Annotated in this window: 42 protein-coding genes, 2 tRNA genes and 4 pseudogenes; 21 read left to right on the forward strand and 27 right to left on the reverse strand. The window is 59.6% G+C overall.

Annotated elements, in window-relative coordinates:
* Positions 1-856, reverse strand: a pseudogene (locus JWQ24_RS15785) (IS3 family transposase); the annotation flags it as partial.
* 197 nt (positions 857-1,053) lie between these two features.
* Here JWQ24_RS15785 and JWQ24_RS15790 point away from each other — a divergent pair.
* Together JWQ24_RS15790 and JWQ24_RS15795 are read left to right on the forward strand one after the other, a co-directional pair.
* The gene (locus JWQ24_RS15790) at positions 1,054-2,163 is read left to right on the forward strand and encodes an acyltransferase (protein WP_299809786.1); all 1,110 of its coding nucleotides are present in this window, start codon (positions 1,054-1,056) and stop codon (positions 2,161-2,163) included.
* Between the two features lie 209 nt (positions 2,164-2,372).
* The gene (locus tag JWQ24_RS15795; protein WP_299809789.1) at positions 2,373-2,834 is read left to right on the forward strand and encodes a hypothetical protein; all 462 of its coding nucleotides are present in this window, start codon (positions 2,373-2,375) and stop codon (positions 2,832-2,834) included.
* Between the two features lie 86 nt (positions 2,835-2,920).
* Here JWQ24_RS15795 and JWQ24_RS15800 read toward each other — a convergent pair whose 3' ends face one another.
* The 13 genes from JWQ24_RS15800 to JWQ24_RS15860 all read right to left on the reverse strand — a co-directional run bounded on the left by JWQ24_RS15800 (position 2,921) and on the right by JWQ24_RS15860 (position 23,766).
* The gene (locus JWQ24_RS15800) at positions 2,921-4,195 is read right to left on the reverse strand and encodes an O-antigen ligase family protein (protein ID WP_299809792.1); all 1,275 of its coding nucleotides are present in this window, start codon (positions 4,193-4,195) and stop codon (positions 2,921-2,923) included.
* A 162-nt stretch (positions 4,196-4,357) separates the two neighbouring features.
* Positions 4,358-6,571: a hypothetical protein gene (locus tag JWQ24_RS15805; protein WP_299809795.1), complete on the reverse strand. Its 2,214-nt coding sequence runs from the start codon at positions 6,569-6,571 to the stop codon at positions 4,358-4,360.
* A gap of 170 nt (positions 6,572-6,741) precedes the next feature.
* Complete coding sequence (asnB, locus tag JWQ24_RS15810; protein WP_299809798.1) at positions 6,742-8,763, reverse strand: asparagine synthase (glutamine-hydrolyzing); 2,022 nt, start codon at positions 8,761-8,763, stop codon at positions 6,742-6,744.
* Positions 8,764-8,824: 61 nt separating this feature from the next.
* The gene (locus JWQ24_RS15815) at positions 8,825-11,053 is read right to left on the reverse strand and encodes a hypothetical protein (RefSeq protein ID WP_299809801.1); all 2,229 of its coding nucleotides are present in this window, start codon (positions 11,051-11,053) and stop codon (positions 8,825-8,827) included.
* 113 nt (positions 11,054-11,166) lie between these two features.
* A complete protein-coding gene (locus JWQ24_RS15820; protein ID WP_299809884.1) occupies positions 11,167-12,333 on the reverse strand; it encodes a Gfo/Idh/MocA family oxidoreductase in 1,167 nt (388 codons plus the stop codon).
* 5 nt (positions 12,334-12,338) lie between these two features.
* A complete protein-coding gene (locus JWQ24_RS15825) occupies positions 12,339-14,288 on the reverse strand; it encodes a heparinase II/III family protein (protein ID WP_299809805.1) in 1,950 nt (649 codons plus the stop codon).
* Positions 14,289-14,322: 34 nt separating this feature from the next.
* A complete protein-coding gene (locus JWQ24_RS15830; RefSeq protein ID WP_299809808.1) occupies positions 14,323-16,329 on the reverse strand; it encodes a bi-domain-containing oxidoreductase in 2,007 nt (668 codons plus the stop codon).
* A gap of 116 nt (positions 16,330-16,445) precedes the next feature.
* Positions 16,446-17,768 carry a UDP-N-acetyl-D-mannosamine dehydrogenase gene (wecC, locus tag JWQ24_RS15835; RefSeq protein WP_366521448.1) on the reverse strand — a complete coding sequence of 441 codons (1,323 nt, stop codon included), beginning with the start codon at positions 17,766-17,768 and terminating at the stop codon, positions 16,446-16,448.
* The gene (gene wecB / locus JWQ24_RS15840; RefSeq protein ID WP_299809811.1) at positions 17,713-18,831 is read right to left on the reverse strand and encodes a UDP-N-acetylglucosamine 2-epimerase (non-hydrolyzing); all 1,119 of its coding nucleotides are present in this window, start codon (positions 18,829-18,831) and stop codon (positions 17,713-17,715) included. The genes wecC and wecB overlap by 56 nt, the downstream gene beginning before the upstream one ends.
* Before the next feature lie 44 nt (positions 18,832-18,875).
* Complete coding sequence (locus JWQ24_RS15845) at positions 18,876-20,027, reverse strand: sugar transferase (RefSeq protein ID WP_299809813.1); 1,152 nt, start codon at positions 20,025-20,027, stop codon at positions 18,876-18,878.
* Positions 20,028-20,175: 148 nt separating this feature from the next.
* On the reverse strand, positions 20,176-21,405 hold the full coding sequence (locus JWQ24_RS15850) for a glycosyltransferase family 4 protein (RefSeq protein WP_299809816.1): 1,230 nt from the start codon (positions 21,403-21,405) through the stop codon (positions 20,176-20,178).
* Entirely contained in the window at positions 21,380-23,056 is a 1,677-nt protein-coding gene (locus tag JWQ24_RS15855) for an alginate lyase family protein (RefSeq protein WP_299809818.1), read from the reverse strand. Before JWQ24_RS15855 ends, JWQ24_RS15850 begins: the two co-directional genes overlap by 26 nt.
* Positions 23,053-23,766, reverse strand: a complete 714-nt coding sequence (locus tag JWQ24_RS15860) for a class I SAM-dependent methyltransferase (protein WP_299809820.1) — start codon at positions 23,764-23,766, stop codon at positions 23,053-23,055. Before JWQ24_RS15860 ends, JWQ24_RS15855 begins: the two co-directional genes overlap by 4 nt.
* Positions 23,767-25,017: 1,251 nt before the next feature.
* On the opposite strand from JWQ24_RS15860, the pseudogene JWQ24_RS15865 reads away from it, so the two are divergent.
* Together JWQ24_RS15865 and JWQ24_RS15870 are read left to right on the forward strand one after the other, a co-directional pair.
* A pseudogene (locus JWQ24_RS15865) lies at positions 25,018-26,306 on the forward strand (IS5 family transposase); the annotation flags it as partial.
* A 372-nt stretch (positions 26,307-26,678) separates the two neighbouring features.
* Positions 26,679-27,044, forward strand: coding sequence for a hypothetical protein (locus JWQ24_RS15870; protein WP_299809822.1), 366 nt, complete (start codon positions 26,679-26,681; stop codon positions 27,042-27,044).
* A gap of 1,265 nt (positions 27,045-28,309) precedes the next feature.
* Here JWQ24_RS15870 and JWQ24_RS15875 read toward each other — a convergent pair.
* Both JWQ24_RS15875 and JWQ24_RS15880 read right to left on the reverse strand, forming a co-directional pair.
* A complete protein-coding gene (locus JWQ24_RS15875; protein ID WP_299809824.1) occupies positions 28,310-28,705 on the reverse strand; it encodes a hypothetical protein in 396 nt (131 codons plus the stop codon).
* A gap of 223 nt (positions 28,706-28,928) precedes the next feature.
* Positions 28,929-29,393 (reverse strand): helix-turn-helix transcriptional regulator, encoded by a 465-nt coding sequence (locus JWQ24_RS15880; protein WP_299809826.1) that lies wholly within the window; start codon positions 29,391-29,393, stop codon positions 28,929-28,931.
* A 1,075-nt stretch (positions 29,394-30,468) separates the two neighbouring features.
* Between JWQ24_RS15880 and JWQ24_RS15885 the strand changes: the two genes are divergently transcribed.
* On the forward strand, positions 30,469-30,819 hold the full coding sequence (locus tag JWQ24_RS15885; protein WP_299809829.1) for a CarD family transcriptional regulator: 351 nt from the start codon (positions 30,469-30,471) through the stop codon (positions 30,817-30,819).
* A gap of 852 nt (positions 30,820-31,671) precedes the next feature.
* Positions 31,672-32,593 (forward strand): annotated as a pseudogene (locus JWQ24_RS15890) (IS630 family transposase).
* Between the two features lie 149 nt (positions 32,594-32,742).
* Here JWQ24_RS15890 and JWQ24_RS15895 read toward each other — a convergent pair.
* From JWQ24_RS15895 to JWQ24_RS15905, 3 genes are all read right to left on the reverse strand, one after another.
* Positions 32,743-32,832: transfer RNA gene (locus JWQ24_RS15895), tRNA-Ser, on the reverse strand.
* A 167-nt stretch (positions 32,833-32,999) separates the two neighbouring features.
* Positions 33,000-34,109, reverse strand: a complete 1,110-nt coding sequence (locus JWQ24_RS15900; RefSeq protein WP_299809832.1) for an ROK family protein — start codon at positions 34,107-34,109, stop codon at positions 33,000-33,002.
* Between the two features lie 123 nt (positions 34,110-34,232).
* Positions 34,233-35,486, reverse strand: a complete 1,254-nt coding sequence (locus JWQ24_RS15905) for a hypothetical protein (RefSeq protein ID WP_299809835.1) — start codon at positions 35,484-35,486, stop codon at positions 34,233-34,235.
* A gap of 381 nt (positions 35,487-35,867) precedes the next feature.
* Between JWQ24_RS15905 and rplU the strand changes: the two genes are divergently transcribed.
* From rplU to JWQ24_RS15920, 3 genes are all read left to right on the forward strand, one after another.
* On the forward strand, positions 35,868-36,260 hold the full coding sequence (gene rplU, locus JWQ24_RS15910) for a 50S ribosomal protein L21 (protein WP_299809837.1): 393 nt from the start codon (positions 35,868-35,870) through the stop codon (positions 36,258-36,260).
* 95 nt (positions 36,261-36,355) lie between these two features.
* Complete coding sequence (gene rpmA / locus JWQ24_RS15915; protein ID WP_143571522.1) at positions 36,356-36,628, forward strand: 50S ribosomal protein L27; 273 nt, start codon at positions 36,356-36,358, stop codon at positions 36,626-36,628.
* Positions 36,629-36,753: 125 nt separating this feature from the next.
* Positions 36,754-37,350, forward strand: coding sequence for a GNAT family N-acetyltransferase (locus tag JWQ24_RS15920; protein ID WP_299809839.1), 597 nt, complete (start codon positions 36,754-36,756; stop codon positions 37,348-37,350).
* A 46-nt stretch (positions 37,351-37,396) separates the two neighbouring features.
* Here JWQ24_RS15920 and JWQ24_RS15925 read toward each other — a convergent pair whose 3' ends face one another.
* Positions 37,397-38,308, reverse strand: coding sequence for a DMT family transporter (locus tag JWQ24_RS15925; protein ID WP_299809842.1), 912 nt, complete (start codon positions 38,306-38,308; stop codon positions 37,397-37,399).
* Positions 38,309-38,478: 170 nt separating this feature from the next.
* Here JWQ24_RS15925 and obgE point away from each other — a divergent pair, with 170 nt between their 5' ends.
* The 3 genes from obgE (at position 38,479) to JWQ24_RS15940 (ending at position 41,151) form a co-directional block, all read left to right on the forward strand.
* Positions 38,479-39,528, forward strand: coding sequence for a GTPase ObgE (gene obgE / locus JWQ24_RS15930; RefSeq protein ID WP_299809849.1), 1,050 nt, complete (start codon positions 38,479-38,481; stop codon positions 39,526-39,528).
* Positions 39,529-39,562: 34 nt separating this feature from the next.
* The gene (gene proB, locus JWQ24_RS15935) at positions 39,563-40,693 is read left to right on the forward strand and encodes a glutamate 5-kinase (RefSeq protein ID WP_299809851.1); all 1,131 of its coding nucleotides are present in this window, start codon (positions 39,563-39,565) and stop codon (positions 40,691-40,693) included.
* A gap of 245 nt (positions 40,694-40,938) precedes the next feature.
* On the forward strand, positions 40,939-41,151 hold the full coding sequence (locus JWQ24_RS15940) for a hypothetical protein (RefSeq protein ID WP_299809853.1): 213 nt from the start codon (positions 40,939-40,941) through the stop codon (positions 41,149-41,151).
* Here JWQ24_RS15940 and JWQ24_RS15945 read toward each other — a convergent pair whose 3' ends face one another.
* Positions 41,152-42,837, reverse strand: a complete 1,686-nt coding sequence (locus JWQ24_RS15945; RefSeq protein ID WP_299809855.1) for an MFS transporter — start codon at positions 42,835-42,837, stop codon at positions 41,152-41,154. It lies immediately after the preceding gene.
* Between the two features lie 211 nt (positions 42,838-43,048).
* Here JWQ24_RS15945 and JWQ24_RS15950 point away from each other — a divergent pair, with 211 nt between their 5' ends.
* From JWQ24_RS15950 to JWQ24_RS15965, 4 genes are all read left to right on the forward strand, one after another.
* Positions 43,049-44,431 carry a cytochrome P450 gene (locus tag JWQ24_RS15950; protein WP_299809857.1) on the forward strand — a complete coding sequence of 461 codons (1,383 nt, stop codon included), beginning with the start codon at positions 43,049-43,051 and terminating at the stop codon, positions 44,429-44,431.
* A gap of 48 nt (positions 44,432-44,479) precedes the next feature.
* Positions 44,480-45,889 (forward strand): adenylate/guanylate cyclase domain-containing protein, encoded by a 1,410-nt coding sequence (locus JWQ24_RS15955; RefSeq protein ID WP_299809858.1) that lies wholly within the window; start codon positions 44,480-44,482, stop codon positions 45,887-45,889.
* Between the two features lie 116 nt (positions 45,890-46,005).
* A complete protein-coding gene (locus JWQ24_RS15960; RefSeq protein WP_299809859.1) occupies positions 46,006-46,482 on the forward strand; it encodes a TerB family tellurite resistance protein in 477 nt (158 codons plus the stop codon).
* 120 nt (positions 46,483-46,602) lie between these two features.
* The gene (locus JWQ24_RS15965) at positions 46,603-47,382 is read left to right on the forward strand and encodes an SDR family oxidoreductase (RefSeq protein WP_299809860.1); all 780 of its coding nucleotides are present in this window, start codon (positions 46,603-46,605) and stop codon (positions 47,380-47,382) included.
* Between the two features lie 159 nt (positions 47,383-47,541).
* Here the strand turns inward: JWQ24_RS15965 and JWQ24_RS15970 are convergent.
* Positions 47,542-47,617, reverse strand: a tRNA-Ala gene (locus tag JWQ24_RS15970).
* Between the two features lie 191 nt (positions 47,618-47,808).
* On the opposite strand from JWQ24_RS15970, the gene JWQ24_RS15975 reads away from it, so the two are divergent.
* From JWQ24_RS15975 to folD, 3 genes are read left to right on the forward strand one after another with little or no spacing between them, the layout of a single operon-like run.
* Entirely contained in the window at positions 47,809-48,099 is a 291-nt protein-coding gene (locus JWQ24_RS15975; protein WP_299809862.1) for a YggT family protein, read from the forward strand.
* Between the two features lie 8 nt (positions 48,100-48,107).
* Complete coding sequence (locus JWQ24_RS15980) at positions 48,108-48,467, forward strand: DUF167 domain-containing protein (RefSeq protein ID WP_299809864.1); 360 nt, start codon at positions 48,108-48,110, stop codon at positions 48,465-48,467.
* Entirely contained in the window at positions 48,464-49,348 is an 885-nt protein-coding gene (gene folD, locus JWQ24_RS15985; RefSeq protein WP_299809866.1) for a bifunctional methylenetetrahydrofolate dehydrogenase/methenyltetrahydrofolate cyclohydrolase FolD, read from the forward strand. Before JWQ24_RS15980 ends, folD begins: the two co-directional genes overlap by 4 nt.
* A 39-nt stretch (positions 49,349-49,387) precedes the next feature.
* On the opposite strand, the gene JWQ24_RS15990 is transcribed toward folD, so the two are convergent.
* The 3 genes from JWQ24_RS15990 to JWQ24_RS16000 all read right to left on the reverse strand — a co-directional run bounded on the left by JWQ24_RS15990 (position 49,388) and on the right by JWQ24_RS16000 (position 52,155).
* The gene (locus JWQ24_RS15990; RefSeq protein ID WP_299809868.1) at positions 49,388-50,869 is read right to left on the reverse strand and encodes a M20 family peptidase; all 1,482 of its coding nucleotides are present in this window, start codon (positions 50,867-50,869) and stop codon (positions 49,388-49,390) included.
* 149 nt (positions 50,870-51,018) lie between these two features.
* Positions 51,019-51,564, reverse strand: coding sequence for an inorganic diphosphatase (ppa, locus tag JWQ24_RS15995; protein WP_299809871.1), 546 nt, complete (start codon positions 51,562-51,564; stop codon positions 51,019-51,021).
* Between the two features lie 81 nt (positions 51,565-51,645).
* Entirely contained in the window at positions 51,646-52,155 is a 510-nt protein-coding gene (locus tag JWQ24_RS16000) for a GNAT family N-acetyltransferase (protein WP_299809874.1), read from the reverse strand.
* 323 nt (positions 52,156-52,478) lie between these two features.
* On the opposite strand from JWQ24_RS16000, the gene JWQ24_RS16005 reads away from it, so the two are divergent.
* Positions 52,479-52,904: a DCC1-like thiol-disulfide oxidoreductase family protein gene (locus JWQ24_RS16005; protein ID WP_299809877.1), complete on the forward strand. Its 426-nt coding sequence runs from the start codon at positions 52,479-52,481 to the stop codon at positions 52,902-52,904.
* Positions 52,905-52,909: 5 nt separating this feature from the next.
* On the opposite strand, the gene JWQ24_RS16010 is transcribed toward JWQ24_RS16005, so the two are convergent.
* Entirely contained in the window at positions 52,910-54,163 is a 1,254-nt protein-coding gene (locus tag JWQ24_RS16010) for an NAD(P)/FAD-dependent oxidoreductase (RefSeq protein ID WP_299809879.1), read from the reverse strand.
* Positions 54,164-54,326: 163 nt separating this feature from the next.
* Between JWQ24_RS16010 and maiA the strand changes: the two genes are divergently transcribed.
* Positions 54,327-54,992, forward strand: a complete 666-nt coding sequence (gene maiA, locus JWQ24_RS16015) for a maleylacetoacetate isomerase (protein WP_299809881.1) — start codon at positions 54,327-54,329, stop codon at positions 54,990-54,992.
* Positions 54,993-55,186: 194 nt separating this feature from the next.
* Here maiA and JWQ24_RS16020 read toward each other — a convergent pair.
* Positions 55,187-56,056, reverse strand: a pseudogene (locus tag JWQ24_RS16020) (translational GTPase TypA); the annotation flags it as partial.

The following is a 56,056-nucleotide window of genomic DNA, read 5'->3' on the forward strand; positions in this document are numbered from 1 at the left end:
TAGCAGCGCATCAGGCTTGCCTCGTCGCCAGATTGCCATGACGAGGGCGTCGGTCACAAGTTGCGCCGTCATATCGGTATGCATCGACCAGCCTACTACGCGCCGAGAGAACAGGTCGATGACGGCCGCCACATAAAACCAGCCTTCCGCCGTCCAGACATAGGTGAAGTCAGCAATCCATTTGCGATTGGGAGCCGCCGCTTCGAAGGTGCGGTCGAGTACGTTGGCAGCGACGGCGCTCGCCTGACGTTCACCCACGTCAGGAGGAAGGCGACGCCGTCGTGGCCGCGCCCTGAGAGCTTGTAGCCGCATCAATCGTTCAACCCGGTGCAGCCCGCACGACACGCCTTCTGCAAGCAGGTCATGCCATACACGCCTGGCGCCGTAGGTGCGGTCGCTCGCAAGGAAGCTGGCTCGAACCTTCGCACCCAGTTCCTCATCGCTTCGGCTACGCCGACTGCGTGAACGCGTCAGCCAGGCATAGAACCCCCCTCGCGAGACACCGAGCGCCTCGCACAACCAATCCGCCGGCCAGAGCCCCCGGTGCTTCGAAATGAAACCGAACTTCACATCGATTCCTTCGCGAAGTAGGCCGCGGCTTTTTTTAGGATGTCGCGCTCAGCCTTCAGTTTGGCAACCTCGCGCCTGAGACGCGTGATCTCCTGCTGCTCCGGCTTCATCTGACCTTGGCCGGGAAACGCATGTTGCGGGTCATCGGCGAACTTCTTCACCCACTCACGCAGCTGCGTCGGATGAACGCCGAGGTCCTCGGCAGCCTGAGCGTAGGACACGCCCCGATCCTTGATCAGCTTGACCGCCTCAAGCTTGTACTCTCGCTAAACTTCCGTCTCTCCATGACACACCTCCAGCTCCATAAACCACCTAACTTGGTGTCTTCGGAACCGGGTGCAGCTCAGAGGTCGGCGATCGACAACCTTCTAATCCCGGGTTGTGCATCGACAGCGATCAGGGCTAGCTGTGTGCGTACGTAATGGGAGCACGGTACTGAAACCTATGCAAAATCCACCAAACGGTTCAGGACACCTACGCATTGTGTTTGCGAACAGCCTGCGGGGGGTAGCCGCGCTATCTGTGGTTGTTTCACACTATTTTGGCGTCTTCTGGGGAGATCGTGTTTTTGTTGGTAAAATCGGCGGGTTTCCGCCGGCTGACGAACCTACCCCAAGCGTCGTTCTTTTGCTTGATAGCCTTCCGAGCGTAAATGCCGGAGTCCTTGGAGTTGCGCTATTCTTTTTAATTAGCGGCTTCGTGATCCCTTTCTCACTACAAAAAATGGACGTGGCAGGATTTATTGTAAACCGGCTACTAAGGATCGTTCCGACCTATGCGGCTGGATTTGCCGTCACACTGACGGCCATCTGGTGGTCAAGTCGATACTACGGCTTCGAGTTTCCGTATCAAAAGTGGCAGGTCATACTTCATTTCGTCCCCGGATTGCGCGACAGCATAGGCTTTCCCAATATCGACGGAATAATTTGGACCCTTGAAATTGAGGTCAAGTTCTACATTATTGCGGCCACCATGGCTTCGCTTTTGCGAAATGGCGATCTGCGCGTTTTTCTGTTTCCACTCGCGCTGTTCGCAGCAGTGGTCATTGATGGCGAATTGCGGCCCGGATCGACCGATTCAAACCATCTGCTCTGGCAATTTCGCTACCAAAGCCCTTTTTTGATTTTCATGTTCATTGGCGTAGCTTTCAACTATTCTTACAGGAAAAAATTCTTACTGCCTTCTTTTGTGTGTTTGGCGGCGGCACTATTTTGCGGGTTTTATATCTCTGCCGGCTATTTGACACGCGGATGCTTCACATTTCTAACCGGAAGCTATCTAACGGCACTCTTGATTTTCGTGCTCGCCTCCCGCGTTTCGGATAGGTGGATCGATAATGCAGTTCTGCGCCTGCTGGCGGCCATCAGCTACCCACTTTACGTCTGCCATGCCGTTGCGGGATACGTCGTATTGGCGGCTCTTTTGCGAAGTGGCATTCCTGCTTATCTCGCGCTCTTGCTGACTTGCGCTGCAGCTGTGGCTGTCAGCCTTCTCATCCACCACCTTATTGAGGTGCCGACCCAGCATGTTGATATTCGGCGCCTCAGGAGATTTTTTCCTGCTGTCCGTGACGCAACGCGGGCTAGGCGTTAACCGGGCGACATTCCGCAACGAAAATTTCACGTTGCATCCTCTTAGGAGCGGTGCACTAGCCGCGCGCCGTTAGCCACTTGTTTCGGTGGCACGTAGATGTTGAATGCCTTTTTCTTGGAAAATGCTGGTGTGTTGACGCGCGATGATGGATTCATCATGTAGTGGATATTCTAGCACCGACTTACTGGCTGCCTAGGTAGCAACAGCTTATGGACCATGCGATGTTAAACCGTCTCGGCAAACTCCTGGGGAACGTTCTCGGCGGCCTGCTCATCCTTGTGCTCTCCTTCTTTGGCACATTGAAGGTGATTGATTACTTCAGCTCGAACAGACCTGATGCAATCAGGGCCCGGCACGCAGCAGCCATCACGACCGCCCTGGAGAAGTTTCGCGCTGCGCGCGGAAGTTATCCATTCCCCTATTCCAACAATCCTATCAGCGACTTAAAGAGCGCGCTGGTCGATCCACATTTTCTAACAGAAATCCCTACTGATCCCCAATTCGTCGAACCAGAAAATCAGTACCGATACGTTTCTCTCAACGGCAAAGCATACGGCCTGCTATTAAACATAGAACCATCCAGCGGCAAACCCGGCATCACGAAATGCCTGATGGGAGTCGGGACGGAGGGAACGAGTTGGTGGGGAGAACCCCCGACCTGCCGGTTCTGACGCTCGACAGCGAGAAGCCGTCGCGCCGATGGGGCCGCACGCAGAGCTCAATTGCCCGCTTCGGCAGCCCGCTCTGTTTCGCGGCACTAAGCTGGCAGATCGAAGGCGACGCCGCCGCCGGCTAAGGGCGGCCTAGCAGATGCTTCGACCTGCGTACAATCCTGACGGCTGCGAATCGCCGATCCAAGGAAGCCCACTGCTAGGCAGTAAAGCATCCCCTGCGAGACGGTGGCAATGTGGCTGTTAAAGGCCGAGCCAATGACGTTCTGAAGAACGATAGCCTGTCCAAACAAATTCAGGAGTTGGTGCCCCCTGAACATCTGAAAATGCACCCACCACATCGCCAGCAGCAGCAGGCCGCCTACCAAGCCGAGCTGAAGTGAAATCCCGATAAACTGATTGTGGGGGTCCGGAGTAGCTTCACCATAGGGCGAAGGCGCACTGGTCTCTAACGCCGCATATAGTGACTTGATGCTGCCTGTGCCGTGACCCAGTACAGGGGCGGCCCAGACCAAAGCGACGCCTTTCTTCCAGAAATCCAGTCGCGCAGCGGTCGATACGCTTTCCTTGGCACTGTCTGTCGTGTGGATGTCCGTCCAGAACTCCTTGATGCGTAGTTGAGCTGGCGCTGATGACCACAGGGCTAGCCCGATCACAACTAGGAGCGGCGCGACCACGAAATATCGTCGTCGATCAAGGCGGGACAGAAATAAGATCAACAAGGCCAAGCAGATCAGGACGCCTGTCTTTGAAATAAAGATCAAGAATATGTCGGTGAAGAAAAGGATAGCCAAAGCGATCGCCAGGACGGCGCCACGCTTTTTGCCCTCGGACCACAACCGCACGGCTCCGTTAGCCATTCCGAACGCACACAGAGCAAAGAAACCGCTTTGGACTGCATTGTCCTTGAACGGGACGCCGGGTGACTTGAACCAGTTCCACAGATCCCCCGGCCAGATGAACGAAGCCCAAGAGAGCATGAGAAGGATGGTACAGGCCGCCACAAAGCCAGAGCCGATCTGAATAACCTGCCTTGTGGAAAATCTTGAAGCCAGCAAGACCGGAATTAGCAGCAGCTTTGCGTAAGGGCTGATCCACTTGATAGAAAAAGCAACCGATTCAGGCGTCCAAAGCAGGCCAAGGCATAACAAAGAGAACAGCAGAACAGGAAGCAGTCCGGCTAACCGGCGCGTCGTCGCAAGCAACGCGGCAGTATCCAACGTCGCGAGAGCACAGATAAGGAAGATTGATACGCATACAGCCTGCCCAGTTGTACTAAGGGGAAGCATAAACGCCGTAGCAACGGCGGCAGGTTGCCGCGTAGAAACCAAAACGGATGACAGCATCTTCAACGTTGACAAAAGCTACAATCCCCGGGGCTATCTCGGCTACTTTGATACCTAGCGAAACGCCCATCAGCTCGGCTTAAGCATTCAGATCCGTTTAGAACGTCCCCTATTATGACGCAATGACCAGCGCTGGTCGTATCAAGCATGCCTCACAACGTTAGCATTCCGCCTACATTACTGAGATGGGGTAATCGAGCTCTTGGACCGCCGGTAATAGCCAAATACCATCGTCGTGAAGACGACATAGGCGACGCCGGCCAGAACCGCAGCCCCACCATAGAGGAGAAAGAGAAACGGCGAATACATGAAGGGAATCGACGTGAAAAGGAAAAGCTTGGCCGAGATCAGAAGGGGCGAATTGCTGCCGACCAGGAACAGGTCGAGCAGGAGAAAAAAGAGCCCATATAACGCCGAGATTAGGATGACGCCCAGAAAGCCCCAATTATTGTAAAGATCCGCAGGCAGAGCCAGCGGCGAGTTGCCGAGTTCACCGCCTGAGTTTGCAACAGACAGCTCATTCGAAAGCTGCGCTTGGGTGCCTAGGCGAACGCCTGACAAATCCACCGCCCATCCTTTTCCATATGTCGGCGCGTTCTCGCCCCAAAGCCGATACGAAATGGCGTTTTCCTGCGGCGCAGCCATCACAGCACGATGGGCGATTTGAAGAACTGCACCGCTGATGCGCGCAACCAGACCGGCTGCCGCTGGAGCGTTCTGCTTTTCTTCGGCGTCATCCGGGCGAGACCGCATGTTGGGGTATGCAATTTTAGGATGTGAACTAGCCGCTCTCGTTTCCCCGTTTGAAGGTTCCGCGCCAAGGACCGCGCCCTCCTCCTCCTCGCGCTTCATCTGCTCTTCGTCTGCGTTCGAAAGGGTTCTCTCCACCGGACCGAAAACCACTCCCTCCAGGACACCCGACACCCTTCCGTCCTTCGGCATCTCGCTTGCCACAAAGAGGCTAATCCGGTCGGACTTCGGCCTGAATACGATCCGACCATTCTTGCCGCGAGCGATCCACGTCTGGGTCGCATCGTCTATAACGCCCATGACGGCATGACCCCGCTCCGTATGGAGAGTGTACTTCAACTGATATCGCCGATCCGGCTCGACGGTAACGGGGGCGCTGGCCAGTAAAGTCGCCTGCCTTGTAAGGGAGCCGACCTGCTCGCCGAAGCTCATCGCCTCGCCGAGTGCTGACAATTCAGTCGTGCCGCGCACCGTTCGCCATTCGAATCCCATCGAATTCAGCGAGCGTCCCGCAACGACCACCTCGTTGCTACGATCCAGCGACAGCGCATTTATCGTCACGTTAGAGAAGCCGAGCTCACTTCCTGCGCTGGCGATCACGATCCAGAGCTGCCCGGACGGAGCGAGAAAACTGATTTTCCCCGATTCCAACATCGATTCGCGCGCTATCCACCGTCCTGAAGCGCGATCGACGACCCCGATGGCGGCGGCAGCTTCTATGCGGGCTAGGTAAGTCAGGCTGTAGGTCGCGTTCGGCACGACCAGCATGATCTCGCTTTGCAGGCGGTACTTGTTTTCTTCGCCTCGCGCCGTGTGCGTCTCGATAAACAGCGCGCCGTCCCGCTTTTCAGCCTCGGTGTCCGTTATCTTCTGCCAATTGATGCCGAAAGCAAATTCGGTTGACCGATGCTTCGGAGGAGCAAGTGGTAGATCGGCCCGGCCAAGCATCAGGGTAAGCAACAGAACCATCGCGGCCATCGCCGCAAACACAGGCACTGCAGCGGCGACCGGCATGAGTCGCCAACGGCCGCGAAACGTCTGCTCGATCACGAATGCAACCGCCAAGCAGAGCATAAAGACCAGGATCACCAGTCGTTGCCCGGAAATGAGCATCGCCAGAAGCGCGATGGCCATGGCAGAATAAAACACGATCCGGTTCCGATAGGCGCCCCCGCACAGCAGGGCGGCCGTACAAAGGACCGGAATGCCAATATCGCGAAATTGCTTGACGTAACCGGGCGCAAAGTACCCTTCGATTCCCGACGACATGATCAGGCGGGCTTCGTTCAGAGCCCGTTCATGCGCGAAAAAGGCTGCCCTCAACAGAGTGCGGAGATGATCGTGATTCAAGACCCGAAAAAGAAACAGGCTGGTCACCAGGACACATACTGCAAGCCCCGCCGTAATGGCGAAGTTATCTGCTGGCGTTTTCTGAAGCAGCCGCGTGGAACTAAAGAAGTGAAGCTTCGCAATGCGTTCTGAGAACAGGTAGCTCCAAAGGCTGCCTGCGGCCATGGTAGCTATGCCCGCCGCCAGACCGATATTCATCACTTCAAGGGAATTCGGGATGCTCAGCGAATGCCAAACCAGTACGGAGCCCACCGAAAATAGAGCTACGCCAATGACATAAGCATCGAGCAAAGATGGCCCAACATTTCGCCAAGACGGCCTGAAGTACAAATAGCCACAACCCGCTATAAAAAAAATCGCTATCAGAAAAATTGACATTGGCGCCCGTCAAATAGCCGGCAAATCAAATTCGATGTAGAATATCATTGTACCACCGAAATTGAAATCGTAATTTTCGCGGATTAGGCCGCAACGTCCGCAGGTGCATCAACCCAATAGTCGTACCAGGCGGTCAGATTGTAGAGCGTCCAAAGTTGCTGCGCCCGATTGGCTCGCCCAAGCCTGTGGTCGGAAAACATCTCACGAATATAGGCCACATGGAAAAACCCCCGATCCATCATTCTCGATGACAGAATTTCCCGTTCCACACGCTGGCCAAACTCGCCCTTCAACCATTTTATCATCGGAACGTCGAAGCCCATTTTGCGTCGATAGATCAGCTCGTCAGGAATGATGCCCTCGACCGCCTTTTTGAGAAGGTACTTGCTGACCCCGTTCTTTACCTTGAATTCTTCGGGAATGTCGAAGCTGAAATCCACCAATTCCTGATCGAGGAACGGAACACGCGCCTCCAGCGAGACGGACATGCTGATTTTATCGACGCGCATCAATAGTAGTTCAGGCAACCTAAGGCGAAATTCGTTGTAGACCATCCCGGCGAGCACATCATGACCGGGAGATGACACACCTAATTCGTCCGAGAACGACTTTATGACATTGAAACTATCCGGACGGACATAGCCGGGATCGAGTATGCCGGCAGCGATCATCCGGTCGTGATGTTTGACCGAACCAAGATTTTCCGAGCGCAGAAGCCGCTTCTTGGTAGCATTCCAGAACGACATCGACAGAATCCAGAAATGCCCGCGGTCGTTTGCGGCCCGATCGGCGATATCGGCATAGACATCGAGCTTTGGATGAAAATCTGACGCCCAGGCCGCGACGCCGGCGACGGCAGACTGCACCGCATTCGGGACAAAGGTACGGAACGGCGACCAGGCTTTCTGATACAACTTGAGGTACTTCAGATAGCCTTGATAGCCGGCGAACTGTTCGTCCGCTCCCTCGCCGACCTGCACCACCTTTATTCCGTGATCATGCGCCAGTTTCGATACAAAATAGAGAGGGACGCAGACCCAGTCCGCCAACGGTTCATCCTGATGATAGACCATATTCTGCAGGTAGCCGACCATGTCGTCTTCGTCGATCAGGACCTCATGATGATTGGTATCGAACTGTTCGGCAGCGATCCTTGCATAATTCAGCTCATTCAGTTCCGCATCGTTCTTGTAGCCGACGGTGAACGTATTGATCCGGCTGTCGGTGAAGCGGGACATCAGCGCCACATTCGTTGATGAATCGACTCCGCCAGACAGGAAAACACCGAACGACACATCTGACATCATCCGCTTTTCAACAGCGCTCGACAGCCGCTCCCGAATTCCATCTACGTAGAAGTTTTCGAGCGCAGCGCTGGACAGATTGTCGGTCTGGGATCGGTCAATGCCCCGTCCCGGACGGGCGACATAATACTGCGTCACCTCGATTGTCCCCCCCGGGGATATCTTCATCCAGCTTCCCGCCGCCAGCTTGTAGACGCCCTTGAACATCGTCAGCGGGGCAGGGGTGGTCAGGAAGCTCAGATAGTGAACCATCGCAGCCGGATCGATGTCCGGAACCAGGGCCGGATGCGCCAGCAGTGCCTTGATCTCGGAAGCGAACGTGAACTGTCCATCGACCTCGGCAAAATATAGCGGTTTAACGCCGATGCGGTCCCGCGCCACATACAGCGATCCATCCTTCTGGTCCAAGATCGCAAAGCCGTAGTCGCCGGTGATTCTCTCCAGCAAACCGTCTATTCCCCACTCCTCGTAGCCGTGGACGAGCACTTCGGTATCCGAATGGTCGGTTCGAAAGTCGTGCCCGCGCTTCACCAGTTCGGGCCGCAATTGTTGATGATTGTAGATCTCACCGTTGAAGGTGATCCAGATCGTGTCGTCTTCATTGCTCATGGGCTGGCCGGCGACGGTACTCAAGTCGACGATCGAAAGCCTGCGGTGAGCGAGACCCACGGAGCCGTCCGGCGATATCCAGGTGTTGGCGCCGTCAGGTCCGCGATGTCGCATCGTGTCACGCATCTTCCCCAACAATTCCGGGGAAACCTGCTTGCCGTTGTAACCGTAGACCCCGACGATCCCGCACATAGTAACTCCTAGCAATCGCTGAACGACGTCTTGATACGGGCGTGGCGGCCCCAATGGGGGCCTAACTGGTTCCGAACAAGGCGATGGTGGATGCCTGCTTCGCGCTCGCCCAACTGTAGTTTCGATCGTATAGCAGGCGTGCATTTGCGCATGCCACTGCATAGCGTTGAGGGTCCGAAGCAAGCTCCCGCAATGTCGTGACCATCGCTCCTGCTTTGACATAGGGTGTCTTCAGCACGCACGACGGATCGCTCAGTTCCCCAGAGATATGCAACTCTTCGTTAAGAATGATTGGTCGACCAAGCGAAAGCGCTTCAGCAAGTTTGTTGGATGCCGCGTATCGATTGATCGTGCGCTGCGGATCGTAAAGTACCGGCACGAAATGGCAGCGCCGGGTCTCCTCGAGAACGGCCCCCGAGTCCAGAAAACCAAGGAACGTCACGTTTTCGGCTTGCCTAATGGCTTCGACTATTTCGGAAGAGCCTTCTCCTGCGACGCGCAACTCGACGCCGGGGCCCTTTGCAAGTTCCAGCAGCGCGCCAAGGCCTCTTTGCCAGTCCAGCCAGCCGCCGTAGAAAATCTTGATCTTTCCGTCGAGGAGCGGTTCAGGTGGCGCAGCACCGCTGTCCGGCGGCAGGTTTCGAACCACCGTGACCTTGTGTTGGCACCAGCGTGGCAGAGCATCCCGGCGAAAGCCTTCTGGAACAAGCGTCGCATCGGATAGCAGAACTGCCAGACCTTCCAAGGCATTCATGAAACGTGTGACCGGAACCGGCAGCGCATAGCGCTGCGCCAGGTTGTCGTGAATGTTGTACAGGAGGCGGCAGTTGCACATGAGCTTGTAGAGCATGGCCGCCGGGAATGTCTCGATATCGGAGGCATGCACAATTCCCGGCGATCTGTGCCACAGGACTTTCAGCATGCCGACGTTGCATGAAAGTATCCCGCCGATGTAGCGAAACGGCTTTCTTCCGTTCAGAAGCGGAAACGGCGTCCCGACACGGACGACCTCGTAGCCCTCCCATGTATCCGAGGAAAGCGTTTCGCCACGCTTGGCGCCGATGAACACAACCGCAAGTCCCGCCTGACGTGCAACATCCATCATTCTCGTCACGCGGGGGACGGGCCTGTCGGCGAAGCGCGCAAAGGCCGCAACCTGTGCCTCACGGGGATCGCTTCGTTCGCGACGGGCCGTGAGAGTCATCCCGAACAGGAATGTCGCCAGCGAACCGGCAGCGCTTGCAAAAAGGAAGCCGGGCACGGCCATCGACGGAACAAAGAACAACGCGCACAGTCCGTTACATACGCCAACAAAATAACATAGCGATTCGAACCAAACCAACGATGTGACTTTAAAGAGGTTTGCCAGGTTCATCGCAAATCCAAACGCGACTACGCCCAATAGTATGTCTCTGCAAAGAGCGGCCCCAACCGCGAGCTCGAAGCCGAACATCGTCGCGACGATCCACGGCACGACGGAAACCGTCGCCAGGACCATCAGCAGGGCCAGCCCCAAAGCATCGACGATCATTCCCCTGAACTTACGTGCCGGAGAGCGCCCTTCTCTGCTCAATTTCGGAAACCAGCGCAGCCAGGAAGACAGAAACACCATGCCGAACAGCGTCCCGAACGCGAGCGAAACGCCTGCGACCCCAAGGTCGACACCGGAATAGTAGCTTCCAATCAGATAACGCGGCGAGTTACTCGCCGCCGCGCTTACGGCAACGCCGAGCGTAAACCACACCGTGCGGCGCACCAGGACGGCGGACTGTCCCAGCCTGGCGCGCAGCGTGCCCGGCCGGCGGTCCGGCCAGGAGAGCCTCACGGCCCGGATCCAGCACGTCACGGCTGCGAATGCCGCCCCGATAACCAGCAGGTAGATCGGGGAGACGCTAATCCCGAGCGGAATTATGCAGGTGGGGAGTAACACGAGCAATAACTTCGCGACGTTCAACGTTGCATAGCGACGCATCGCGCTCGCCGTGCTCTGCCGTAGCAGGTCGAAGCCCCAGGTGAGATCGACCGCTGCGTCGGATATCCGAAGCAGGACGACGAGAATCAAAAGCGACACCGGAATATCTAGCATCTGCCAGATCGCAAGAACGGCGATGGTGGCCACCAGGGTCGACGCGATGCGCGTACCCGTATAGTCCCAGCTGTCGAACTCGCTCATGCGATCGACGCTGATGTAATAAACCAGCCCAAGAAACGACAGGCTGAAGATCAGCGCCGCAATTCCAGACGCGATGACAAACTGCGCGGCAGCGACCAGGCTGACCGTATGGGACAACACAACGGCGACTACGATATTGGGAGCGGCAGCGGCAACCTGCCCTACGATGGCAAAGAAATGGTGGGACAGCCCGCCTAGTGCGCTTCTGCTGGCTATCTTCCCAAATCTATTCATCGGTCGGCAACCTGCTGGGCCGTCACAGTGACCGGCTGCCCACTGTCAGCGGCCTCCTTCACTGCCAAAAACAGCTCTGCCGTTGCCCTGACATAGCTCCGGCTGGCGGCTTTCGATCGGTCAAGACTGGCAATTGCGGTCAGGCTGTTGACGATATTCGACCGGTGCCCATGATCTCGGAAAAGCCCTTTGTATCGGAGACGCCGGTGTCCGGAATCGATTCGAAGATGTTGAAAATCGGACATGGTAATCAGGACGTCGCCGCGATGCGCATTGAGAACCTCGCGCACGCCCTCGAACGTGTGGCCTTTGGCCGAGAAGGTGATCCCCGCCACCGACTTGTCGGCAAAAACAATCGAGACGGAAAAGTCAGACTTGGCTTCGGGCGCGGAGACGGCGTTGATGACGCATGGAAACGCGTTTTCCAGCCCTACCATCTCGAGCGTCAGGTCCGTCCAATGACAAAGATTTCCAAGAATCCGTCCGCCTTCTGCCTCACTGAAGTACCAGTGATCGTCAGGAATTTCGTGGCCGGCGATAAACCAGTTCACCATCAAGGGACCGGCGGCCGTCTCCAAGGCGCTTCTTATACGCCTAAAGATCTCGCTCCGCGGGCGATTGAACCCCAAGAATACCATGCAATCCGGGTTGCGCTTCTGCGCGGCATCGAGGCGCTCGAGTTGATCCCTCGTGACGACATGCGGCTTTTCAATATGGACATGCTTGCCCGCGTCGAGGCAGCGAATGGCGTATTCGGCATGTGATGCGTGATTTGATGCGATATAAACCAGCTTGATTTTATCGTCGTTCAGCAGCGTTTCGAAATTTGCCGCGGCATAGGCCCCGTTATATGCCTCGCAGAGAGAACGCGACCGTGATGGCAGCAGGTCGTACGTCGCCTGCAGAAAGTTCGGCTTCGCTCCCTTGAGATAGAAGGCGGTGTTGAAAAGAAAGTTTCCGGCGCCGACAACTCCGACGAAGCGATCCGGACTTTCGGGATTGGAGCATTTCGGATTGCGCCAGACATCTCCTTCAAATCCCAGCGTCTTGCCCGAATGCAATTGCGCCTTGGCTTTGACGAAGGTCGTGATCGGCCCGAACAGCGTCGCGTAGCGAACGAGTTTTCGGACCTTGAAAGCCACCGATGTTTTGTTGTGCTGCATTTTCTTCAAGCCTGTCTGTTGTCGACCAACGACAGCCGAAGCTCGAAGTTGCTGACCAATGTGCCGCCCCCCGCCGGGCCGGCCACGACACGTATCCCGGTACTGGAGACTTCGCCCCCATACACCGGAGAGAACTGAAACGCGAACCGCTCAATGGCGCGCAAGCCGCTGCCGGTAAAATTCACCGTGCCCGCGACGCCTTCGCCGGTGAGGGCTGCCATATGCTCCGATACGAGTTCCACAGCGATGCCTGGAGCGAAATGCCAGCGCAACTCCACCGACTCGTCCGAAGACCAGCTATCCTCATTTTGGAGCCGGTAGCTCTCGCCATCGCGGGAAACCCTCAGCTTGCGCTTGACGTCAGCAAGATGTTTAGCCGCCACGACTGTCGCCGTAAACTGCGCGGCGCCGCCATCCGATGTGATCCCTGCTTCGGCGCACACCGGCGCGCCGCGGACCGTCATTCCGATGGAACCCTCGGCCCCGGCAAAGCGCGGCGACGACGCTGCCTGGATCACATTGTGCGCGCGCGACGAGATGTTCTGTGCCCGGCGGGCTGCATCCAGCGTGTAGGAGTGGCACCCTTCATCGACAATGAAATCAGCACCACCAGCGCTCACCCAGATCGACTGCGCGTCATCGTGATCGTGCGACGCACGGCCTTTGAGGCCCTGCTGCCCGACCCGCATGGCCACACTGAGTTCGCCGACCGTTGCCGACAGAAGCCCTCCGGCGAAGCGCACGGCACTTGGTGAATGGAGCGACGCGCCGATGGCGTGGCCGGAGCCGCCGATCGCCCGGAGCCACAATTCGAAATCGCTCATTGGGCCGCCAGCCCGGCTTTCGGCGAGCGCCTTCAATCCCGCAACGCTGCGGGCTGAAACGCCAAACTCCAGAATTTGTCCGCTGTCGCAATCGCCAATCACCGGCAGCAGGTCGCGGCAATCGGCTAGGTCGCAGGCGAATCCGACCGAGGCGTCAAATATGGCCGAAAGCTCATGGGACACGGCGCCCGATCGCCGGATTGAAAATGCGCGAGCCAGGGCGACCATGTCGGTGCATAACCTGTGATAGATTGGGGCGCGTTCGATATGGCATCCGTCCGGCTCGAACTGACGCCCGGCTTCCTCGGTGAAAGCCTTCACGTCCTTCGCGTGTGTCGTGTCGTTCTCAACCACCACCGACAGCACCAACATTCCGAGCAGGTCGGCGAGGTAGTGATTCCCCGGCACATCGCTGATCTCGGGAAACCGGCACAGGAAGCGGTAGTGGCTCGAAAGGCTCCGCACCGCCCTGCCGGCGAACCCGGCGGAGAAGCCATCGGCGACCACACAGCATGCCAGCATCATGTTGACCGCACGGATCGCGACCTCCATTGCACATGCCCAATTGACGCCGTACCCCACCGGATTTGACGTGATCCAGTCATCGACAATCTCTTCCAGTCGCGCGATGCAGCTATCGCGGAGGTCCGGAATCAGCAACGCGCCTTCCGCAAGCCAGACCAAATACTGCAGGCGGCTCAGTTCCCAGGCGATCTTGACGTCGCAGTGCTGCCCCGATGCCACGTAATCCACTCGAGAAAAATACACCAGCGGCCAAGCATGATCGTGAACCGGATCCCTGAGCCATCCGGCCTGCCGCGGAATCGCAACTTTGCCATATCCCAGCACGGACCATTGGCCGGACAACACCGCTTCGGCGCGTAGCCTGCAGCGACCGACGAATTCGACGTCGGCTTTTGCTTGCCTAAGCAGGTCGGAGCGAATTCCGGAGCCCAGACGCTCCAGCCGCAGGATTTTCTGCGGCGAGTCCGAGGCGGCGCCGCTGTCCCTCGGATAAAGCGGCGCCCAGACATGTGGCGCCAACGCAGACTTGATCTTGAACAGCGTAGCCGCCACCCCGGCTTCGCGAATGCGCGAACCGTAATATTGCGCTCGTTTCAAATAGCCCAATGAAGTCGTTCCTCGAAATCTTCGGCTACGGCCGTCACTTCAGCAGCTGCCCCTGCACCGCAAAGCTCACTTGAGACGCCGACAGTTGATCTTTGAGCGATATCGGCCATTGCCCCGTGGTGGTCAGCGCCTCGCCGAGCACCCGCATTTCATGCATTTGGCCCTTGTCGGCGACCAAACCTTTCCAGCCGCCCTGCCCGCCGATAACCGAGAGCTGCTTGTAATCATCCAGCACAAGTACCTTTCCATCGACGAAGATCTCGGCCCGTTCCTTTGGATAGTTGCGATTTCCCATCGATGTGTAGGTCAGCGTACACACCGATCCATCAGCATATCGGATGGTTGCGACGAAATTATCGTCCCGTCTCCAGTGCTTGCTGCCGGGTGTAATCGACACGGCATGAACTTCAACGGCGCTGCTGCCAGTCAGTGCGTTGAACAGATCATAGATGTGGCACGCCTCGCCGATGTTGCGCCCTCCGCCCTCCGGACCATGCACCCAATGATCGCCAGGGATGTAGCCGGCGTTCATGCGGTAATTAACGATCAAAGGTGACGCACGACCTTTCAGGATGCCTTGAGCAGAGACGATGGCCGGTGAAAACCGCCGGTTGTAACCGGTCATCAGCATCGGGCCCTCGGGGTTTTGCGAGTAGAATTCTTCGAACGAGTCCAGTTCGGACTCGTTCATGGCCAGCGGCTTTTCAACGAAAACATGCTTGCCTGCGCGCAGCGCGGCGAGCGCCATCCGCGCATGAAGGTTGTGGCGCGTCGAAACCAAGACGAGGTTGATCTCGCTGTCCGTTATCGCGTCCTCGAAATTGGTGGATGCCTTTGCCGCCGAGAACCTTTCGGCGGCGCTAACGGCCGACAATCCGGTCTTGCTGACAATTAACCGAACGTCGAATTTGTCGCCTAGCTTGATAAGGTTCGGAAGATGAACCCCCGTGGTGAAGCCGCCAGAGCCGACGATGGCCACCTTGATCGACCGATCGACGGTCCTAGGCTTGTTGATCTGGAGTGACGTAAGGCGCTCTTCGCTAGCCCGGGGGTATCCCAAAAGAACCAGGAGCGGCTTTCGCTCCCCGCCGGTGAGCGCCTTATATGCCTCTTCTGCCCTATCGATGTCGAATGGTGCTTCCAGCATGTTGCCCAGCTTCACGCTCCCGCAAGACAACAGACGGAGGTATTCTTGCATGTTCCGATTTTCGGTCCAGCGGACGTACGGCAGGGGATAGTCGGCCCCTTCTTCTTCGTAAATCGGATCGTATCGGCCCGGGCCGTAAGAGCATGAGATCAATACGTCTAGCTCTTTGGCGTAGATATCTTCTCGGGCCATATCAAGACCGACATCGCCAACGATCACTACGCGCGCTTTCTTGCGGCACGATTGAAAGGCTTCTTTCAGGATATCACTGGATGCTGAGGCAGCCGTTATAATGACGGCGTCGGCGCCGTATCCATCGGTGAGCTTCAATATCTGGGCGGCAAGGTCGTCACCGCCAGCCTTGATGCCGACATCGAGGCCGTTCTGCTGCGCGCACGCGATGCGGTCGGAATCCACATCCGTCGCAATAACCCTGCAGCCGCTCGCCTTGAGAAGCTGCGCCGTAATTTGGCCAAGGATACCTAGGCCGATCACCAGCACTGTTTCGCCCATCGTCGGGACAGCTCGCCGTACTCCCTGCAAGGCAATTGCACCGAGCGTTACCGTGGCGGCTGCATCGTCGGGCAACCCATTAGGTACCCGGACACATAGATTGACGGGGACATCGATGAACTCAGCATGATTGGCGATACCCGCGCCGGCACAGGCCACGCGGTCACCGACCGCGATATCAGTTACTTCACTACCCACATCAACGACGACGCCGGACGCCGAGTAACCAATAGCCATGCCGGCGTCGAGCTTGCCTTTGACCTGCTTGTAGACGCGTGCGATGCCCTGGTCGCGCATCATTTGAACGACCCGCTTCACGTGATGCGGCTGCCTTAGTGCCCTTCGGTAAAGCGGCAGCCCGGACATCTTGATTCCGGCCATCTCGGTCCCCACGCTGACGCAGGATCGTTCTACGCGCACTAGGACGTTTTTGCTACCGACAAGCGGAGCGGGTACGTGCTTCAAGAACACTTTCCCCGAGCGGACAAGTAGCTGCTTCATGACCAAACACCGCGCGTATCAATCACTAGCTTTCCCTTCAGATTATCGGCCGCGATGGCGTTATAGCTGCGGTGGTTTACCAGCATGACAACTATCTGCGCGAGTTCTATTGCTTCATCCACATTGGTCGCCAGCCGAATATTTGAATTCTTCCGCAGCATAGGAGGAAGTTGCGTGATATGCGGTTCAGAGACAATTACATTGCAATCATGCCAAGATGCTGCACTCTCCGCGATGTGCACGGCGGGGCTTTCCCGGAGATCGTCCACGTCCGGCTTAAATGCAAGACCGAGCAAGAGCACCGTCGGGCTCGAATGGCTTTTTTTCACTTCGGCAACCGCTGCGCGAATTTGAGCCAGAACATGGCCAGGCTTGGAATCGTTAACCTCACGCGCGGTCCTGATCAGGATCGCTTCATCTGGCGCCGCCGATACAATGAACCAAGGATCGACTGCAATGCAGTGTCCGCCTACGCCCGGCCCGGGTTGCAGAATATTGACCCGGGGATGATGGTTTGCAAGCCGGATGAGGTCCCAAACGTTAATCCCAAGTTTGTCGCAAACCATTGAGAGCTCATTGGCGAAGGCAATTCCGACATCCCGGAATGAATTTTCAGCAAGCTTGCACATCTCGGCGGTTGGAGCGTTTGTCAGCAGAATCCCCCCTTTGCAGAAGCTTCGATACAGCTCTTCTGCGCGCGCGGAACATTGCGCAGACATTCCTCCGATCACCCGATCGTTTTCGACGAGTTCGACAAGCACCCGCCCGGGCATAACGCGCTCGGGGCAATACGCCACGTTGATGTCAGGCGCCGTATCATTCTCGGTCGGAAAACGCAGATCCGGCCGCATCTCGGTAAGGCGCCTTGTGAGATCAGCTGTCGTTCCCGGCGGGGAGGTTGATTCCAGAACGATCAAGTCGCCACGCTTGAGAAACGGGGCAATGGAGGCTGCCGCAGCACCTACGTACGCCATATCGGCCTTGCCGTCGCGGACGGGTGTCGGAACTGCGATCACGAACGCATCCGCCGGTTCCGGCTTCAACGATGCACGAAGCCGTCCATTGGCAACCACGATAGCCGTGACCGCATCCAAGTCGGGCTCCACAATGTGAATCTCGCCGCGCGAAATCTTGGCGACGATCTCAGGATCAATATCCACGCCGACGACTGATATTCCCTTCGATGCTAGAACTGCCGCAGTTGGGAGTCCAATGTAGCCTAAACCAATGACGCAGACTGTTCCGTAACTATTCCCGCTCATCTCAGTTCCGTTCTTCAATCGCAACGCGTATACGCTTTGCGGCATTTCCATCGCCATAAGGATTGATTGACCTTGACATTCGCAAGTAGTGATCGTTGTCGCGCAGCAAGCGGTTTGCTTCGAGCAAAATACGTGCGCGTGAAGTACCCACCAGAATCACAGTACCGGCGTCAACGGCTTCGGGACGCTCTGTAGTGTCTCGCATGACAAGAACCGGCTTGCCGAGCGATGGCGCCTCTTCCTGGACGCCGCCCGAGTCCGTGATAATGAAGTGAGACCGCTCCATCAGATAGACAAATGGGCTATAGTCCAGTGGCTCGATAAGGTGAATCCGAGGGTGGCCGCCCAACAAGCGATTGACCGGCTCGAACACGTTCGGGTTCGGATGGACCGGATACACTATCTGCACATTCTGGTTCTGCGTCACTATGTCGATCATGGCGGCGCAAATGTTCTCGAACCCTTCGCCGAAGCTTTCACGCCTGTGTCCGGTGACCAGGATAACCTGCAAATCGCCGAGAAAGGCAAATCGCGCCTTGAATGGCTCGACCAATGCGGGGGTGGACCGGAAACGCTGTGCCGTCTCCAGAAGTGCGTCGATTACAGTGTTTCCAGTCAGATAAATATTCTTTAGATCGACGCCTTCGCCCAAAAGATTTTCCTTCGACCTTTCGGTCGGCACGAAATGTTGAGTCGTCACTAAGCTTGTGATCTTGCGATTCAGCTCCTCTGGAAAGGGAGCCCTGAGCGAACCGGATCGCAAGCCGGCTTCCACGTGGCCAATCGGTATGCCGCGATAGAAAGCCGAAATTGCGCTTGCGAAGGTTGTCGTCGTGTCACCGTGAACGAGCACCAGATCCGGCTTCTCCACATCCAATACCCCACCAACGCCGACAAGAAGCCGCGCCGTTAATTGATCGAGCGCTTGATCCGGGCGCATGGCATTGAGATCATGGTCCGGCGTTATATCAAAAAACTGAAGTATCTGATCGAGTATCGCACGGTGTTGCGCTGTCACGCATACGCGAACCTGCAATATCGCGCTCTTCTGCAACTCCTTTACAACCGGTGCCATCTTGATAGCTTCTGGCCTAGTCCCAAATACAATCAAGGTCTTCATCAGGACACTTCACCAGTCAGACGTTTAAACGCGAGTTGCATGGATCACCGCGCGTTCTTTTTGTAAAGTACGGCATGCACCGTCTTCAGCAAGGTTCGCAGATCGAGCTCGAACGACACATACTTGATATAGTAGAGGTCATAGCTCACCTTGCGGCGCGTGTCTTGGAGATCACCGGCGTACCCCATTTTAACTTGAGCCCATCCGGTCAATCCGGGGCGCATCAGATGCCGATAATTATACTGCGGCATCACGGGCGAATACTCTTCTACGAGTTTTGACCACTCTGGCCGCGGCCCTATGAGACTCATCTCCCCCCTAAGGATATTGATGAATTGAGGTAGCTCATCCAGCCGGTAACGGCGCAAAAGACGTGCGCCGCGAAAGATGCGAGCGTCATCCACCTGCGTAGTAATTCCCGCGGTCTCCGCTCGAGGCGGCCCCATCGTCCGGAACTTCCAAAGCAGGAATGATTGATTGCCGTATCCAATCCGTTTCTGCCGAAAGAGGACCGGAAAGCCACTCACAAGAACGATATACACGGATATCAAAATGCACAGGGCCACGATAACGGGGGATGCAACAATACATATCCCCAAATCGAGGCAGCGCTTCATCTTGATATATAGCCTCTGGCTTAGCGAGTGATCGAGGTCATCCAGCTCCACTGCCGCCAGATATACCCGCCCAAACCGGTGCTCGTAAAACTTCGAAAACGTAATGATCTCTCGCCCAAGATATTGCGCCTTTGCCACGATCTCCGATTTGTGCCCATCGTTGAAGTGAGACACAAGCAACACGTCGAAATTCAGATCTTGATCTTCATTGGTGTATGCCGGAATCGAATTCCCTAAGGCCTCCTCCAGTTCACCATCGAGCTCATCGCCTACCCAGACGGTCCTGTCGCCGTGATACTTTGCAAGGTTGATAGAAAGCATTGATCCGAAGACCATGCACATTCCGAGCGAAAGGAAAATAAGAGAGATCGAGTAGGGTATCCTCGAAAGAGTGAGAACCGTCAGCAGTGTCAGAAATACAAAACCGATAATTCGGCCAGCGAAGGTTATTGGGAATTCACGATTGACAGTGAACGCGATAATTCCAAGAGCCGCCAGCGCGGCCGCGACGGGAAGAACGACTGATGCAGGAATATCGACAGCTGTACTAGTTGCAAGTCCGTACGCGGCAATGGCCAAGACATCGGCTAGCAGTAAAGATACGACGTAGGGCACTACGACGAAGGCCCTCTTTATGTACCAGCGTATCGATCTACTTAACACCTTGGAGCCCCCCCCTGTTTTTATTCTGTGTCTGGACGGTCGCATAGCTCGACCTTGGTAGTAATCAGGGATTTCGCACTTGGGTGCTTTCCAAGACCGAAAGGACTTGGCGGGCGAGTATTGGCCGCGCGTACTTCAGAGCCGTTTCTCGACCTCGTTGGGCAAGTCTTCGGCAATGATCCGGTGACGACGCCAAGCTCGCGATCGCATCGGCCAAAGCCTTTCCATCGGCTGGCATTATGAGTTCAGCCGCCCCCGAACTCAGTAATAAGTCTTTAGCTTCGCCTTGAACGTTTGAGATGATCGGGGTGCCAGTTGCCATCGCCTCAAATATTTTGGACGGCAGCACGGTGGCAAAAAGAGGAACGTCCCTCAGCAATACCATTGTTGCGTCGCTGATCCGCCAGTAGTTAATAATTTGCTCATGCGGCACGGAGTCTATGAAACTTATGTTCCAAATACCCTTGGATCCTACGATTGACTTGAGGCGGTCTCTTTCTGCTCCATTGCCGACTATTATTATTCGAACGGTGGGACAACTGACAGCAAGCATGTCAGCGGCTTCGAGAACGATGTCGATGTCATGCGCGAGCCCTATTGTTCCTATGTAAGAAACAACAAAACAACCGCTGATTTTGAGGTTTGCAAGCAGGCCATCTGGAATATCTCCGGCCTCGAACATTTCTGACGCCGCACCATTAGGAATGACGTGGACCTTTTCTCCATTTACACCGCGCGATGACAGAATCCGTTTGAACGAATGGGTAAGGGCCACAATGGCAGTCGCGCGTTCGTATAAAAGCTCCTCGAGACCACGTACCATGCGCATGGCCCGACTTTCGCGCATCGCTCCGACCGCAATTACAGAGTCCGGCCAGAGATCTCGTAACTCGAAAACAAAAGGGCATCGCCGGAGGCATGACACCCACCACCCAGCCACCGCTGTAAAGAATTGCGGCGAAGTTGCCAGGACCACATCAGGTCGGCGGACGAACAGGCTCGCTAATGTCCCAACAACCATGAAACTCATGAAGTCGATCAAGCGAAGCATCGTTCCAGAGTTCTGGAAAATGAAAGTCGGAACGCGGATCACATCGATGCCAGTAATTGTCTCGCGTGAAAACAGCCTCTGCCTGTAGCCCGGAAACAGCCGGCCGGCGGGAAAGTTGGGAAAGCACGTAATCACCGTGACCCGCTGACCAAGCGCCACCCATTCGCGAGCGTGCTCGTAACAGCGAATTGCCGGCGCGTTATTTTCGGGCGGAAAATTATCTGTGAGCAGAAGAATGTGCATCAACACACGAGATTCTTGTCGTAAAATTTGCCGGAAGCATCTGACGGGACGTAATTGTGATCACGAAGCGATGTTCAGATGCCCCAAACGTCGATGCGAACGTTCCATTTTCAATAGTCATGCAACCAGCAGTTGTGTCGAAAAAAAAGCAGCTACCGCCGGCGGTAGTAACAACAGCCCGGTTTTCAGCCACGAACCCAGTCGCACCTACAGCTAAGGGAAGCCGCATAACAATTGTGTGTTGCCCACTACCTTTGATACAATCCGTGATCGTAACGTCGGTGTCAACTCGCAAACGGCGATGATGAATCAAAGATTTATCGACGAACCGATATCCATTGTGCGATGCGGCAGCCTCGATTCCGTTGACCTGCTTCACAAGTTCGGCTGCGAAAGGCTGGGCGCGACCGCCAACTCTGAAGGAAGCCCACACTTCTGATGAATTCAATCCGTCGAGCTCTACCGTGCTGTGCGCAGCTGTCGATCTCTCCCAATCCCTTTGAGCGCCTTCGTCGTAAGTGGACGTTCCGCTGTTGCATATGAGACGTTCGCCATCGAAGGCTACCTCAACAGAGAGCGTGTCAGCATGGGCGTGCCCCGGGATATAGCTTGCACCTACGGCAGCCGCATCGAGAAAAACGACCCACGGCCCTTGCTGAAGCCGGAAGTATCCGCTGTCCTTCTGCCAACTAGTAGTTTGGCACGCCCCCCCCCTGAACGCGACGCCAAGTCGTCGCGCTTGATCGCGCAAAGCGGCAAGCGTAGGTGCGATACCGCTCGCGTTGTCGTTAAATCCGGCCATACCACCATCTGGGAATGTCATCACGGCCAGCCAATCAAGCATGCGGCCGGCAACTAGCGGCCATTGTTGTGCGTTCACGGCGCTAGCAAGTTCTTCCGGGTATAGCTTCGCCAGTTGGATTAGGTCCAGAATATCATGCAGAATAAGAGCATGGTACATTGGCGAAAGTTCAAAATGCCCCCCATCTGGCAGTATCTGGGACGGCAGCTGCTCGGACAGAATGCTCAGCCCTCGTTGCAAGTAACGGCTGCCAACATCCTTGGACAGAACAGTTCCCGCAAATACTAAAGCTACCGCATTTGCAAAAATGTGGTTACCTAACAGGTGCCATTCCAGCGAATGAAACAGCACCTCCGTCTGAGCCGCCAAACTATCGACCATCCCCGCCGTTGGCGCGTGGCCTGCGAGTATCCACTTCGTCCAATTAGCGAGCCGCCTCGAAATCGGATAGGGCTCCCAACCGCTTCCATGCAAGGGACGATTTTCATTTATCCAGCGCGATATCAGACTTCGATGCCAAGCCTCTCGCGAGGACGAATCTTTAGCGACAAGGTCCTCAAAATAGTGGAGGTGGTATATCCACAGTCTCGGCATTTTGGAATTATTCCAATCCGCCGCGGTGGCAACCTCGCCTTTCAAGGATAAATGAAAGAAATCGGTCGGCGAAAGCATCGTCGAACTGCCACTCAAGCCGTCCCAAAGCTGTTGCGGTAACGGCCTCAAAGAGGTTCCTGCAAATATCTTCGGGCGAACGGGAAAAAGGCGACGCGACAGCCTGTTGCGGAGCTGAACAGGCTTGAGATACGAGACTGTCCTTAACAGCCGCCCGATGTGCGACATCTTTGTCATTGAATTGGCTTGATAAGCTCACCGATCATGACCACGCGGAAGCGCCGCATGAACAAAAAACGGTTGACGACACGCTCATACACTATGCCGAAGAGGTAGGGGATGAATCCAATCCGCAGATATTCGGGCCTACTCTCGATGAGCTCAAACTCACCTAAATGAAGCCCGGCCGAGCGAGCATACCGCGCAACATCGTCTGGCGTATTGCTTCGGTAGACAGTTGGAAACGTGTCCTCTTCAGAACGACCGCGCCAAGCATTGTATTGCGCATGAAACCAGTGCGGCGTTATGCGGGCTATAAAAGGCATATAGTGAAGTTTGTTAGGCGTCTTGAATACAAATCGACCGCCCGGCTTCAGAATGCGCGATATCTCGATGAACACGGATTTTGGATCAACGAGGTGTTCCAACACATTATCCGCGAACACCATGTCGAACGTAGCAGGTCCGTAGGGAATCCGCTCACCTACGCCAACCAATGCTTCGTCGAGATGTGGATTTTCTGCCACCCTAGCGTCTGGATCAACGCCACAGACCTTTCGGGCAAGCCCTCGAAAATTCATTTTGTCAATTCGCCCCTGCCCGGCGCCAAGATCGAGAATGGTCAGGTCCGACGTAACTCGTCTCAGAATGAATTGCCTGAATGCAAGATCGTCCCAACCATCCTCGACGCCCGGGTAGAACAACTTATCCAATTTGAATACGAGCACCCAAACTAACTCCTGGTGACCAAACAGATCGACTTAACACCTGTTCGGATTATTAACTTGAGTCTCGGCATTCTTGGGAGCATTAGATCGGAACCCTACGTAAAGCGGTCAATCCCACAAGTCTAGCTTCTTCCGGGGCCAAGAGCGCAATATCGACCTTTCCTCCGATATTATAGAACACTTTTGAAGCTGTGCCGCACTTTGCCAATCGTCCGCTCCCGATTGATCCAGCACTTTAAAGAATCGCAAGAACTTGCAGCCAGCATCTCCGCCGCGAGGGCGCGAAATTTTACGATACTGAGACTGAAAATCAGGCGCGGGACGATTTGCGTGCTCGGAGAAGGAGGACGATTTGAGGAACTCGAGCCTTAGTGGTCGCCAAATTTAGATTTTGAGATCACGAAAAACATCGGGGCGTCGGCCACCTGAACAATCTATGTGTTACTCGAATCTGCACCACTTAAACGCCGAGATCCAGCGGATCTGCATGCCGTAATTGCAACAAGCGGCGGGATTGCAGTTGATGCCCTCTCTGTTTTATTGACTGACCCCATGCCTGTTACAGCCAAAACCGAATTCGTGACACAAATAATAGTGCGGCTAATGACTATCGGTCCAGCACCCTCAAATTCAAAGATTACGACAACCGGTTAGCGATCAACTTTCAATTCTGTCCTAGGACTTTGAACCATTTACGGGGAAGGCCGAGCAAATAAGCTCGATTGCGCAAATCCTGAATGTTTCGGTTCAGGCTCTCTGCGATGGCCTCTGGGGCCAAGCCGAATTGTGCTAGCTGCCGAAATTTTTCATCTTCGTCTTTCGTCCAACGTAATCGCGCTGTCGCCGTCATGCCGCCCCCCAGGCTCTGGTGGGGGACATACCACACTGGAAAGCTGCCGTGCAATCCGATCAGAGAGCGCCGGCGCCTTCAGAAACCAAGTGCTACTTCGCACCGGGCGAACAATGTCCAATTAACCAAGCGGTTCTGAGCACTGCTGGCGATTTCTAATAGCGATCCGGCGCGGCCGCTAATGCGACCGGAAAACTGCGATCCCGCCAATTTCAGTCAGACAGTCAATAGTCGTCCGTGAAGAATGCGGAAGTGGCTGGCAATCCGGGCTAAGCTGCTTCGTTAAAGTATTCAATTTTGCAGGAAAGCCGCAGTGCTGCCGCGGCTTTCCTGCGTTTTGGGATTCTCAATTCGGGCGATTCGTGATTCCGTTGTGCGGCGTTTGCTGGCGGGAGGGATCGATGAGCAGGCCGCGCGACGATCGTCAGGTCGATTTGTTTCGGCCGGCGCTGGAGGAGATCATCGACCTCGGGCACCCGCTGGTGCGGCTGGCCGCCGAGCTCGATTGGGAGTTGTCGGCACACGGTTCGGCGCAGTGTATCGGCCCGGGCCCGGGCAGCCGCCGTTGCCGACGCGGCTGATCGCCGGGCTGCTGATCCTCAAGCACATGCACAACCTGTCCGCCGAGGTGCTGTGCGCGCGCTGGGTGGAGAACCCGTATTTCCAGTTCTTCTGCGGCGAGGCCGTGTTCCGGCATGACCTGCCGTTCGATCGCTCCTCATTGACGCGCTGGCGCCAGCGGCTCGGCGAGGAGCAACTCGCGGCCCTGCTGCAGGAGAGCCTGGCGGTGGCGCATCGCAGCGGCGCGCTGCAGACGAAAGACCTCGAACGCGTGGTGGTCGACACCACCGTGCAGGAAAAGGCGGTGGCGCATCCCACCGATGCTCGGCTCACCCATCGTGCGATCGAGAAGCTGGTCGATCTCGCCAGACGCCAGGGCGTGGTGCTGCGCCAGAGCTATCTGCGGCTCGCCAAGCGGGCGGCGATCATGGTCGGGCGCCACACCCATGCCCATCAATTCAAGCGCGCCCGCCGCGCGCTCAAGTTCTTGCGCACAAAGCTCGGCCGCATCATCCGCGATATCCGCCGCAAGATCGAAGGCAACGCCGTGCTGGAAGACCGCTTCGCGCCACTGCTCGATCTCGCCAGCCGGGTGCGGCAGCAGGATCACCGCCAGCGCGGGCCAAAGGTCTATTCGCTGCATGCCCCGGAAGTCGAATGCATCGGCAAGGGCAACGCGCGCAGGCCATATGAGTTCGGCTGCAAGGTCTCGGTCGTCACCCCGGTCACGGCGCCCAAAGGCGGCCAGTTCGTGCTGCACGCCAAGGCGCTGCAAGGCAATCCCTATGATGGCCACACGCTCGGGCCGATCATCGTCGATCTGCAAAAGCTGACCGGCGTCGAGGTGCAGCGCATTCATGTCGACAAGGGCTATCGCGGCCACAACCATCCCAACCGCTTCAGGGTCCGGATCTCCGGCCAGGTCCGGCGCGTGACCAAGACCATCCGCCGCGAGATGAAGCGCCCCGCCGCTGTCGAGTCGGTGATCGGTCACCTCAAGGCCGAGCACCGCATGGGCCGCAATTATCTCAAGGGCCGCGATGGCGACCGCATCAACCCCGTCCTCGCCGCCACGGGATTCAACTTCCACCTGCTGCTGCGCTGGTTCAAACGGCTCTTGCATGCCCTGATGCAACTGCTCCGGAGCATCAGCCGCCCGCCGCTATACACTCAAATTTGCGCGCGGCGAAAACTTCACGGACGACTCAATAGGCTTCCGAAATTCGACCGTGGTCCTATCGATACCTTCTGACAATTTACTGCGTCGAGCAAATACAGCTCAAGGCGGACAAACGTTTTTATGATTCCAAGCTCCGTCAATGCGAGGATCGCGCCGATGAGACTGGGAGCCGATGAGACTAGGATCGGTGAGCCGCTTGAGTGAACCAATAATTTCGCACCACCGAATGGATGACTTCGCATCCACAGATTGGTTGCTGCTTTGTAGCTTGATTGTGTCCACTTATTCTTGCAACGTCTGTTTTTGGACAGGGAGCGGCAAGTGAGCAAAGAACAAAAAGAATACAAGATTGAAGATGGATGGATAACTAAGCACGCCGACGGTTCGATGACTGGAGGCAAGGGGAACGTCGAGTTCAGCGTGGACGAGGATGGTGTCGGGCGCTCCTTCTTGAAGTCGATTAACAGTGTCGCGATCCACAACATAACTGATATCACAAATTACGCCATCCTGCGCGACGACACAGCAACAAGCCATTATATCGTTTTCAGGGACGGCGGAGAAGTTCGACTTTCTTACAAGCCCGACGGCCGGCTCTTAGAATTTACAGTATCGCGGGCTGCCGTGAAGATCGCCAATACTGGGCACATCTTGATCAAATGCAAAGCCTCTGAAGAAAATAGTTAAAGCAGCGACGCCCGGACGGGCGGCGCAGTTGCAATTTCGAATCAACTTCACGATGCCTTTTGTCCACAATAGTGCTGAAGCTTGACGGCGCGACGGTGACGGCTACCGAGCGGATCGCTTCGTCGATAAATCTCCATACATTGCCATGCCTTCCATGTGATCGGCGACGGCGCGGATGTAACTCAGTCGACCCAAACTTCGATTTGACCGACCTGTGCACCCTTTGTGAATTACGATACAAAGCGGGTTGGCATTGGTTACTTCGTCCAGAAAGCCATGGCTAATTACAAGCTACACAGCGCAGCGATCACGGGCATCAGCGGCCGTGCACGTTTCTCCGCAGCAGCCAATAGCGGCGGTTATCGCGGCGGGAGCTCGGTTTGACGAAGAAGCGAGTATTGCGTTGTGGATAGTTTTTACGCCGGCGCGCCATTCGAACATCAATCCGCTGGCCGTGTCTTCGGTGACTCGGCCGTGATCCGAAGCACGACTGGTATCAGGCATTAGCTTGGCTATGATAATTTAGTCGCCAACCGAACGCATCCCGGAACAATTCAACTAACATTTGTCTGGACGCTGCGTTCCGTGCGCTTCTATCGACAATCGCCTATGGCCAGCATGCGGCGGCGTAGCCGGCTAGGGTGGTGAAGCGAGGCAGCCTTTCCGTTAATTCACGACGATGGCGACCGATGCGCTAACGTTGCGGCGATCGGATCAAACTCACAATCAAGCAGATTGACGCCGCATAGCAGAGTAAGCCGGCAGAAAACAGTAACCGCGGAAACGATGCAACCGTGCTCATTACTAAGGCCGCGGTGCCAAACAGCAGATTTGCTGTCAGCGGCAATACTCGAGATTTCAAAATCATGATTTTTTACCCGAAACGCAGCCCATTATGGATAGTGAATCTCAGTACGCGATTCCGGATCAGGCGGCACTGGTTAAATTATCCGCCTTGAATGATCTGCTGAGATTCACTCTCAGTTTTCATCTGGCGGGGGCGGCACCTTGACGTTTGGAAAACCGGAAAAATCAGGGTAAGTGCCCAACGCTCTTCGTCAGTGACCTCATATCATTAATTTTTGCTGATTCGCTTGTTAAATCATACTCGCCACGCTCATCTCGGAGCCCGGGAGCAGGTACCACTGCGGCGACATTCAAGCCAACACCCGCTTTTCGACGCTGACGATTCCTCGTTGTCCCGATGCGCCTTCAACACCCTGCACTGGACTTAACTGCTGGGGCGCCGGCTTGACGGAAACAATCTAACGAGAGGCCCCTATCGGGAGAGGCCAATTTGTTTCGCTCATGATAGCGCGTGAGACAGGCTTAACGTTCCCGGTCTTTTTTAAAGGGATTGACTTGGCTGCCCGTGTCGTCGCGGCTCGCGCGTTTAACATCGATTGTTCTAACACATCGAACTTCGCCGACACGGCTGTCAGTTGCTCTGATAGTTGCTTCAGTTCGGCTTGTCGCGCCGCCAACGCCTGCGCGTTCAATTGCATTTGCCCGGAGATCTGTTGCTTTAATACGTTAAACTCGGCGAGCGTGGCCCTTTTCGGATCAGGTGTGACAGAACTGCCAAGCGTAGATCCTGAGTTGGTCCGACCTTCGTAAACCCTCCACGCAAAAGCTGACGCTGAACCAATGAACATCAGCACGAGAGCACTCGTGATCGTCGCAAGCCACCGCCTACTATCGGGTTGATAGGGGGGGCCGTGTTCAATTCCGTTTTCGTCGTATGGCCAAGTCATCACTACCCCCGCTCGTATATCGAGAACGACGTACTTTTCTTATCCATATCAGGCTTCTTTGAAATTTTTCTCGCCCTAAACAGGACGCCATTCCGGCAACGGGCTTTATCCGGCAAGGTGCAAAATCAGCTCAGCGCGTGTCGGACTTTCTGCGCTTTTCGGTTTCCCTGCTTGCGAGAGAGCGAATTGCAATACTCCGATCCTGCGCTGACGAAACGTTGCCGAGCTCCTCAATCAGGTCGATGAGGTGACTTCGAACATTCCCCGCCGTGATTTTTTGGAATCCCTGAACAAGCGCCAATCCCTCTCTTGTCGCCAAGAACTGGTGTATCGCGCTCAACGCGGACGACCTCATTCCGACGGCTTCCACATGCCCTTCATATATGGACGACATCGATACTTCGAGTGCCTTGCAAATCTGATGCACCCGGCTCGCACCAACGCGATTGGCCCCTTTTTCGTATTTCTGAATTTGCTGGAACGATACGCCGAGCCTTTCAGCCAGTTCCTGCTGGCTCATATTGGCTAGGAGTCGCTGCGATCGAATGCGCATTCCGACGGATTTATCAAAGTCGTCAGTTGACCGTACAGACATGAGAAAGCTTTCATCCTCGATTCGAGTGACGGAGGCATACCTTTCATTGCGCGATCGTGCAAATCTCTTTAGTCGGGCGCTTTGTTGGATGACGCGCCTCGGACAAGCTGCCGACTGCAGCAAGTAGCCGCTCAGCGCGCTCGGGACATTGTGTAGTAGGATCGGCGCCCCCACATTTGCATCTAGCTCCTTCGAATTTCAGCTACGGGTTTGCCAATCATGCTGAGCTACCACACTGGAGGATCGGGCAATTCGTGATGCTTCACTCAATCGCATTTGTTGATCCAAGTGTATGGCTCGAAAATTTATCGCGACGACGCTCGCAGGACTTGACAATATCTTCCACAGCGAGAGGCTTGCTCTTAAATGCGATGGCAGGCACCGTAGTTCGCCGAAGCCGGCCGATCAGCTATCGAGCTGCAATTCGCTCGGTCGTGGCTGACAAAATGAGTAATCGCAGGTTCGGAGTGGTCAAGTAAGGGGCGACAAATTCGCATATGTGAATTTGATTTCCGTTCTGATGGGGTCGCCCCTGGCAAGGGCAGCACGACCGCATCCAGGCCGACGGCGGCCGGAGCTTCGAGATCCTAGCGGCGCTGCACGGCGCCGCGGCGATGAAAAGCGACTTCGCCAGCAACCACGTCGAGGACGCCAGGAAGCGCTGGCGGCTTGGAAGGCGGAGCATCCCGGATACGACATCGACGGCGGCGTCGCACTCTTCTCAAGAAGTTGTCGCCAACATGAAAAATTGGATCGCTCTGGGCTTTTACCTGGTCCTGATCGTTAGCTGGTGCACGTACGAATGGTTGGTCAACGGCTGCGAGGCATCGCGCTCAAGCTCGTGGCATTCCCGGCGCTATTCGGACTCTACTTGCTATGGCGCGACTTTATCAGTCCGAACTGGGAGTCGCTTTGATGGCCATCGACGTTGAATAGGCGGCCGGCGCGGCGTCAACCGCAAGATTCAGAAGTTGATGAATCCGCAGGTCACGTGGCGCCTGCAGCACTTCGGCGCCCCCTCGCAACTAGGATGCGTACATGCGGCACTTTCCAGTTGCTCAGGCACCGTTTCAAAGTGGACAAGCATGTCGCCTATCCGGAGTACGGCGTCGGGATGATCATCACCATCGAGCAGCAGGCTATCGCCGGCGCGAAGCTCGAGTTTTCCCTCATTAACTTCGAGTACGCCAACATGAGGCTGCGCGTGCTAATCGGGAAGCACCAAGCCATAGGGATGCGGCGGCTGGTAGACAAACCTTTGCTAGCCTCGGGCTATTCGTCGGCGAGCCGCAGCTCTTTAACCGGAAACACAATGCTGCCGATCGTGACGTATCGCTTCCCCGTTCGTCGACCAGCCATGCCATGCGGCCTTCGACTTGTATCAAGTCCTTCCACGCAGGGTCTCAGGCAGCGATGGAGGGAGTAGGCGCGCACATATGAGCATCATGTCGCCGCCCGCGGAGACGTCCGTCTCGACGAAGACGCTCGTCCGGTCGATCGCTTCCACAACGTCCTGCACTGGATGTCCGCAAGTGTAAACGCCAGGCGCCCGAGTAGATCGCTGCCGATAATGCGGTAATTCCGGCGAGATATGCTGCGCGAGGGAGACGGCCCGCGTAGGTGCCCCCGTCGCCGAAGATGCCGGCTGTTAGGGGTAAGCGAGAGCCAAAGAATTAATAAAGGAAGATTGAACTACGCCGCCCCAACAATCTTCGACCGTGAAATCTTGGAAAAGATCGTCATGCTTTCCATCCGTAGAAGTTGTCACTTGCGCAGTTAATTAAACCGGGTTGTGACTGACATTAACGATGAAGCCCTCATGAGCATGAAGAGAGCGCCCATGCTTCCGCGCTCCATTTCCAACCATAAGCGCAAACGTCGCACAACGTATGAGGTGCTCGCAACCATACCTATTTTGTTGATTGGGAGTCTGCACTGATAAGCCGCCAACCGCTCTTGCCACTGAGGCCCGGTCCCGGCGGCGCGCCCTCGGCGGACTGCACAAGCCTAAGGTCATACCCGCATAACTTGCTGTCTGGATTCACTAGGTGCGGATGCTTCGGCTCAAGCTACGCGGTCGCCGTCGACTTCAATCGCGGTCCGATGTTACGATGCCCGAGGATCCGCGAGCCAAGCCATTAGGATAAGCGACTGACAGTCTCCCGCAAGAGTTTCGAGAAACGCGACCTAGAGTCTGATTCCCTAGGGTTGAATCGTTCGGGACTCCCAAGCGGCTCGAATTTTGGTTCAAGTGCTGACTATTTGGAGGTCAGCATGGATGGCGAAGGCTTATTCGAATGATCTGAGAGAGCGGCGGCGGCGCTGGTTGTGGGCGGCCGTCCGTGCAGGGAAGTTGCCACGCTGTTTGGTGTCAGCGTGGCCAGCGTCGTAAAATGGTCGCAGCGGTTGCGGGCAACAGGCAGAGCAGCGGCCAAGCCGATCGGGAATCGGCGACCTCGATCACTGATAGCGCAGCGGGATTGGCTGTTGGCGCGTCTCGAAGCGGTCCCGGATTTAACGCTGCGTGCTTTGGAGGCGGAGTTGCGCGAACGCAGCGTGGTGACGAGCTACGGTTCGGTGTGGCGCACGATTCGAGATGCCCGGCTCAGCTTCAAAAAAAACGCTGTTCGCAACCGAGCAAGACCGGCCTGACGTAGCGCGCAAGCGTCTGCGCTGGAATGCAGCGCACCAGGCGACGTCGATCCCGCGCGGCTGGTGTTTATCGATGAAACCTGGGCGAAGACCAACATGACACGCTTGCGCGGCTGGTCGCCCCGAGGCGAGAAGTTGCTCGCGAAAGTCCCGCACGGCCACTGGCAGACGCCGACCTTCCTCGCGGCCCTGCGCCATGACCGCATCGATGCGCCTCTGGTGCTCGACGGGCCGATCAATGACGAGAGCTTCCTGCCTGGGTTGAGCAAATGCTGGTGCCGACGCTAGCATCCGGCGACGTCGTGATCATGGACAATCTCGGCAGCCACGCGATCCGCGCCGCTGGCGCGCATCTGCTTTTCCTGCCGCCCAATAGCCCCGATCTCAACCCGATCGAGAAGGTGTTCGCCAAACTCAAGTCGCTCCTGCGGAAAGCCGCCGAACGCTCCGTCGAGACGACAAGGGGCAGAATCGGAATGCTTCTCCAGAACCTCCCGCCACACGAATGCGCCAGCTATCTCAGAAACTCAGGATACGCTTCAACCTAAATGGATTAGACTCTAGTTTGCATCGAGAAACGACGAGCCTCGTCGGAACTGATCTCCAAATGCGCTCGACTCTTGTTGGGGGCTAACTAGGGGGCCAATCGGCGCTTGAATTTTAAATGTCTTATATTTCAAATGCTTACAAGGAGGCTTGGCGGAGAGGGGGGGATTCGAACCCCCGATAGGCTTGCACCTATGCCGCATTTCGAGTGCGGTACAATCAACCACTCTGCCACCTCTCCAGGTCGCCAAGAATCCGCGGTCGCCCGCGGGTGGTTGCGCGGTGTTCTAGGCGAGGTTCGCGCGCCAGACAAGCCACGCGACAGGAAATTCAGCAGATCGTGGCGGATAGCCGGCACGGACCGTCTGATTTGCTCTCAGCCGGCCGGTCATGGGCTCGCGCGACGCCTCAATCCTTGGATTTCTTGTCCTTCTTGTCCTCTTTTTTGTCGTCCTTCCTGTCGCGGTGCCGGTTGGTAAAGCGGGCGTTGCCCAGTCCAGTACCGATGGTCAGCACACCCCAACGGTCGAATTCCTGCATGAACGGCACCTCGCTCAGGCCCTGGGCGACACCGTCATTATGCATCAAGACCGCGGTGTCGTGGCCGCCGATCTCCGGAATCCCCTCGGCGACCAGCGCCGGCAGGTTGAACTTGCTGCTCTCCCAGTTGCCCGGCAGGTTCTGCGCACCCTTCTCGATGGTGCCATCCTCGTTGATCACGCCAGGGCATGAAATGCCGATGAACGGCGCCAGCTTGAAGCCTTCGGCCTCGGCCGCCGCGATCAGATCCTTCAGCATCTTGACCAGCCGCTTCACCGCGCCCTCACGGGTCGGCTCGTCGTCGGCATGGCGCCACAGCTCGGATTTCCAGACCGAGGCCTTGGAAAGATCCGGCGCCTTCTTCCAGCGCGTCTCGACCACGCCGCAACGGATGTTGGAGCCACCGATATCCACTGCCAGGATGCTGTCATGGGCCTCGAAGATCCATGACGGCGCCAGGTGCAGGCAGCCCAGCAGGCCGGCCTCATCGGGGTGAAAACGAATCGGCACCAGATCGACCTTGAGGCCTTCGGCCTTCAGCAGCAGGCCGGTACGCGCGATCGCCAGCTCGCCGATCCGGCTCTGCCGAAAGCCGCCGCCGACCACGATGCATTCGGTGTCGGCCCAAGCCTTGCTCTTGAGGAAGCGCCGGGTGACGTAAGCCAGCTCCTGCGCAAAATCCTCGATCGCGCCGTGCACCAGCGCCGCGGCGGCGATGTCCTCGCCGAGCAGCGCTTCATCGAGTGTCGATTTGCCGATTTCCTCGGTCGCCTTCTTGCCCAGCGGATCGTCGCCGTTCTTCTGCAGCGGCTTGCGCAGGCCATCGAGAATGCGCTGAAACGCGCCCTTGCTGGCGCGGTCGCCGAGGAAGCCGTCCTCGTCCTTCAGTTCTATGTTGAAGCTATCCACGTCCACCGAGGGCAGCCGCGTCGCGCCATGCCGGCCGATGCCGGCCGTCGTCACTGTGTCGTCAGCCATGTCGCCCCTGCGGTTAGAAAATCCGAAGGACAATGCGCAGGGAACCGGTTGGTTGCATGGCAGGATTTGGCCGGACCGGCCGGCAGGGGTCATCCGCACTTCCGCGCCTGCGACGTGCCGCGATCACGCCGCGCGGCGTTGCCATGCCTCGGCGCGCTGCAGCAGCATCGCCGCGAAGGCCTGAAAGATCGCGCGCATCTGCGGCGGCTTATAGGGAAACAGCTCCGGCGAATCCATGTTGTGGACCACCGCGGTGTTGTCCGCCTCGAAGATCAGCAGTTCGCCGCTTTTGGTTTCCGCGCAATCGACCGTGAAGTAATCGAGCCCGACGCGCTCCACCATGCCGTCGAGCGCGCGTCGGTGACGCGCCGCAAAGCCGGCGTCGAAGGTGGTCATGAAGGCGGCTTCCTCCAGCCGCTTGCTCTCGCTGAACGACATGCCGGCGTTGAGGTACCAAATCTTCCATTGCTCGGCGATCGCCATGTGGCACGCATAGACTTGGCCGTTCACGATCACGATGCGGTATTTCCGGAACTGCCCGTCCGCGCTGGAATAATCCACGAAGCGCGAGATGAAGAATTCCGGCTCGGCGCGTTCAGCGAGATAGGCGGCCAGCGCATCCGCGTCCTCAAGCCGGGCCAGGCCGACGCCGGCGTGCGAGCCGCGCGGCCGCGCGATCACCGGAAATTCCAGGCCTTCGGCCACGCTGGCCAGCGAGGTGTTGCCGCCCGACACATCGGCGAGCCGGGTGTGGGTGACGCCCACGGTCGGGGGAATCTCGATCCCGTCGATGCCGCTCAACAGCCGGTACAGCTTGTCGCGGTCGAGATTGCCGATCCGGCGGGGAAGGTTCAGCAACGGCCGCGGCCAGCGCGGCGCGAGATGGTCGATCTCGGCCAGCGCCGCGCGGCATTCCTCGGAGTCGGAGGCCACCACGATCGCGACGTCGTGCTCCGGCAGCGGCGAGGGCAGCTCCGTTCCCGGCACCACGTAAAGCGTCGTCAGTTCGATGCCGGAATCCTCCAGCAGGAAATCGATCGGCGTGTTGCCGCCCATGTCGATGGCCGCGGCCAGCGCCAGAACCCGCAGCCGCGGCGGCTGCATGTCGCACGGCGACCGAAACAGCCGATGCTGGGCCAGCACCTCATCCTGGATCGTCAGCCCGTTCTGCTTTTCACCGAGCAGCTGCGCCAGCAGCGACAGATCGATGCCGTCGCCGGCATCGGCTGTGCCAAGAACGGCCTTGTACATCAGGCGATGCCGCAGCGGACGCAGGTTCTCGCCGTCGAACGCCATCCGCGTCAGTTGCGCAAATCCGAGCCGTGGAACCGCCACAACCGTGGTGGGATCGCCGATCGGAAGTGTCTCGGATGTCATGGGAAGTTCTCGTGAAAAGGTCATGAGGCAATTATTTCCGGCGCGGATCATGCCCCGCCAATGAATCGCCTCCCTGATGCGTTCTTTACCATACTGCCGACCGTTGGCTGCATGGGTGAAATGACCACCCCAAGCGTCAGAAACGCCCGTTTTACTGCATTTTTGGGACCTTTTCCTTGACTCGCGGGTCCGGCGGGCTATAAGTCCCGCACCCGGCGCAGGTTTTCCTGACGCCGATTGTTTTTGCGTGATCGGCGGCAACGTCCCCAAGACCGCAGAAATTCGCTGAAATCTTTCGGGATGAATGCGGCGCACCTCAAGAATTAACAAAAAGCCGGCCCGGAGCATCCGAGGTTGGAACGAGCACGAAGGAATATAACGATGTTCGCAGTCATCAAGACCGGCGGGCGGCAATACCGCGTTGTCGCAGAAGATGTACTCGAAGTAGGCAAGATCGAAGGCGAAGTTGGAACGATCATCCAGCTCGGCCAGGTTCTGGTACTCGGCGGTGATACGCCCGTGCTCGGACTTCCGATGGTTGAGGGTGCCACCGTGGCGGCCGAAGTGCTGTCGCACAAGCGCGGCCCGAAAATCATCTCGTTCAAGAAGCGCCGCCGCAAGAATTCGCGCCGCAAGCGTGGTTACCGCGACGAAATCACCGTGTTGCGCATCACCGAGATCCTGGCAGACGGCAAGAAGCCGACCGTCGGACCGCGTCCGAAGCGCGAGAAGGCGGTTGTTGCCGCCCCCGTCGAGGCTGACGACGCCGCATAAGGTTTGGCGCGGCATCAGGCCGCGACAAGTTGAAATCATGTGAGATCGCGCCCTCGGGGATGTGATCTGGAACTTCTCGAGATTGGAGACGGGCTATGGCTCATAAAAAAGCAGGCGGTTCATCGCGCAACGGTCGTGATTCGGCAGGCAAGCGCCTCGGAATCAAGGCGTACGGCGGCGAGCGCGTCATTCCTGGCAACATCATTGCGCGTCAGCGCGGCACCACCTGGCATCCCGGCCTTAATGTAGGCATGGGCACCGACCATACCCTGTTCGCCAAGGTCGAAGGCCATGTGCAGTTTCGCGCCAAAGCGAACGGCCGCACCTTCATTTCGGTTCTGCCGATTCTTGAAGCCGCGGCCGAGTAACACGGTGGACACATTGGAGTCCGCCGGGTCCTGTTGAACCCGCGGACGCCAAAGAGGCTCCAAAGGGGAGGCGGGAAACCGGCCTCCCCTTTTCGTTTGGTGCGCCGACGCGCCAGGAGCCCGAGATGCTGCAGGATATCCCGACACCGACACAACTAGACCCCCTTGAATCAACAGGCTGCATCCTCGAGACCGAGCGTCTCGCGTTGCGCAGGCCGACGCTCGCCGATACCAAGGCGATCGCGCATCTCGCCAATGACCGGCGCATCGCGGAGATGACGCGCCGGCTGCCGCATCCCTATCTGCACGATCACGCGGTCGAATTCGTCAATGCGCTCAGCGCCGGCAGCGACACCGTGTTCCTCATCGAACTGGACCGGCAGCCGATCGGCCTCGTCGGCATCGACTGGCGCGAGCCGGAAGTGCCGGAGCTCGGCTACTGGCTCGGCGTCGCGCACTGGGGCCAAGGCTATGCGACGGAAGCGGCGCGCGCGATGATCGATTTCACCTTTGAGGAATTCGCCGTCGAGCACCTGATTTCAGGCGCGCGCGTCGCCAATCCGGCGTCGCGCAACATCCTGGAGAAGTGCGGTTTCCAGTGGAGCGGCGTCGAACTGCATCGCTTCGCGGCGATCGGCTCATCGACGCCGGTGGACCGCTTCAAGCTCAGCCGCAGCGTATGGTCATCGCTGAAGCACTGGGGGACTTCGACGCGGCGATAGCGCCGAATCATTCTTCCTTCTCCTGTTCGGGGAGAAGGAAGAAAGGTCACACCGGCGACGCGACCTCGGCTTCGATCTTGCCCAGCTTCTGTTCGCGCAGAAAAATGTACAGCCCGGCCGCGATGATAATCGCGGCGCCGATCAGCGTCGCCAGTGACGGCATTTCGCCGAATATCAGGTAGCCGAACATCACCGCCCAGACGATCATCGAATACTGATACGGCACCACGACGCTGGCCGGCGCCAGTTTCAGCGAGCGGTTGACGCACAACAGCGCCACCACCGACACCGCCCCAGCGAGCACGAAGAAGCCTAAGTCCCGCAGCGACGGCGTCAGCCAGCTGAACGATGTCAGCGCCGCGCCGAAGGTGAGCGTGCCGATGAATTGCGTGCTGGCCAGCACCACATCCGGCGCGCCGCGCAGGCTGCGCGTGATCAGCATCAACGCCGCAAACGACATGCTGCCGCACAACGCAATCAGCGCCGGCCAGGTCACCGTCTGCGCCGAGGGCTGCAACGCGATCAGCACGCCGGCGAATCCAACCGCCACCGCGCTCCAGCGCCGCCAGCCGACCTGCTCGCGCAAAAAGATCGCCGAGCCGGCGGTGACGAAGATCGGACAGGCCAGATAGTAGGTGATGACATCGGCTAGCGGCAGATAGGCCGCCGCCCAGAAGAACGCGGCCACCTCCAGCGTCGAGAGCACGACGCGCAAGAATTGCAGCCACGGACGCTCCAGCCGCAGGAATTCGCCGCGATGCCGCCAGATCGACGGCGCCAGCAACACCAGCGCCGCACAGGCGCGCAGCAGCATCAACTGCCCCACCGAATAGGTGCCGACGAGGAATTTGCCGATCGCGTCACCGCACGAGAACATACAGATGCCGGCCAGCATCAGGCCGATACCGGCGAGGCGCGCCGCGCGATGGTCGGTTGCGGTGGAAATGGTCGCAAACATGCCTAGATGGACCTGTAGAGACAGCCCATCACGACAGGGCCTGGTTAACAGCGGCACGCGTCGTCTACGACACGCCCTTCGCGGCAGCAAGGCCCGCAAATGCGGGCTTTTCACGGCTTCAGAGCCATGAAGAGGTTGCCGCCACCACCCCCCTGCGATACGGATACGCCATGAAATTTCTCGATGAAGCCAAGGTTTACATTCGCTCCGGTGACGGCGGCAACGGCTGCGTGGCGTTCCGCCGCGAGAAGTACATCGAGTTCGGTGGCCCCTCCGGCGGCAACGGCGGACGCGGCGGCGATGTCATCATCGAGGTCGTCGATGGTTTGAACACGCTGATCGATTATCGCTACCAGCAGCATTTCAAGGCGCCCAAGGGCACCAACGGCATGGGCAAGGACCGCCATGGCGCCAACGGCAAGGCCGTGACGCTGAAGGTGCCGGTCGGCACGCAGATCTTCGACGAGGATCGCGAGACGCTGATCCACGATTTCACCAAGCTTGGCGAGATCTTCGTGCTCGCCGAAGGCGGCAATGGCGGCTTCGGCAACGCGCATTTCAAATCCTCGACCAACCGCGCGCCGCGCAACGCCAATCCCGGCCAGACCGGCGAAGAACGCTGGATCTGGTTGCGGCTGAAGCTGATCGCCGACGCGGGTCTGGTCGGCCTGCCGAATGCCGGCAAGTCCACCTTCCTCTCCGTGGTATCTGCCGCCAAGCCGAAGATCGCCGACTATCCGTTCACGACGCTGCATCCGCAGCTCGGCGTGGTCGATATCGACAGCCGCGAATTCGTGCTCGCCGACATTCCCGGCCTGATCGAAGGCGCGCATGAAGGCGCCGGACTCGGCGACCGTTTTCTCGGCCATGTCGAACGCTGCCGCGTGCTGCTGCATCTGATCGACGCGACCTGCGAACATGCCGGCAAGGCCTACAAGACCGTGCGCACCGAACTCGAGGCCTATGAAGGCGAGCTCGCCAACAAGGTCGAGATCGTCGCCCTCAACAAGATCGATGCGGTGACGCCGGAGCAGCTCAAGCAGCAGAAGGACCGGCTGAAGCGCGCCTCGAAGAAGACGCCGCTTTTGCTGGCCGGCGCCACCGGCGAAGGCGTCAAGGAAGCGCTGCGCGCACTGGTCGCGGAGATCGGCGAAGCGCCGGTGTCCGACAAGGCCAAGGCCGCCGGGGCATCCGCACCGTGGGCGCCTCTGACGACCTGATCCCCTCCCCGCAACACTGTCGCCGAAGCCTGCCATGTCGTGTCCCGAGCTGAAGAACTTCCGCCGTATCGTCATCAAGGTCGGCTCGTCGCTGCTGATCGATTCGGCCAAGGGCGAGGTGAAGTCGGCTTGGCTGACGGCGCTGGCGGCGGACATCGCGAAATTGCACGCCGATGGCTGCGACGTGCTCGTCGTGTCGTCCGGGTCGATCGCGCTGGGGCGGAGCAAACTGAAACTGCCGCGCGGCGCGCTGAAGCTTGAGGAGAGCCAGGCCGCCGCCGCCGTGGGGCAGATCGCGCTGGCGCGGATCTGGTCGGAAGTGCTGGGCCATCACGGCATCGGCGCCGGCCAGATTCTGGTGACGTTGCAGGACACCGAGGAGCGCCGCCGCTATCTCAACGCGCGCTCGACCATTGCCAAGCTGCTGGAATGGCAGGTGGTGCCGGTTATCAACGAGAACGATACGGTCGCCACCAACGAAATCCGTTATGGCGACAATGACCGCCTCGCCGCGCGCGTCGCGACCATGGCGTCGGCCGATCTGCTGGTGCTGCTGTCGGACATCGACGGGCTCTACACCGCGCCGCCCGGCGCCAATCCCGATGCGAAGCTGATTCCCGTGGTCGAATCCGTCACGGCCGAAATCGAGGCGATGGCGGGCGCCGCGGAATCCGAACTGTCGCGCGGCGGCATGTACACCAAGATCGAGGCCGCCAAGATCGCGACCACCGCCGGCACGCATATGCTGATCGCGTCGGGCAAGATCGCGCATCCCCTGCAGGCGATCGCCGATGGCGGGCGTTGCACATGGTTTCTCACCCCCGCCAATCCCGTCACCGCGCGAAAGCGCTGGATCGCAGGCTCGCTGGAGCCGAAGGGCACGCTGACGATCGACGCCGGCGCTGTCACCGCGCTGCGCGCCGGCAAGAGCCTGCTGCCGGCCGGCGTGACCCGCGTCGAGGGCCAGTTCGCGCGCGGCGACGCCGTGGTGGTGCGCGGCCCCGATACGCAGGAGATCGGCCGCGGGCTTGTGGCCTATGACATCGAGCATGCCGAGCAGATCAAGGGCCACTCCTCGCCCGACGTGATGCGCATTCTGGGCATCACCGGCCGCGCCGAAATGATCCACCGCGACGACCTCGTGATCGGCGTCGCCCCGGTCTGAGCCTCCGTCCTCATGGTGAGGAGTGCGCTTGTTGGCGCGCGTCTCGAACCATGACGCGATTGTCGTCCATCCCGAGCGAATGGCCTTGCCATTCGCTGGAGACGCGGTCGAAGGTGACCGCTCCTCAGGATGAGGGAGAGTCTGGGGAGAAGATGAACGTCTCGGGGCGAGAGCACTCCAATAGTAGCAACGAAACCCCACGTCGTGCATTATCCCTGGATTGCATCGTCGACCGGATACATCCCATGATCAGATTTGCACTGATGATTCCAATACTGCTTTTCGCATCTGCGGCATCGGCCCAGCAGAACAACCAGTCGGCCTGCGCGCGCGACGTGTCGCGTTTCTGTCGCGCCAAGATGAATGACGGCGACATGGTCGTCCTCGGCTGCCTCAAGGAACACCGCGCCAAGCTCGGCAAGGCCTGCGCCAAGGTGCTGGCGGATAACGGCCAGTAATCAGCCGCTGGGGCCAATAGACGTCGACACCGGCAGCACCTCGCTGGCGGCGCGATCCGGCGTATCGTCTTTCCAGCGTACCGAGCCGAACGGCCGTTCCAGCATGCGGCGGACGCGGACCGGATCCGGACCCAGATGATAGTCCACGGCACGCTGGTACAACGCACGCTCGGACTGCGTCGAACGGTTGCGCTGCCGCAGGAAGTCGAGCCAGGTCGGGCAATGATAGCGCTCGGTCCACAGTTCGGGGTCGGCAATATCGCGCGCGATCGACCAGCCATAGGCGCCGTTGCGCTGCCTTGAGAGCTGGACGTCCTGCATCACGCCGTGGAAGGCGCGCGCGCTGTCCTGATCGACACGGTACTCGATTTCCACCACCAGCGGCCCGCTGCGCCCGGTCAACGGCAATTGCACTTCGGGATCGGCGAGCATGCCAGCATCCTCGTCGCGCGCACCGATCGGCGGCATTTTCAGCCACAGGCCGAACAGCGGCGACAGGAACATCGCCGCCCCCGAAACCAGCAGCGCCATCTCGACGCCGACGCTGTCGGTGAGCCAGCCCCAGCCCCAGCTGCCGATGGCGATGCCGCCGGCGATCGCTGCCTGGAACGCGGCGAGCGAACGGCCGGCGACCCAGCGCGGCGCCGACAGCTGCACGCCTATATTGAACAGCGCGATCGCCAGCATCCATACCGAGCCCGCAACCACCAGAGCCGCGGCGGTCAGCACCGGCTCACGGCTCACCGCGATGACGGCGATGGCAGCGCCCATGATCAGCGCGCAGGCGCGGATCGAGGCCTCGCCGCCGAGATGCTTGCGGACATGACCAATATTGAGCGCGCCGACCACCGCACCCATGCCGAAGGCGCCGAGCATGATGCCGTAGGTCTGCGCGCCGCCATGCAGCAGGTCGCGCGCCACCAGCGGCATCAGCGCCGACACCGAGCCGCCGCAGATGCCGGTGATCAAGGTGCGCGTGAGCACGATGCGGATCGACGGCGAATTGGCGATGTAGCGCACGCCCGAGACGATGGCGCGGCTGAGCCGCTCGCGCGGCAACCGCGATACTTCGGTATTGCGCCGCCACAGGAACAGCACCACCAGCAGCGGGATGTACAGCACCGCATTGGCCGCGAAAGCCGCGACCGCACCGGCAGTGGCCACCACGATGCCGCCGATCGCCGGGCCGAAGCTGCGCGCGATATTGTAGCTGATACCGTTCAGCGCCACCGCCGAAGGCAGAACACCCGGGGGCACCTGTTCGCCTACCGAGGACTGCCAGGCCGGGCCGAACAGCGCCATACCGCTGCCGATCACGAAGCAGAACGCCAACAGGATGTTCGGCGTCACCAGCCCGAGCCAGGTCAGCGTCGTCAGGATGGATGCGCCGACCAGCGACAGCACCAGCGAGACCAGCGACACGACGCGGCGGTCATACATGTCCGCGACCGCACCGGCCGGCATCGAGATCAGCATGATCGGCAGCATCAAGGCGGTCTGCACCAGCGCAACCTTGTCGGCGGTGGCCGTCATCTGGGTCATCGCCCAGGCCGCGCCGACGCTCTGGATCATCAGGCCGAGGTTGGACAGCAGACTGGCCAGCCAGATCCGGCGAAACACCACAATGCCCAGCGGCGCCGCAATACTGTCGGCGGCAAACCTTGGTGATTTCAGCACTGGCGTCATCATTCCCTGCCGCTATCTGCAAAGCACTGTCGGCGCGCGAGCGATCCGCCGGTGATATCCTTGTGATGCCTGCGAATCTCACGGGCTGTCCAGTACCAGCGACGCCGTGGGGGCATGCTATAATTTGCAGGCGACACCTTGCCGGGAGACGGCGCGCCGCGCCATCATGGCGCCCGGATTGGCCGCTCCACTCTCTCTCCGGGAGCATCCCATGAGCATCGCCGAAAGCAACGATATCTTCGCCCTGCGCGCCCCTCTGGTGCCGCCGTCACCGCCGCGCGCGGCCGAGGGCATGGGGCCGTTCGGCCGGATGGCCTTGATGCGCAGAAGCGTGATCGGCACCTGGGGCCAGCGCGCCTATGAAGAGGACATCGTCAAGGGCCGCTTCTTCGGCCATGCCAGTTTCATCCTGAACGCGCCCGACGATATCCGCCATGTGCTGGTCGACAATTACGAGAACTACACCCGCACCGCGGCCGGCATCCGCGTGCTCCGGCCGATGCTCGGCGAAGGCCTGCTGCTGGCGGAGGGGCGCAGCTGGAAGCACCAGCGCCGCACGCTGGCACCGGCCTTCACGCCGCGCGCGGTGACCACGCTGGTGCCGCACATGATGTCGGCGATCGAGGAAACGCTGGCCGAATTGGGCCACGCCACCGGCGCCGTCGACCTGCGCGAGGTGCTGCAGCGGATGACGCTGGAGATCGCCGGCCGCACGATGTTTTCCTACGGCATGGCGCGCCACGGCCGCGCGTTACGCGGCTTCGTGATCGAGTACGGCCAGAATCTGGCGCGACCGCATGTCCTCGACCTGCTGCTGCCGCTGGGCTGGCCGACGCCGCAGGACATTGCGCGCCACTTCTTCCGCAAGCGCTGGACCCGCTTCGTCGCCATGCTGATTGCCGAACGCCGCGCCGCCGGCAAGCTGGACGGCGCGCCGCCGCGCGACCTGTTCGACCTGATGGTCGCGGCGCGCGACCCGGAGACCGGCGACGCCTTCTCCGACGCGCAGCTCGGCGATCAGGTGGCGACGATGATCCTCGCCGGCCACGAGACCACCGCAACGGCTTTGTTCTGGGGGCTGTATCTGCTGGCGCTCGATCCCGACACGCAGGCGCGCGTCGCCGCAGAAGCCAAGGCGGCTGATACCGGCACGCTCGATATCGACCGGCTGAAATTCACCCGGGCGGTGATCGACGAGACGATGCGGCTGTATCCGCCGGCATTCCTGATCGCACGCGCGGCGGCCGGACCGGACAGGCTCGGCGGAGAGAACGTCGTGAAGAACGACGTCGTCCTGATCGCGCCGTGGCTGCTGCACCGGCACGAAAAGCTCTGGGAACAGCCCAACGCCTTCCTGCCGGAACGCTTCCTGCCCGGCGCGCCGCCGCCGGACCGCTACGCCTATCTGCCGTTCGGCGTTGGCGCCCGTGTCTGCATCGGCGCGCATTTCGCGCTGGTCGAGGCGACGCTGGCGCTGGCGAAGCTTATCGGCGCGTTCCGCGTCGAACTCATGGAGACCTCCCCGGTGCTGCCGGTCGGCATCGTCACGACGCAGCCGGACCACTCGCCGATGTTCCGGATCGCGCAGAGGTGAAGCCGCGGCCTGCTTGGAGGCCGGCCTGATTCGTTCTAGACTTCGTGCATGAGCGATACACACGCCCAGCTATCCGTGCTCAGACAGACAGCCGATCCGCTGGTCGTTGAAGCCATCGAGAACCTGATCGACAAGGGTGAAGACCACGAACTCAACCGCATCAATGTGCTGGATTTCGCAGCACACCGCGGATTGAACGAAGAGCGGGTGATTTCGGGGTTCCTTCATGCCTCGCGTCTCGGCCTGTTCGAACTCACTTGGAACGTACTCTGCCCCGGCTGCAGCGGCGTGCTCGACGCCCATTCCACCCTGAAATCACTGCGCCACGATGACTATCATTGCGGGCTGTGCGCCTGCGGTTACGAGGCGTCGGTGGACGAACAGGTCGAGGTCGCCTTCACGGTAAGTCCGCGGGTGCGGCGGATCGCGGCCCATGATCCGAACTCGCTGCCGATCTGGGAATATTTCAAGCAGATATTCTGGAGCTCCGGTGTCGATTTCAACAAGGAGTCGTTTGCCGAGCTGTCCGAAGAGGTTGTGCTGGACGCGATCGAATTGCCTTCGCACGAGAAGGCGTCGCTGTCGCTGCAACTGCCGAAGCAGTTCATTATCGTCTTCGAACCCGTGACCCATGCGGCGCAGTTCATCGACGTTCAGGGCGAGCCGACCCGCGAGCGGCAGCAGCTCTCGCTGATCTACAACCGGGTGCAGGCGCCGACCGGAACAATCACGTTGCGTCCCGGCCCGTTGCGGCTGTCGCTCGACAACCAGACCGAAGTGCGCGTCCTGCCCTCGGTATTCGTCGCCGCCGACGCGCTCCATCATCTGATCGGCAAGCGCAAGCCGTTCCTGACCGCAAAGCGGATCCTGACCAACCAGACATTCCGTGACGTCTACAAGGCGGACAATCTTACCATCGACCAGCGGCTGAAGATCACCTCCCTGACCTTCCTGTTCACCGACCTCAAAGGCTCCACCGCGCTCTATGAGCGCGTCGGCGACCTCGCCGCCTTCGATCTGGTGCGCGCGCATTTTCACGCGCTTCTGGAGATCATCTCCTCGGAAGCCGGCGCTGTGGTGAAGACCATCGGCGACGCCGTGATGGCGACCTTCACACGGCCCGAGCAGGCGTTGGCCGCCGGCCTGCGGATGCGCGCCGCGATGGATCAGCTCAACGCCGAACGCGGCACGCGCGATCTGATGGTCAAGATCGGCATCCATGAGGGGCCGTGCCTGGCGGTAATGCTGAACGAGCGGCAGGATTACTTCGGTCAGACCGTCAATATCGCGGCGAGGGTGCAGGGCGTCTCGAACGCGCAGGCGATCCACGTCACCGGCACAGTGCGCTCGGCGCAGGCGGTGGACGAGATGCTGCGCAAGGCGGACATCGTCCCGATCGAAAAACAGGCCGCCTTGCGCGGCATCGCCGACAAGGTCGTGGTCTACGAAATTCCCTGAAGCGCTGTGCCGCAGGCATTGCCGAATGGTAATACCGCCGGAAGGAACCCGGTTGCATTGCACGCGTTGCGTTTTCGCGCCACAAAGGTGGCGTGTTTTCCAGACGGGACAGTTTGATGTTTGATAAATTGCGCGATTTCATTGCCGACGTCGTCTCGCCGGGCGCGCAGGCCCAGCAGTTCGACGATACCGGCTATCGCCTCGCCGCCACCGCGCTGATGGTCCACGTGGTCTCGCTCGACGGCGAACCGACCGCGATCGAGAAGACCAAACTGCACAGCCTGATCGAGAGCCGCTTCGGGCTCGACCCCGGCACAGCCGACAAATTGATCGCCGCCGCGACTTTGGTCGAGGGCGACGCGGTCGATCTGTATCACTTCACCAGCGTGATCATGCGCGCGGTCGACGAGGCCGGCCGGATCCGCATCATCGAGATGATGTGGGAACTGGTCTATGCCGACGGCAAGGTTTCCGAATTCGAGGAGAACGTGGTGTGGCGCGCGGCCGACCTGCTCGGCGTGTCATCGCGCGACCGCATCGAACTGAAGCGACGCAGCGCAAGCGGGGCGGCGACCTCGGATGCATCAGCCTGACCTGGCAGCATTGGTAGTCCGATGCGGCTTCGCGCTTGCGGATAACTGGTATCCCTATATTAAAAGAGTTGTAGTTTCCAAATCGCACTCCCGTGACCATGATGGCAAGAGCATCGCATTGTGACTGAGCGTGTGACGTTGATAACCGGCGCTTCGGCGGGAATCGGCGCCGAACTGGCCCGGGTCTTCGCGTCGAATGGCCATAGACTGGCGCTGGTCGCGCGCCGCGCCGAGCGGTTGCAGGCACTGGCTGGCGAGTTCGTCGCCAACGGCCACGCCGCGCCGATCATCATCCCCTGCGATCTCGCAGCGCGCGGTGCCGGCGATCAGATTGCGGCGGCACTGGCCGAGGCCGGCGTCGAAGTAGATTACATCGTCAATAACGCCGGCTTCGGCATGTTCGGCCGCGCCGTCGAGATGGACCGCGACCAGCAGCTCGGTATGCTCGACGTCAATGTCCGGATGCTGACCGACCTGTCGCTGCGCTTCACCGAAAGCATCATCCGTAACAAGGGCGGCATCCTCAATGTCAGCTCGATTGCCGGCTTTCTGGCGGGGCCGGGCATGGCGGTGTATTACGCCAGCAAGGCGTATGTGCTGCACTTCACCGAAGCGCTGCACCAGGAGCTCAGTGACAAGGGCGTGCGGGTTACCGCGCTTTGCCCGGGTCCGGTGCCATCGGAATTCCAGCAGCGCGCCGGCTTCGAGCCGGGGATGGATTCGGCGATCCTCAACGTGTCCGCCGCCGACGTCGCCGCAGCCGGCTATCGCGGGCTGATGGCCAACAAGCGCATCGTGCTGCCGGGACTGGGCATCAAGATCGTTCCGTTCCTGCTGCGCTTCTTCCCGCGCGGGTTCGTGGCGGGGGCGGTGGCGAGGTTACAGTTGCGCAGGATGTGAGCGGACGTCGGTCGGAGGGCGACGGCCGTTGAACACCGCCGCTCCGTCTGAGCGCTTTGCGCCATGTATCCTTGGCTTGATTCGCTTCTGGAAAACCGGAGTTACCTGCTGATCCCCGAGGCTTTCCTGTCCCCAGGGATTGCGAAGCAAGCGAGGGGATGGTGGAGCCAGGCGGGATCGAACCGCCGACCTCGTCATTGCGAACGACGCGCTCTCCCAGCTGAGCTATGGCCCCGATGCGGACCGACCTTGCGGTGCGGTCTGCAATCGCCGCCATTTACAATCCCTGTTAACGGCAAGTCAAGAACGACCGAGACCATCCGATTTCACGGCGCTTTTGCTGCGGGGTTCCCTTGTTTGCAGGGGGCCAAGACGATATTTAGCGGGTAGTCGAATCCGCGACCAAACCCGCGAGTCCTCCCCGCCATGCGTGCCATTCTCGATATCGTACTGATCATCCTCGATCTCTACGTCTGGCTGCTGATTGCCTCGGCGATCCTGTCCTGGCTGATCGCCTTCAACGTGGTGAACACCCGTAACCAGTTCGTCGCGGCGATTGCCGAGTTCCTGCTCCGCATCACCGAGCCGGTACTGGGACCGATCCGGCGCGCGCTTCCCAGTCTGGGCGGGTTGGACATCTCGCCGATCGTGCTGATCCTGATCATCATGTTCCTGCAGCGCGTCATCACCTATTATATCTACCCGAACGTCTACTGATCCCTCGCGTGGCCGATGCTTTACGTGATCCCTGGCGCTACTCCACCGGCGGGATCAGCATCGCGCTGCGCGTGACACCGCGCGGCGGGCGCGATGACATCGACGGGACCGAGACCTTGGCCGACGGCCGCAGCGTGGTGAAGGTGCGGGTCCGCGCTATCGCCGAGGGCGGCGAAGCCAACCGCGCCGTCATCGAGCTGCTCGCCAAGGCTCTCGGCGTGCGCAAGCGCGACGTCCGGGTATTGTCCGGCATCACGTCAAGGCAGAAACAGATCGCCGTCGACGGCGACCCCAGGAAACTCGGCGAATTGCTGCGCAGTATCACAGCAGCAAAGTCCGAAAAAGCCAGCGAACAGGATCCGACATGACCGCCCGCATCATCGATGGAAAGATCATTGCCGCCGAACTGCGCGGGCGCGTCGCCGGCGAAGTCGCGCGCGTACAGCGCGACCACGGCCTGACGCCGGGCCTGGCGGTGGTGCTGGTCGGCAGCGATCCGGCCAGCGAGGTCTATGTCCGAAGCAAGCACAAGCAGACCCAGGCCGCCGGCATGTCGTCCTTCGAGCACCGGCTGCCGGCCAATGTCGCGCAGGCGGATCTGCTGGCGCTGGTGGCCAAACTCAACGCCGACCCGGCGGTTCACGGCATCCTGGTACAGCTGCCGCTGCCGAAGGGGCTCGACACCGACGCCGTGGTCAATGCGATCGACCCCGCCAAGGATGTCGACGGCCTGCATCCGAACAACGCCGGGCGTCTCGCCGGCGGGCTGCCGGCGCTGTCGCCCTGCACGCCGCTCGGCTGCATTATCCTGACCAAGACAGTGCATCCATCGCTGGAGGGCATGAACGCCATCGTGATCGGTCGCTCCAACCTGGTTGGCCGTCCGCTGGTGCAATTGCTGCTGAACGAAAACGCCACGGTGACGATTGCGCACTCGCGCTCGCGCGATCTGGCGAAGCTCTGCGCGCAAGCCGACCTGGTCTATGCCGCGGTCGGCCGGCCGGAGATGGTGCGCGGCAACTGGCTCAAGCCCGGCGCCACGGTGATCGATGTCGGCATCAACCGGCTGCCCGCCGAGGACGGCAAGACGAAGCTCGTCGGCGATGTCGCTTATTCGGAAGCGCTGGAAGTGGCGGGCGCGATTACCCCGGTGCCGGGCGGCGTAGGCCAGATGACGGTCGCCTGCCTGCTGGTCAATACGCTGCGCGCGGCCTGTGCGATCCACGGGCTGGCCAGACCGTCGGTGTAGCTTCTTCTCCCCACGCGAAAATGCAGGGGCAGATTGAAGTCAGTTCGCCGTGTTCTCCAGCAGCCTTCGATAGAACCGGATCATGTCGCCGTAATTCGCGACGCTGAGCCGTTCGTTGCTGCCATGAAAGCGCTTGAGGTCTTCCGCGGTAGCGCGCACCGGCGAGAAGCGGAAGATATTGTCGGCAATTTCCACGTATTGCCGTGAATCGGTGGCGGCCACCATCAGGCCGGGTGCTACGACCGCATCCGGAAAGACTTCACGAATGGTCTGGCTCAGCGCGCGGTAAGACGGCGTGGATGTAGCCGTCGCCGGCGGCGGATCGGTATTGCCCGGCGCAGCAGCGATCACAATGCGCTCGTTGTTCACCGCGCGACGCATGTGGTCGACGACACCAGCCTGGGTGTCGCCCGGCAGCAGGCGAAAGTTGACCGTCGCCTCGGCGTGGCCCGGCAGCACGTTGTCCTTGTCGCCGGCATTGAAGATGGTCAGCGCCGTCGTGGTGCGCACGGTCGCCTCGGTCGGCCCGGTCTTCTCGAATTCGCGCAGCAGCAGCGGCCTGAACAGCCACAGATTCGACAGTACCACGCGGTTGAAGGCGTTCATCTCCGGCGCCAGCGTGTCGAACATCTCGCCGACGGTGGGCGGAATCCGCATCGGCAGCCGACTGTCCTCAAGCCGGACCAGCGCCGCACTCAGCATCCCGATAGCGGTATCTCGCGGCGGCATCGAGGAATGGCCGGGCGTCGCCTGCGCTTTCAGGGAGAACGTCGCGTAGCCCTTCTCGGCGACGCCGATCAATGCCGCGGGCCGGTTCAGCCCCTTCAGAATTCCTTCCGTAATGATCAGACCTTCATCGAGGACGAAATCGAGCCGGACGCCCCGCGCGGCCAAGAGAGCGGCGATCGCGCTGGCCCCGCGCATGCCCGTGACTTCCTCATCATGACCGAACGCGAAGTAGATGGTGCGCCTGGGCCGGAAACCGTCTTTGGCGAGCGCCTCGGCCGCCTCCAGAATCGCATAGAGGTTGCCCTTGTCGTCCCAGGAGCCGCGCCCCCAGATGAAGCCGTCGCTGACCACCCCGTCGAACGGCGGATGCTGCCAATCCTTCTCGGTGCCCGGCGCGACCGGCACGACATCCTGGTGGGCCAGCACGGCCATCGGCTTCGCCGCGGGATCGGAGCCCTGCCACGTATAAAGCAGGCTGTAGCCACCCACCGTTTCGCGGCTGGTGGCCGCATGGAACGCCGGAAAGCTGGCGGCAATGTGCGCCTGCAGGCCGCGAAAGGCGTCGGCGGAGTGATCGGGATCGGCGATGTCCGCAATGGTGCGGAAGCGGATCGCGTCACCAAGGCGCGCCGCGGCGGCGGCTTCATCGAGCGCCAGGCGCGGAAGGGCCGCGACCTGCAATTGCCGCGAGCCGTGCGTGTAGACGTTGAACAGAAGCACGCCGGCAACGATGCCAAGCGCCAAAAGCGCCAGCACGACCACATTTCGGATCAGGCGGATCAACCGGCGCATCGAAGCTAGGCCCTCGCGCTGATGAATGACGAAGGCCCGCGGCCTCCGTCGGACGTGCCAGAGCCCGTTCCGATCGATCGAAACGGGCTCTGTATTTTCGGTCAGGCGCGCTTCTCAACGCGACCGGTATCGACGTCGCTCGAAAGCGCTTAAGCCTTTGCGGACTTCGCTGCCTTGGCGCGCTCTACGCCCTCGAGGATCAGGCGGTGGGCATCGGCGGCATCGCCCCAGCGCACCACCTTGACCCACTTGCCGGGCTCGAGATCCTTGTAGTGCTCGAAGAAGTGCTGGATCTGCTGCAGCGTGATTTCCGGCAGATCGCTGTAGTTCTTCACCTTGTCGTAGCGCTGCGTCAGCTTCGAGCTGGGCACCGCGATGATCTTCTCGTCCTGGCCGCCCTCATCTTCCATCAGCAGCACGCCGACCGGGCGCACGCTCATCACCGCGCCGGGCACGATGGCGCGGGTGTTGGCGACCAGCACGTCGCACGGATCGCCGTCGCCGGAGAGGGTGTGCGGAATGAAGCCGTAGTTACCGGGGTAGCGCATCGGCGTGTAGAGGAAGCGGTCGACCATCAGCGCGCCGGAGTCCTTGTCCATCTCGTATTTGATAGGCTCACCGCCGACCGGCACTTCGATGACCACGTTGACTTCATGGGGCGGGTTGACGCCAAGCTTGATTGCGTCAATGAGCATCGGAAACTCCAGAATGTTGAGTGTGGCAGACGAACGATTGAATCCGGCCATCGTCTACCGGATATCGACGCGTCCCGCCAATCAATTGGTCCAGGCGAAGGCCACCTTGTCGAGCGACTTCGGCCCGAAACGCTCCGAGGAACGGGCGACCATGCGGCCACCGAGCGCGCGGTAAAACTCGGTGGCGCCCTCATTGTCCGACAGCGCCCAGATCACCATGCTCTTCAGCCCGCTCTGCGCCAGATCGCGCTTGGCGGAAGCGAAAAGCCGGCGACCGAAGCCAAGGCCCTGGAATTCCGGACGCAGGTAAAGCTCGTAGATCTCGCCTTCGAACTGCAGGCTGCGGGCGCGGTTGCGACCGTAATTGGCATAACCGGCGACCTTGTCTCCGAAGCACAACACGCTCACGCGGCTACCCTTGCGGATCGCCGAATCCCACCATTGCGGGCCGCGGCGGTTGATCAGCTTCTCCAGCTCCGGGCCGGGGATCAGGCCCTGATAGGCCGAACGCCAGGCTTCATCATGCGTGGAGGCCACCGCGGAAGCATCCGCAGCCTTGGCCGGTCGAACCTCGATCAGGATTGTGCTCATGACGCAATCAAAGCAACTCAGCGCGCGCTGTTCAAGGTGTATCGTTAATTATGGGTTAACGTGTGGATTTTTCGCATCAGTGGGCAGCGCAAGGTGTTTCAAAAAAATACAGCCGCGACGGCGGCGGACAACCTTGTCCGATTTTCGGCCGGATGATGTGTCCAAACGCGAGTCCGGCCGCTGTCATGCAAGCGAACGGCTGCGCTCTTCGAGCAAGTGATTCGCGGCATCGAGGTCGTGATCATTCCATATGACGGACGGCTGGCGCGGCTGCAGGATTCCGACTACCGCTTTGGAGAGCGCTGCACAGGATCTCCCTGCCGATGACACCGGGACCGACCGTGACCGATCCATGGCCTGACGACGACGTGATCCTCTATGACGGCGTCTGCCTGTTCTGCTCGCACTGGATCCGTTTCATCGCCGCCCGCGACAACGGCCGCTTCCGCTTCACCGCGATTCAATCCGGCTACGGCGCTCGCTTGGCCGACCACCTTGGTATCGACGCCGCCGATCCCGACACCAACGCCGTGATCCACCGCGGCGTCGCGCACTTCAAATCCGACGGCGCACTGACTGTGCTGTCGCAACTGCCGGGCTGGGGCTGGGTACGCGTACTCCACGCACTGCCGAAAGGTTTGCGCGATCCCGTCTATGGTTTGATCGCAAAAAACCGCTACCGGATTTTTGGGCGGAGTGATGTTTGCGTGGTGCCGGATGCGAAGATGCGCGCGCGAGTGATCGAGTAGCTGAACTACACTTTCGTTCGCGTGCGCGCTGCGATGACCTCCCCCGCCGCCCGCTCTCCCGAATCCCGCGCGCCATGCGCCGTCGAGAAGAAGTGCGGGGATGTCGCCTCGCCCGCGAAGAACAGCCGGCCGTCGACCGGCGCGGCCAGCATCGCGCGTGCCGCGGCGTGGCCGGGTTTGGCGGCGGAATAGGCGCCTTGCGAAAAGCTGTCGTGGACCCAGCGGGTTTCGACCAGCGGCGTGAGCCGGCTGCGGTAGTTCGAGCCGAGCAGCGCCACGACTTCGTCGATCGCCTGCGCCGACAGCGCGCCGTCACCGGCGTCTTCGAGTTCGCGCGCGAACGCGCCGCCGTAAAAGCCTTCGATGCAGGGGCGACCGAACGGACGCAGATGGAAGCTGCCGACGCCGCTTTGCGTGGCCGCGCCGCGCAGGCCGGCATCCTTCGGCAGATCATCGTCGCCGGAAAGCGCCAGCATCACCTTGTTGTTGGCGCCGAGCGGCAGGCCAAGCGCGGCATCGACCTTGCCCGGCAAGGGTGGATCAAAGCGGATGGCTTCGCCGGCGATCAAGTTGCTCGGCACGGTGACAATGACTTTCGCCGCGCTCAGCGTGCCCTTCGACGTTACGATCTTCACGCGCGGGCCGGAGTGATCGATCACGCTGACTTCCGTGTTCAGCGATACCGGGCACGGCGCGCCATAGGCTGCGATCAGCGCGCCATAGCCGGACGGCAGGCGCCAGTTCACCTCGGTGTTTTCATAGGCGTCCATGTCGTGCAGCGAGACATGGTCGAGTTCGACGCCGTTGATATAGGTGCTGATGGCGTCGAGCATCGGATTCCAGCGGTTGCCGGGCTCGAGGCACGTGCTGGCCGGCGCATCCGGTCCGTGTTCGGCGGCGCGCTCGGCGCGCTCGTAGAACGCGTCCGATGCGGCGAAAAAGCTGGCGCGGTCGTCCTTCGAAAACGAGCGGTCATAGCTCTGCTGGCGCCACGGCGCGCGCGTCTTGTCGATCTCGACACCAAGCCTGCCGGCGATCGCCACAAAGGAATTCTGGTCCGCGGAATGCAGCCAGCCACACCCCATGTCGAACGGGATTCCGGGCGCGGCCATCACGGTGCGCGCGCGGCCGCCGATCCGGTCGCGGGCTTCCAGCACGATCACCGACAGACCGGAATTCTCCAGCGCGCGGGCTGCGCCGAGACCGGCGGCGCCGGCGCCAATGATGGCGACATCAATCTCGGAAGGCAGGTTTGTCATCGCGTGTTCGGCTTTGCGGCAAGGCGCCGGGATGGCATCATTCGAAAGATCGCGCGCGCTCACGCGCAAGTGTCGTGACAGCTGGATATCGTCTTGCCTGAATTATTCAAGCTGCGACGACGTTTCAGCCATTATCAAGACAACCTCGGGAAAGATCGTTCCAATGGCCGACAACACCGATTTCGAACTCTATGGCTTCTGGCGGACATCGGCGACCTACCGGGTCCGGGTGGCGCTCAACCTGAAGGGCCTGACCGCCCGTGAGCACGATATCAACCTCGACAAAGGCGAGCAGCTCAGTGCGGATTTCCTGGCGATCAATCCGCTGGGCGCCATCCCGGCGCTGATCGAGAGTGGCCAGCCACCGATGACGGAATCGCTGGCGATCCTCGAATTCATCGACGAGACGCACCCCGCGCCGCCGCTGCTGCCGGCGGATCCCCGCGGACGCGCCCGCGTCCGGTCGATTGCCCAGATGCTGGCCGCAGACACCCATCCGCTGATCGTGCCACGGGTGCGGAAATACCTGACGGAGGTCGGCGGATTCGATCAGGCTGCGGTCAAGGCCTGGATGACGCACTGGTTCGGCACCGGCCTCGCCGCGGTGGAGCGGCGGCTGTCCAGCGAGGCCGCCACCGGGGCGTTCTGCCACGGCGACGCGGTAACGATCGCAGACATCTGCCTCGGCAGCATCACCGTGCTGGCGCGGGTCAACAAACTGGCGCTGCCACCGCTGCCCACCATCGATCGCATCATGGCGCGCTGCGAGGCGATGGAGGCTTTCGCCAAGGCCGATCCGATGCAGCAGGCGGGCGCGCCGAAGGCTTAGCCGCGTGCTGTCATTCCGGGGCGTGTGGCGTCGCCAACGGCGACGATGCGCGAACCCGGAACCTCGAAATGAGTCACACCTCGGGATTCCGGTTTCGCTCGGGCTGCGCCCTCGCGCCCCGGAATGACATACGAAACCAAAAATGCCCGGCGCGAGCCGGGCATTTCAGTATCAGGTGGTCGAGGCGTCGTGGCTTACGCCACCACTTCCTTGGTCTTTTCGGCGCGCTTGCGGTCGGCAGCGTCGAGATGCTTCTTGCGCAGGCGGATCGACTTCGGGGTGATCTCGACCAGCTCGTCGCCCTCGATGTAGGCCAGCGCCTTTTCCAGCGTCATACGAATCGGCGGGGTCAGGCGAACGGCTTCGTCCTTCGACGTGGTGCGGATGTTCGACAGCTGCTTGCCCTTGAGAACATTCAGTTCGAGATCGTTCTCGCGGGTGTGCTCGCCGATGATCATGCCCTTGTAGACCTTCCAGCCCGGCTCGATCATCATCGGGCCGCGATCTTCCAGCTTGAACATCGCGTAAGCCACCGCTTCGCCCTGGTCGTTGGAAATCAGGACGCCGTTGCGGCGGCCCTGGATGTCGCCCTTGTAGTTGGCGTAACCATGAAACAGCCGGTTCATGATCGCGGTGCCGCGGGTGTCGGTCAACAATTCGCCCTGATAGCCGATCAGGCCGCGGGTCGGCGCGTAGAACACCAGGCGCAGGCGGTGGCCGCCGGACGGGCGCATCTCGATCATCTCGGCCTTGCGCTCGCTCATCTTCTGCACGACGACTCCGGAATGCTCCTCGTCGACGTCGATCACGACCTCTTCGATCGGCTCTTCCAGCTCGCCCGCCTCGTTGCGGCGGAGCAGAACCTTGGGGCGCGACACCGACAGTTCGAAGCCTTCGCGGCGCATGGTCTCGATGAGAATGCCGAGCTGCAATTCGCCGCGGCCGGCAACCTCCATCGAATCCTTTTCCTTCGATTCGGTGACGCGCAGCGCGCCATTGCCTTCGGCTTCGCGCAACAGGCGGTCGCGGATCATGCGGCTCGTGACCTTGTCGCCTTCGGTGCC

This window comes from Tardiphaga sp. (assembly GCF_028290495.1).
Taxonomy (GTDB): domain Bacteria; phylum Pseudomonadota; class Alphaproteobacteria; order Rhizobiales; family Xanthobacteraceae; genus Tardiphaga.

Excerpts from the sequence above, each read along its gene's own strand:
- JWQ24_RS15830 (WP_299809808.1), bottom strand. The coding sequence starts at position 16,329 with ATGGCCGGAATCAAGATGTCCGGGCTGCCGCTTTACCGAAGGGCACTA.
- JWQ24_RS15920 (WP_299809839.1), top strand. The coding sequence starts at position 36,754 with ATGCTGCAGGATATCCCGACACCGACACAACTAGACCCCCTTGAATCA.
- ppa (WP_299809871.1), bottom strand. The coding sequence starts at position 51,564 with ATGCTCATTGACGCAATCAAGCTTGGCGTCAACCCGCCCCATGAAGTC.
- JWQ24_RS15820 (WP_299809884.1), bottom strand. The coding sequence starts at position 12,333 with ATGCAGCACAACAAAACATCGGTGGCTTTCAAGGTCCGAAAACTCGTT.
- folD (WP_299809866.1), top strand. The coding sequence starts at position 48,464 with ATGACCGCCCGCATCATCGATGGAAAGATCATTGCCGCCGAACTGCGC.
- JWQ24_RS15940 (WP_299809853.1), top strand. The coding sequence starts at position 40,939 with ATGATCAGATTTGCACTGATGATTCCAATACTGCTTTTCGCATCTGCG.
- JWQ24_RS15955 (WP_299809858.1), top strand. The coding sequence starts at position 44,480 with ATGAGCGATACACACGCCCAGCTATCCGTGCTCAGACAGACAGCCGAT.
- obgE (WP_299809849.1), top strand. The coding sequence starts at position 38,479 with ATGAAATTTCTCGATGAAGCCAAGGTTTACATTCGCTCCGGTGACGGC.
- wecC (WP_366521448.1), bottom strand. The coding sequence starts at position 17,768 with ATGGCGATGGAAATGCCGCAAAGCGTATACGCGTTGCGATTGAAGAAC.
- JWQ24_RS15975 (WP_299809862.1), top strand. The coding sequence starts at position 47,809 with ATGCGTGCCATTCTCGATATCGTACTGATCATCCTCGATCTCTACGTC.
- JWQ24_RS15855 (WP_299809818.1), bottom strand. The coding sequence starts at position 23,056 with ATGACAAAGATGTCGCACATCGGGCGGCTGTTAAGGACAGTCTCGTAT.
- asnB (WP_299809798.1), bottom strand. The coding sequence starts at position 8,763 with ATGTGCGGGATCGTCGGGGTCTACGGTTACAACGGCAAGCAGGTTTCC.
- JWQ24_RS15900 (WP_299809832.1), bottom strand. The coding sequence starts at position 34,109 with ATGGCTGACGACACAGTGACGACGGCCGGCATCGGCCGGCATGGCGCG.
- JWQ24_RS15905 (WP_299809835.1), bottom strand. The coding sequence starts at position 35,486 with ATGACATCCGAGACACTTCCGATCGGCGATCCCACCACGGTTGTGGCG.
- wecB (WP_299809811.1), bottom strand. The coding sequence starts at position 18,831 with ATGAAGACCTTGATTGTATTTGGGACTAGGCCAGAAGCTATCAAGATG.
- JWQ24_RS16005 (WP_299809877.1), top strand. The coding sequence starts at position 52,479 with ATGACACCGGGACCGACCGTGACCGATCCATGGCCTGACGACGACGTG.
- JWQ24_RS15945 (WP_299809855.1), bottom strand. The coding sequence starts at position 42,837 with ATGACGCCAGTGCTGAAATCACCAAGGTTTGCCGCCGACAGTATTGCG.
- maiA (WP_299809881.1), top strand. The coding sequence starts at position 54,327 with ATGGCCGACAACACCGATTTCGAACTCTATGGCTTCTGGCGGACATCG.
- JWQ24_RS15990 (WP_299809868.1), bottom strand. The coding sequence starts at position 50,869 with ATGCGCCGGTTGATCCGCCTGATCCGAAATGTGGTCGTGCTGGCGCTT.
- JWQ24_RS15960 (WP_299809859.1), top strand. The coding sequence starts at position 46,006 with ATGTTTGATAAATTGCGCGATTTCATTGCCGACGTCGTCTCGCCGGGC.
- rpmA (WP_143571522.1), top strand. The coding sequence starts at position 36,356 with ATGGCTCATAAAAAAGCAGGCGGTTCATCGCGCAACGGTCGTGATTCG.
- JWQ24_RS15925 (WP_299809842.1), bottom strand. The coding sequence starts at position 38,308 with ATGTTTGCGACCATTTCCACCGCAACCGACCATCGCGCGGCGCGCCTC.
- JWQ24_RS16010 (WP_299809879.1), bottom strand. The coding sequence starts at position 54,163 with ATGACAAACCTGCCTTCCGAGATTGATGTCGCCATCATTGGCGCCGGC.
- JWQ24_RS15795 (WP_299809789.1), top strand. The coding sequence starts at position 2,373 with ATGGACCATGCGATGTTAAACCGTCTCGGCAAACTCCTGGGGAACGTT.
- proB (WP_299809851.1), top strand. The coding sequence starts at position 39,563 with ATGTCGTGTCCCGAGCTGAAGAACTTCCGCCGTATCGTCATCAAGGTC.
- rplU (WP_299809837.1), top strand. The coding sequence starts at position 35,868 with ATGTTCGCAGTCATCAAGACCGGCGGGCGGCAATACCGCGTTGTCGCA.
- JWQ24_RS16000 (WP_299809874.1), bottom strand. The coding sequence starts at position 52,155 with ATGAGCACAATCCTGATCGAGGTTCGACCGGCCAAGGCTGCGGATGCT.
- JWQ24_RS15950 (WP_299809857.1), top strand. The coding sequence starts at position 43,049 with ATGAGCATCGCCGAAAGCAACGATATCTTCGCCCTGCGCGCCCCTCTG.
- JWQ24_RS15880 (WP_299809826.1), bottom strand. The coding sequence starts at position 29,393 with ATGTCTGTACGGTCAACTGACGACTTTGATAAATCCGTCGGAATGCGC.
- JWQ24_RS15850 (WP_299809816.1), bottom strand. The coding sequence starts at position 21,405 with ATGCACATTCTTCTGCTCACAGATAATTTTCCGCCCGAAAATAACGCG.